This window comes from Desulfosediminicola sp. (assembly GCF_048381775.1).
GTDB lineage: Bacteria > Desulfobacterota > Desulfobulbia > Desulfobulbales > Desulfocapsaceae > Desulfopila > Desulfopila ganghwensis.
Genome location: NZ_JBLXGE010000006.1, coordinates 1 through 57,671, shown reverse-complemented (window position 1 = coordinate 57,671; position 57,671 = coordinate 1). Strand labels below are relative to the sequence as shown.

The following is a 57,671-nucleotide window of genomic DNA, read 5'->3' as shown; positions in this document are numbered from 1 at the left end:
GGGGCATGCTCTGGGAGATGAAGGGTTAGACGATAGTCGTGCAATATATGGCATATTTCCAGATGATATGGAACCCCCAAAAAAAACAGTTTGTTGAATTACCAGCAATGAGGTGGATGTGAACCCCGTAATTGATTCGATTTTGCAACGCCGCTCAGTGAGGGCGTATAGTGACAGGTTAATACCTCAAGAGGAGAGGGAGCTGATTATTCAATGTGCTATGCGGGCTCCGACAGCAGGCAACATGATGCTCTACTCCATTATCGAGGTCACTGATCACGAGAAAAAAGAGCAATTGGTCAAAACCTGCGATAACCAGCCATTTATCGCCAAGGCTCCCTTTGTTTTACTTTTTCTTGCCGATATGCAGCGTTGGTATGACTATTACCGATTAAGTGGTGTGCCGCAGCTTTGCCGGGAGCAGGGAAGAAGTTTTAAGCAACCTGAAGAATCCGATCTTATGCTGGCCTGCTGCGATGCATTGATAGCTGCACAGAACACGGTGGTGGCAGCCGAATCTCTGGGGATTGGTTCCTGCTATATAGGAGATATCATGGAAAACTATGAGGTCCATCGAAAGATGTTTCAGCTGCCTGACCTTGTTTTCCCAATTACCATGCTCTGTTTCGGTTATCCCAAAGATGCGTTGCTGGGCAAGCCACTCACACCAAGGTTTCCAAAAGAATCAGTTGTCTTTACCGATACCTATCAGCGACTTGATGAGCGTGGTTTCGAGAAGATGTTTGATGAGCGTATCGCCAGGGAGTTCGCTTCCGGGCGTTACCTGGGGGACGCGATCAACCCGGGCCAGCATTTCTATCTCAAAAAGACCGGCTCCGGTTTTATGCGGGAGATGCGCCGGTCGGTGAAGACGGCGCTTGCAGCGTGGAATTCAGCCAGTGAAGGACGCAAGTAGCTCCAACCCTGATTTCGCATGGCAAGTTCGGGTGAGTCTTCAGCCATGAGCGAGGGTGGTCCCCGAAGCAGTCTCCCGCCAAGTCCTTATTCGAACATCATCTCCACCGCATCCAGGAATTGCTCCTCGGTGCGGGCTTTCTTGATTTTTTTAAGCGCTTTTTCCCTGCCGGGAAATGAGCGATAAAGATAGAGCCAAAGCTGTTTCATTTTACCGAGTAAATGGCCGGGGCCTGAGAGCTGCTGCCGGTACGCATCGCAAAGTTCATCGTGAAAAGCACGTATCCGTTCTTTCTTTCTCTCCTGGTCGGCGGGTGGCAGCCCTTTCAGCTCTTCGGCCAGCAGGGGATTCATCAGCACCCCCCGACCGATCATCCATTTGGAAATCTGCGGAAACCTGTTGGCTAAGTACAGGTAATCATCCAGCGAGTTGATATCGCCATTGTAGGCAACCGGGTGCCGGGTGAGCGCAAGGCAGTCGGCGAAGCCGTCCGGGTCGGTTTTGCCTTTATACATCTGCTTGCCCAGGCGCGGATGAATGATGATCTCTTCAAGCGGGTAGTCGTTGAGTCGTGGTAGCAGGGTGATGCTTTCATCCTTTTCCTTGAAGCCCAGCCGCATTTTGATTGAGAGGGTGGCGCCAAGTCTGGGCAGTACCTCGTCGAGTAATTCAAGAATTTGTTCAGGATAGGGGAGCAGGCCTGAACCGCGCCCTTTGTTGGCAACCATCGGGGCGGGACAGCCGAGGTTCCAGTTCAGCCTGGTGTATCCAAGATCCTCGAGTCGCAGGGCGAGATCAATAAATTCGCCTGCATTGTTGTTGAGTAACTGCGGTATAACCTCAATGCGGGTGTTATCTTCGGGGAAGAGGTCTGCAAGCAGTTTCTTTTTATTGCTCGGGTTTTTTTGAGGGTTGATGAAAGGTGCTATGGCGCAGTCGATCCCCTTGAAGTGATCAAAAAAGACGTTCCTGAACAGCACATCTGTAATTCCCCTCAGCGGGGCCAGGTAAAGAAAGGGTGTTTGGGGCAGGTTGCCCCCGGGTACATCATTTGACATAGTAATAACAATAAGAAACTGGTTGCTTGGATTGGCTGGAAAACCCTAGTTGACAAGCTCGTTGGAACGACTGTTTATGGAGCGCAGGTCATGGCCGCTGGGGGCCTGGAAAATGCGCAGGCCAAATTCGGGTACTGCTGCCAGGAGATGGTCGAAAATGTCAGCCTGAATTGCCTCATAACTGGCCCAGGCCTGGTCCTTTGAGAATACATAGATTTCAAGTGGTAAACCTGTATCGGTGGGCGCGAGATGGCGGACTAGAAACGTCATATCTTTATGAATATTGGGATTGTTGCGCAGATAGGCAATGACATAGGCGCGAAATACTCCGATATTGGTTTGTCGGCGAGAGTTGAGAGACGTCTCTTCGGTACCGGTAGAGCAGTTGTTGAACTCTGTGATTTCGGTATCTTTAGCACTGAGATAGTCTGAGAGAAGTGTAACTTTACGTAATTTTTGCAGGGAAGCATCATCGATAAAGTGAATGGAGCTGATATCAATGTTGAGAGCTCTTTTGATCCTTCTGCCTCCCGATTCGCTCATGCCACGCCAGTTTTTAAAGGAAGATGAGACGAGCGCATAGGTGGGGATGGTCGTCACGGTCTTGTCCCAGTTCTGGACGCGGATACAGTTGATGCCCATATCTATCACATCTCCGTCGGCACCATACTGCTGCATTTCAACCCAGTCACCTATTCGCACCATGTCTGTCGAGGTAAGTTGTACAGAGGCAACAAAGCCGAGTATGGTGTCTTTAAAGACCAGCATAGTCACGGCGGTGAGGCCACCAAGAACAGAGATGATGCCCCAGGGAGACTTGCCGGTGAAGATTGAGACGATGAAAATGGCCCCCACAATGACTGTGATTATCTTGCCCGCATCCGTGTAGCCGCCCAGGGTGCTGCCTTTGTGCTTTCTCAGGATGCGATGAATATCATTTATGCAGGAGAAAATTGAAATCAGGCAGATCACCGCGATTACTACAAAGCCGCTCATGATCAAACGTCGCGCCAGAGCATATGCGGGGCTCGAAGCATCGAGAAAAGCGTCAACTGCAACTGAGAAAATGGCGACAGGTACGAACCAGCTGAATTTATCAAGCAGCCGATTCTTGGCCAGAGGGTCAGACCAGCGATAGCGTTTATTGCTGATCCACCTTGAAACCGCTGCCAGTATGGTCTTTTTTACCAGCCATGTTGCGACAAATGCAGCCAGCAATGCGCAGCCCAGCATTATTGCTGTGGCCAGGGATATTGCCAGGGCTTCGTTAAGCTTTAAAGAGATGAGGGCTGAACTCAGCCATTGCAGTGTGTTCATAGCTTTTTGGTTGTTGTTTATAATGTCCCATCACGTCACTTTTTTGGGGTGCGACAGGGAGTGATGAAAAAAATCGCTCCTTGGTCATCTATCTCAACATGGCAGGACTGTTCATAACCTGATGAATATGGTATGCTGGAGCGTTAAGCGGTCGTTCAGAGAAAAGCATCACTATAGTAGATGAAGATGAAAAAAGAAAGCAGGCTGCAACAGAGAATTATTGATATTGAAGGGCTTGTGCGTCGTGTACCCCAAGAGGTGATCACGGCTCTCATGTCGCTTTATGATAAGAGTGGCACGCCTATGTATATCGTGGGGGGGCCGGTTCGTGACTGGTTGCTGGATCTTGAATGTCACGATTTTGATATAACCGTCCCTGACGGAGCTGAGCTACTCTGCCGGGAACTGATCAGGTTGCTGGGCGAGGGTGCATATGTGCAACTGGGTACGGATGATGAAGAAGCTGCCCGGGTTGTCTGGCGTGGCTTTGACATCGATGTGTCATCTTTTCGGGGCGGTGTCGCGACCATAGAAGAGGATCTGGCGTTAAGGGATTATACCGTCAACGCTATCGCTGTGAACCTCGCTGATGCGGTGAAGGGAAGCAGTGCGCGTACGCCCGACTATATGCTTATAGACCCCCTGAATGGTGTCCAGGATCTGTTCAACCGTCGCCTGAGACACTGTCCGAACGCCTTCGAAGCAGATCCGCTCAGGATGCTGCGTGGTTACCGGTTTGTCGCCACTCTGGGTTTTGATCTCGCTCCGGATACTCTCGAGGAAATTCGCGAACAGAGTGATGCAATCTGTCGGATCGCGGCCGAGCGGATTCGCTATGAGCTGGACAAAATTATGGCCACAGATTATGCAGCTGAAGTGCTGTGGCAGATGGATGAGTCGGAAATTCTCTGTCAGTTGCTGCCCGAGTTGTATGAAGGCATTGATGTCGAGCAACCCGATTTTCATCATCTGGATGTTTTTCATCATAATTTCCAAACGCTGCACGAGATGGAGCAATTGCTGGCGGTTCCTGGGAAAATATATCCGGATTGCAAGGATGAGGTTATTGCCTACACTAAGGATGGCAATACACGCAGATGTCTGAAATGGGCGGCGCTGCTGCATGATATTGGTAAACCGGCTGCTATGGGCGAGGCCCGCAATGGTTCCCGGGTGACCTTTTATGGCCATGATGAAATAGGCCGGGCTCAGTTTGAGGTTATTGCCAGAAGGCTCAGGTGGAGTAATGAAGATCGTGAGCGCACCGGTCACCTGGTAGCGATGCACATGCATCCTTTTCATCTCTGCAATGTCCGAAGAGGTGAGAAACTCACCCGTCGGGCTGCACTGAAGCTGTGTAAACGTGCCGGTGATGATTTGCCCGGGCTTTTCCTGTTGGCCATGTCAGATAGTCTGGCAAGTCAGGGGGAGTTAAAGCCTCAAAGTATGGAAAAAGAGCTGGTAGAGCTCTATAGTGAGTTGACACAAATTTACAGAGAGCATATTCTGCCCGCGCTCACCGGTCCACCGCTTCTGGGCGGCAAGGAACTGATAGATGAATTCGGCCTTACTCCCGGGCCTGTTTTTAAAGAGATTCTTGGTGAACTGGAGATGTTGCAGGTCGAGGGAGTGATTGAATCAAAAGAACAAGCAGTGAGTTGGGCCCGACTATATATTGAAGAGCATGGGGTAAAAGAGGATTAGCCCGAATCGCTCATGAGCATATTGTCGTAGCAATGGCAGACTATATGTTCTCAATGCATTGATAGTATCGATAAAAGTACGGAGATATCGATAAAATGCATTACTGGAGGCAAGCCCATGCGGTGCCGTTTTCTTCTGCGTCCTGGTTGCAAAAATAGTTCGCTAGTCTTTACAACCATAGATTTGAATCGGACACCGCCTGAACTAATGAGAAATCCGGGCCAGGTTGACCGCCTCTCCAGGTAGGAAAACAGGCCCCGTTTCGCCTTGTCAAAGCATAGCAAATGGACTAAAAAGTGCGTAAAGTTAAAGATTATTATGCCCAAAAGGCAAAAAAAGAGAAATATCCGGCCCGCTCCGTTTATAAGCTTGAAGAGGCTCAGAAAAAGTACAATTTTCTGCGTCGGGGAGACAGTGTGCTCGATATCGGTTGCTATCCTGGTAGCTGGTCGATATATGCCGCTGAAATAGTAGGTCCCAAGGGAGTCGTGGTTGGCGTTGATCTGCAACAGGTCGAAGAGGCACCTCGGCCGGATAGCGCACAGATCCATTGGCTATGTCAGGATATCCGTGACGAGGATTTTGTAAAAAACGTTCGTCGCATTCGACCTACTTTCAGGGTGCTTATTTCTGATATCGCTCCAAAAACAACAGGGAACCGCTGGTCCGACGCGCAACAATCCCTGGCGTTGGTTCAGGAAACCCTGCGGATTGCTGATTTACTTTTGCTTCCAAAGGGGCATTATATCGTCAAAGTCTTTCAGGGCGAGGATTTTCCGGGTTTTGTCCAGGAGCTGAAGCAACGGTTTGAGATGGTCAAGGTGCTCAAACCCCAAAGTTCCCGGGTAGAGAGCAGGGAAGTTTTCGTGCTTGGCATGGGCTTTAAGAAAAAGAAGCCGAAACCGGGCGAAAAATAATTCAATTGAGTGTGAATCGAAGACAAATTGATAGGCCGGAAAATGTCCGGTTATCTTTTTAAAATCAAGAATATATATCACAGGAAGAGCTATGGCTGGACATTCTAAATGGGCAAATATCAAGCATAAAAAGGGTGCTGCTGATGCCAAGAGGGGTAAGATCTTTACCCGTCTGATTAAGGAAATCACTGTTGCCGCGCGTATGGGCGGTGGTGATATAGATGGCAACCCGAGGCTGAGAAGTGCAGTGGCATCTGCAAAAGCTGAAAATATGCCCAAAGACAATATCACCCGCGCAATCAAAAAGGGCACCGGAGAGCTCGAGGGTGAAGTGTACGATGAGATCCTCTACGAAGGATACGGACCTGGTGGCGTTGCTGTTCTGGTTGAGTGCATGACTGACAATCGTAACCGTACAGTTGCTGATATCAGGCATTACTTCTCCAAAAGCAATGGTAACCTTGGCGAGTCCGGTTGTGTTGCGTGGATGTTCGATAAAAAAGGATTGATCCAGGTGGACAAGGCAACCATGAGCGAAGATGAACTCATGGATGTTGCGCTTGATGCAGGTGCTGAAGATGTGGTGGAAGAGGACGAGCAGTTCCAGGTTCTCACCGCGCCCGAGGATTTCGATGCCGTTCGCGAGGCGATGGAAGAGGCTGGCGTTGCCATGCTCAGTGCAGAGGTTTCCATGGTTCCGAAGAACACTATTGACGTTACCGAAGAAAATATTGCCAAGTCACTCATGAAGCTTCTTGATAGCCTCGAAGATCATGACGATGTACAGAATGTACACGCTAACTTCGATATCGATGACTCTCTTATGGAGAAACTGTCCTGATACTGAATGCATGGTCAGAACAGTGATTATGACAGGGGCACAGGAGGCAATGTGCCTTTTGTGCCCCATGTCGGTATAAATAGATGGAACGTATTTTAGGTATAGATCCCGGCTCCAGAATTACAGGCTACGGGGTTGTTGATGCCGCCCCGGGCAGACTGCAGTTTGTGGCCTGCGGAACAATTCGTACCAACACCAAGAGATCCCTGGCGTATCGGCTTAATGAGATCTTTGAGGGGATAAATGAGGTTATTCAGCTTCATAACCCTGTAGTAGCTGCGGTTGAAGATGTTTTTCTCTCATCGAACCCCAGTTCCGCCTTAAAGCTTGGCCATGCCCGCGGGGCAGCGGTGGTCGCTGCAATGCAGAACGGCCTGGATTCGAATGATTACAGCGCCCGGGCAGTTAAGCAGGCGGTCGCTGGTTACGGCCAGGCAGACAAGAGTCAGGTGCAGCATATGGTTCGGGTTCTGCTCGGGCTTTCTGCCTCACCAAGCGCCGACGCGGCCGATGCTCTCGCCGTAGCTATCTGTCACTCCAACCAGTTTCGCTTTTAACGGGAGCCGATGCTCCACCAAAGAAAACTCTATGATTGCAACACTTACAGGAACAGTACAGGCATTGTATTCCGATCGGGCCGTAATAGATGTGGGCGGCATCGGTTACGAGGTCTTTCTGTCCAGCGATGGGGTGTCCCGTTTGCCCGAGAAAGGCGGCAGTGTATTTCTGCACATTCACACCCATGTGCGTGAGGATGCATTTATCCTGTTCGGTTTCCCGAAAGAAGATGAAAAAGAGCTTTTTCTGATTCTGAAAACTGTGTCCGGTATTGGCCCCAAGGTGGCGCTTGCCATGCTCTCCGGCATGCAGGTCGGCGATCTCTGTCAGGCGATCATGGAAAAGGATATAAAGCGGTTGACCACGTTGCAGGGTGTGGGGAAGAAAACCGCCGAACGTCTTTGCGTCGAATTAAAAGACAAACTTGGCCATCTCAGTTCGGCAGCGACGCAGCCGGCAAAAGGTCAGGTTTCTGTTATCAACGGTGGTTCTGTGGTTATGGATGCCATCTCTGCGCTGTGTAATCTTGGCTATAATGACCCGGTGGCGCGGGATGCGCTCACTTCGGTGAAACGGCGGTTGGGTGATGAGGATTTTGCCGCTTTATCGGTTGAAGAGATGATAAGGGAAGGATTGAAGGCATTGGCATGAACTTCGAAGAAGACATTCAGGCAGATGGCAGACTTGTTGATCCTGAACCGATCATTCGTGAAGGCGGCAATGATAACGCCCTGCGACCTAAGAGACTGCAGGAATATATCGGGCAGGAGCAGGCCAGGAAAAGTCTCAATATTTTTATCAAGGCAGCTCTCGGCAGGCGGGAACCGCTTGATCATGTGTTGTTTCACGGTTTTCCGGGGCTTGGCAAAACTACTCTTTCGTATATCATCGCCAATGAGATGGGGTCCGGAATTAAAGTTACTTCAGGCCCGGTAATCGAGAAGCAGGGTGATCTGGCAGCCATTCTCACCAGTCTGCAGGAAGGCGATGTGCTCTTTATCGATGAGATACACCGTCTCAACCACGTGGTGGAAGAGGTGCTGTATCCAGCCATGGAAGATTTTCAGCTGGATCTGATTATCGGCCAGGGGCCAGGTGCCCGCTCCGTGAAGATGGATCTGCCACGCTTCACCCTTATCGGGGCAACCACCCGGACAGGTCTGCTTACGCCGCCTCTGCGGGATCGCTTCGGTGTTATCCTGCGTCTGGAGTTTTATACTCCTGAAGAGTTGGTGGCTATAGTTCAGCGTTCAGCTACGATTCTCGGCATGGTGATAAATGAATCCGGAGCGCTGGAGCTTGGCCGCAGATCGCGGGGGACTCCCCGAATCGCCAATAGACTGCTCAGGCGCGTACGTGATTTTGCCGAGGTTGGCGGTCACAAGGTGGTCGACCGTGAGGTGGCTGACGCTGCGCTGAATATGCTTGGGGTTGACCGCTTTGGGCTTGATGAGATGGATCGTCGTATTATGCTGACCATCATCGATAAATTCCAGGGCGGGCCGATCGGTCTTGAGACCCTGGCAACCGTGGTGTGTGAAGAAAAGAACACCCTGGAAGATGTCTACGAACCGTTTCTGATCCAGTCCGGATTTTTAAAGCGAACTCCACGCGGCAGGGTGGCAACGGTCATGGCTTATGAACATTTTGAAAGGGCTCAGCCACGTACGGGGGCTATGCAGCAGCCTCTTTTTGGCGAGAGTCAGTAGATTGAGATATACTGATTATGTGCTATCAACACCTTTTGGTGGTGAGATTAAATAGAATCATAATTTTTTAAAAAGAGTATGCGAAAAAATATACAAGACTTTCAAGGCATGAAAGAGGCGGGCATAAAAATCTCCATGCTCACCGCTTATGATGCATCCATGTCCAGCCTGCTTAGCGAATGCGGTACTGACATGCTCCTGGTTGGAGATTCACTTGGTATGGTAGTGCTTGGTTATGATTCAACTGTACCGGTTACCATGGAGCAGATGGTGCATCATGCATCCGCTGTTCGCAGGGGGGCGCCCGATATCTTTGTGGTGGGCGATATGCCTTTCGGATCTTATCAGACAGGCATTCGTGACGCTATTAATAATGGTCTGAAATTCATCAAGGAATCTGACTGCGATGCAGTGAAACTCGAAGGAGGCCAGGAAGTCTGTGAAGTTGTATCGGCTCTGGTCCGCTCCGGAATTTCGGTGATGGGACATCTGGGGCTCACGCCACAGACCGCTTCACAGCTTGGAGGTTACAAGGTTCAGGGCAAGGAATTGCCTGCAGCTGAAAAGATGGTTGCAGATGCCAGAGCTTTGCAGGACGCAGGTGTCTTTGCTATTGTCCTCGAGTGCGTTCCCGAGGAGTTGTCCACCCTGATTTCAAAAGATCTCAAAATCCCGACTATCGGTATCGGCGCCGGCGCAGGGTGTGACGGCCAGGTTCTGGTTATAAACGACATGTTGGGGATGTTCGAAAAATTTACCCCAAAGTTTGTCAAACACTATGCAAAACTTGCCCCGCTGATGAAGCAGGGGGTGCAGGAGTATCTCGCAGAGGTGAAGAGCGGTACATTTCCAGCAGCCGAGCAGGGCTTCAGTTGCGCAACAGATTATTCCTCCATATTTCGGGAAGAGGAATGAATCAGTTTTGACAGAACCTGGCAAAGTTTTTTAAGCCGCCCGGTATGCCGGTCGGCTTTTTTGTTTAGTAACAAAAAAATAATCCTTACAGTGGTGCTGGCATCGTCAGTGTTATCTGTCCGGATGAGGGAGTCAGACGTAAGTAATTGCCTGTTGTCGGAAAGAGTCTTTAAAAACAGGCAGGGCAGGTCGTAAGTACCACCTTCAGAGTAGTCCGAAAGTAGTTACCCCACCTTGTACCACCAATTTGATTCCTGCTCCATATCATGTAACAAGGCGTGATCATGTGTTGTAGAGCGAAGTTGTTGTAATTGCAGGGCCTCTGAGGCGCAAATAAACTATTTATAATTGATGGGAATCGTGCCTTGATACGCCATATATGGGCTGAGAAATATGGGCCTACAACATGTTGTGTAACATCATGGTATGGGTGTGGTTTCTTAGGTGCCTGATCTTGCGGATATTTTTCCTTGACATGGTTTGCCTTGCTGTTATAAATGAATCAAGGTGGTGTAAAGTGGGTGCGAAGGGTGTAAAGTGGAGCAAAGAGGTTTTGGGAGAGAAAAATTAAGAATCGATTTCGCAGCAGATCGGAGCACACGCTGGACGGCAAGGGAAGATTGAACATCCCCAGCCGCTTTCGTGAAGTGCTCCAGCAGTATGACTCAGACGTGCTGATGATAGCACCCTGGGGCAAGACACATCTGCGTGCGTTCCCAGTTCCTGAATGGGAAGCCTTTGAAAATACACTTATGACTGAAGGCCGAAAGCAAAAAGGCCTCGCCCGCATCATGAGATATGTTGTTGGTAGTGTAGCAGAGTGCGGATTGGACAAACAGGGAAGAGTGCTGGTGCCACCGCATCTTCGTGGCGAAGCGAGCCTGCAGCGTGAGGTCGTTCTGGTAGGAATGCTCAATCACGTTGAGATATGGGATAAAGAGACCTGGGAGGAAGAAAACCAGGCAACAAGTGAGAATTTTGCTGAGTTTGATGAACAATTTGCTGAAATGGGGATTTTCTGATGGTCGAGTCAAAACAGGATATTGAACAGATACATGTATCGGTTCTGCCTAATGAGGTGCTCGGTTATCTGCAGCCAGGACCGGAGGGGACCTATATGGACGGTACCCTGGGGCTTGGCGGGCATACCCGGTTGATTCTCGACGCATCTTCTCCCACGGGAAGGGTAATCGGTTTTGAGTGGGATGAGAATGCAATCAAGCGAAGTCAGGTCCGTCTCGCCGAATATGGAGACAGGCTGACCATAGTACGAAGGAATTTTGCCGAAATAGCAGCAGGTCTTGAAGAAGCGGGAGTTGAGGAACTCGATGGGCTTTTGATAGATATCGGTCTCTCTTCGCTCCAGCTCGAAAAGGGGGAGCGGGGATTCAGTTTTCAGCGTGATGAACCGCTGGATATGCGAATGGATCAGAGGCGTGACGTGACGGCTGCTTCTATCCTGGCAACGGCAAGCGCAGATGAGCTTGCAGACATATTTTTCTACTACGGGGAAGAGCGCCAGGCCAGAAGAATAGCTGCAGAAGTGGTCAGTCATCGCCGTAAGGAAAAAATTACCACTTCAAAAGAATTGGCCTCAGTGGTGGCCAGAGCGATACCCAAACGGTTTCACCCGCAGAAGATCCATGTGGCAACCAAAGTGTTTCAGGCTTTACGGATTGCTGTGAATACCGAGCTTGAAAATCTTGCGAGAATTCTCGATGAGGCTCCGGCATATCTCAAACCGGGTGCTCGTTTTTGTGTGATTTCGTTTCACTCTCTGGAAGACCGGATGGTGAAACGGAAGTTTCGGCAGAATAAGGATCTGGAAATACTTACCTCCAAGCCCATAAGTGCGACACCAAAGGAAATAGACGTTAATCCAAGATCGCGCAGCGCAAGATTGCGTGTGGCTCAAAAAAGGTAGAGAGAACCGCTTACTCAGGAGATAAGAGATGATTATTCATAACTCAGCACAACCATATACGCGCCCGGTGGCGAACATCGGTATTCACCAGACTCTTTCCGGCAAAAAAACGACAGAGTTGCTTGGCTGGTTGAAGCCGACTCAAGGCACAGGTCGTCTTGCCCTGGTGATTTGTCTGGCAACCGTCGCAGTTAATCTTGCAATGGGTGGCTATAGCGGCCATCTTTCGAGCGCGACAGCGGAACTCGAAAACCACAGGCATGAACTTATTGACCAGAATATAACCTTGCGGGCAATGCGTGCTTCGATGATGACTCCACTCGCTATTGAGCGTGTGGCAGGTGAAAAACTCGCTTTGCAGAAAGCAGATGCAAATCAGATATTAGTATTTAACAGCAGTAAGCGTCGGTTTGAGACATTGCAGTAAACATGGCAGCAAATCCCGGTCTGCGGCGTAAGCAGAAGAAAAAGCGCAGACTGGTCGTCACTCTCGCAGTGATGGCGCTGATCGGCTCAGTATTCGGTCTGCGAACGATGGATGTTTCTCTGTTCATGAAGAAACTACGGGGGATTGGTGTACCTGTAGCTGAGACGAGTGTCCGGGGGACGATTTACGATCGAAACTACAGGGAACTTGCCGTCTCATTGGCCAGGGTATCTGTCTTTGCCCGTATGCGTGAATTGGAGTCCATTGACAAAACTGTTGAGGAGCTGGCCCCTGTTTTAGGGATGGATAGTGACGAGTTGCGGGAAAAACTGCGCACCGACACTATGCGTACCTGGCTGGCGCGAGACATCAGTGAACAGCAGGAAGAAGCTATTCAGGCGCTGGCGTTGCCCGGAATAAATCTGCATGTAGAGCATTCCAGGTATTATCCTCTCAAAGATGTGACTGCGCATCTTGTCGGTTATGTAGAGGATGACATAGGGTTTTCCGGTGTCGAATACTATTACGACCGGCTGGTGCAGAAGATGCTGGCCCGTGATAGTGACGATGGATTCAGAGGAGGAGTGGGGCAACACCTGCTGCTGACCGTCGACCTGAAGATTCAGGAGCTATTCGAAACCATTGCCGTACAGGTAGTCAGGGAGAGGCCGGAAGCAAAGATAGGGTTATACATGATGGATGCCGAGACGGGAGCGATAGTCGCTGCTGTCCAGGAGCCATCTTTCAATCCCAATAAGCACCGGGTCTACTCCCAGCATCAACTGGAGAGTATGCTCACCAGGCCAATGGTGGTGCCGGATACGTTTAAAGCGCTGCTCAAAGAGAGTGCTGCCATCCAGGCGAGTTTTGAGTCGTATGGCCGTTTAAAGCCCTGGAGCATAAGTAAGGATAGTACCAGCCTTGGTGCTGAGTTGAGACTTTGGGAAAAGCTGGGATTTAGCGCAGGTTATCCAGAGGATTTTGGTAATAGCAGTGAAAGGCTGAACAGAAGTGGTGGTATTTTCAAGGTCGCTAACCCCGATGAAAGAAACTTCGGAACTGTACCTGAATTTTTATCACCACTTGAGCTGATGAGTGGTGTGAGCACTCTGTTAAACGGCGGAATTGCAGTTCAGCCATATTTGGTCGAAGCTATTGTATCTGCTGAGGACGGCAGGGAACTGTCGCTGAGGAATCAGCAACAGGAGTCCACGGGGAAAGGACGAAATACCATTGAGCCAAAGGTCTCTGATGAGATCGCAGGAGCTGTTACAGCATTGAGTAAAACCAATGAACTTGGTGGTGCTCTGCTGAGTGATGTCAAAAGGGTGAGCATCAACAGGAATAGCACGTTTGAGTATCTCGACAATGAGCTCTACCTTGCTGCAGTTCCTGCAAAAAGGGCGAGCCTGGTCGTGTTGGTGACGGTGCAGGGTGGTGATAATGTGGTCGAAGCGCAGGGAGAAGCCGAAAAGCTTGATCTTGAGCAGGCCATAAGCGAATTATTGCCCCGCGTCGCAGTGTTGCAGCAGGTGGGTAAGTCGGTAGCGGATATGGCGGAGCGAGGAGTTGATGCCGGTGGAAACTACCCTGTCCAACTGCGCAAGGAGAGAGAGGTGGTTCGACCGATTCTCGGGGGGGAAGAGGTTGAACAGAGGGCGCAAAGTGTAATGCCTGAGCTGACAGGGTTCAGTCTCAGAAAAAGCTTACGCCTGTTGCAGGGAAAAGATTGTGTCATCCGTGTCCATGGAACAGGGCAGGTGGTAGCGCAGGACCCCGCAGCAGGCACGCCCTTTTCAGAAGCAGAAGAGTGTGTACTGAAACTGCAGCGACAGGAGGATGTACGACTTGAAACACTAGAACAAAAACTGTCGGAATAAAGATGGACGACCGGAAAAATAAAACCGGGAACAAGCTCCCCCCAGGAAGTACAGCAACTCTGCTTGAGTTGTTCGCTGGAATAGACTTCAAGGAAGTCCATTCAGGACAAGAGAGTTGTGCCCAGCGCCTGGTAGGTAAAGTAAGCAGTGATTCCAGGGAGATTGATCAGGATGATCTGTTTATTGCTTTACCCGGTACACGCACAGACGGGCATAGATTTGTTGCAGCGGTAACAGCAAAGAATTGTGCAGCAGTAGTGGTAGAAGAGGGCTCCGAGTGGAACGTAGCAGACGGTTGGCAGGGGATAGTCGTTGAAGTTCCTGATTGCCGTTACGCCTATGCACAGATTGCCGAGAACTATTACGGGCGGCCGGCTGAGAAAGTGAAGCTGATCGGGATCACCGGGACGAACGGCAAAACCACTACCACCTACCTGCTTGAGGATGTGCTGAAAGGACTCGGCTGTAGCGTCGGAGTAATCGGCACCATCAATTATCGCTATCTGGTAGATGATAAACAGGTTGTTTTGCCATCCCCTTTCACCACACCTGAGGCTATGCAGCTTCAGGCATTACTCTTTGAAATGACTGAGGCCGGTGTCGAATATGTGATTATGGAGGTGTCGTCCCACGCGCTCGAACAGCAGCGCATAGGCAATCTCCGCTTCAATATTGCCGGGTTTACCAATCTTTCCAGGGACCATCTCGATTATCACTCGACGATGGAAGAGTACTTTGCTGCCAAAACTCTTCTGTTTTCCAATCATCTCGATCCTGCAGGTTGCGCGATCATTTCAACACCACAGCAGCCCGGTGAAGTTGAGGATTGGTCGGGCAATATGGTTGATTACTGCTGTCAGCATGGTATTCGGCTACGCACCTGTGGCAAGGATGCAAGGGCGGATGTTCGTATTGAAAGCTACCAATCCACCCTGAAAAAAACGGAAATCAATCTGGTCCTCGATGGGCAGCAATTCAGTGTAACAACGCCGCTGGTAGGGCATTTCAATGTAGATAACTATGTCACCGCCCTGGGGCTGGCCCTCGCTCTCGGTATCCAACCGTCACAAGCAATAAAGACACTTTCTGTTTCGATTGGCGCACCTGGCAGGTTGCAAAGGATTAGTGTTGATGACGGAACGTCTGTTGAGCCACCTGTTGTTTTCGTCGATTACGCCCACACCCCGGATGCGCTGAAGCAGGTTCTGGCCACAGTGAAGGCGTTGCCACATAAGGACCTCTTCTGCATCTTCGGCTGTGGCGGCGATCGGGACAACGGCAAGCGCCCTGTTATGGGTGGATTTGCCGGTGAATATGCTGATGTCGCAGTCGTGACCGATGATAACCCACGTACCGAAGATCCGGAATTGATTCGCAGCCAGATCCTGCCCGGCGTGCTTGCCTCTGGCTGTCCTCAAATGGATGAAGAATGGCTCAGGGCAAGAACCGAGGGTGAGCACGGCTTTGTCATGATAGGTAATCGCCGAGAAGCTATTGCCCGGACAATTGCAGCGGCGGGAGCCGGAGATATTGTTCTGATAGCCGGCAAAGGACACGAAAAATATCAGCTCGGCATCAACGGCAAACATTTTTTTGACGATTGTCTGGAAGCTGAAACAGCACTGCTCAGCTGGAATATGGAGTCGGTGATCCAGGCGATTGAAGGTCGGCTGGTAACATCAACCTACCTGAGTGCAGGCAAGCCGGGTTTAGGCAAAGTCTCCACAGACAGCAGATCGATTGAAAACGGAGATATCTTTGTAGCTCTCAGGGGAGAAAATTTTAACGGCCACGACTTTGTCGCCGCTGTCGGAGAAAAAGGCGCGGGTTGTGCGGTTGTCGAAAAAGGTTTTGTGGCTGATAAGGTTGAAGTGCCGCTGATTGAAGTGAGTGATACCCTGGAGGCATTGGGGGCTCTGGCACGACACAGAAGAAGGTTGCTTGCCCGGCACTATCAGCAAAGTGTGGTAGCAATTACTGGCAGTTGCGGCAAGACAACCGTTAAGGAGATGACCGCGGCCATAATGAGGCGAAGATGGCCGGCAGGCCCAGATTACCCAGAGAATGCGGTACTGCAGACCAAGGGAAACCTCAACAACCTGATCGGTCTTCCGCTTTCCTTACTTCCCCTTAGTCCACAGAATCGGGCAGCTGTGCTCGAGATGGGTATGAATGCACCGGATGAAATCCGGACCATGGCCAAAATAGCCGAAGCGGATATTTGCTGTATTACCAACGTTCATCCGGTTCATCTGGAAGGGTTGAAAACCATCGAGGGTGTCGCTGCAGCCAAAGAGGAATTGTTTGAAGAGGCAAAAGCGGATGCAGTGTTGATCATAAATCTCGATGATCCCCATATCGCAAAAATGGCAAAGAGTTACAGCCAGCGCCAGATCAGTTTTTCAACGGATGCCGGGAACAATCCGACAATCCTGGCAACAGACATCCGTGTCGGTGCTGATGGCCTCATCAGATTTGCTCTGCAACTCGGGGACGAACAGCAGGAAGTTTGCCTCCATACCGTAGGTTACCATAACGTAGCTAATGCCCTTGCTTCAGCAGCAATAGGAGTGGCAGCAGGTATACGCTTAGTTGATATTGCGGCCGGGCTTGGTGATTTCAGACCAGCAGACCGGCGCATGGTGCAGTTGAAGACCAAAAGCGGTGTAGGTGTATTAAACGATACTTATAACGCCAACCCCGCATCAATGGTTGTCGCTTTGAAAACACTCAAAGAGATGACTTCCGGTCGTTGCGTCGCAGTGTTGGGTGATATGCTGGAGCTTGGCGAAGGGGCGAGCGAGGCTCATCGCCAGTTAGGCCGTGTCGTGGCGGAACTTGATGTGAACTATCTGGCGGTGGTTGGAGAATTCGGTGGTGACGTTGTCTCAGCAGCACGAGCTGCCGGTATGGCCGCTGACGCTGCAATATGGTTCGACGATAAGGATAACGTTCCGGAATGGATTGAAAAGTTAGAAGATGATGGAAAAGTCACCAAAGGTGACTGGATTCTGGTAAAGGCTTCCCGTGGATTACGGATGGAGACAATAGTTGCCAGGTTGACAGGAAAGGGTTGAGTAATGATGTCAGGCAAGGTAGAAAACCAACTCGATAACCCCCTTTTAAACCCGCAACAAAATTAGCCGAGATTGAACAATGCTGTATCACTTACTCTATCCACTGCACACTGAATTTATCGGATTCAATGTATTCCGATATATAACCTTTCGCTCTATCGGGGTGGCGGTTACCGCTTTTCTGATAATGATCATCTTTGGTCCTGCTTTTATTCGCATGATCAAGCGCAAACAGATTGGCCAGGTAGTACGAGATGATGGCCCGGAAACCCATCTTGCCAAGCAGGGGGTGCCAACCATGGGTGGCTTGTTAATACTTGCCTCGATAACGCTGTCGACCCTGTTCTGGGCGCGGCTTGATAATCCATTGGTCTGGTTGCTGCTTTTTATCACAGTATTTTTCGGCATGATCGGAGCCTTTGATGACTACAAGAAGGTGAGCAAGAAGACCACAGCCGGTCTCAGTGCCAGGGCTAAGCTCCTCCTGCAGATACTCGGGGCCGCGGTTGTCGGGCTCTTTATCTTTTTTCACCCCGGTTATGATGGGCAGTTGAGTTTACCATTTTTGAAAGATGTTAATCCTGATTTAGGCTGGTTTTACATCGTTTTTGCGATCCTGGTCATTGTCGGTTCATCCAACGCTGTAAATCTGACTGATGGCCTCGATGGCCTTGCCGTCGGGCCTACTGTGGTATCTTCGGCTGTCTATCTGGTGTTCTGCTATCTGGCGGGGCATGCGGTCCTGGCTGATTATCTGCAAATCCCGCATGTCCAGGGCAGCGGCGAACTGGCGATTTTCTGCGGTGCGATATTTGGGGCCTGTCTCGGATTTTTATGGTTCAACGCGTACCCTGCGCAGATATTTATGGGGGACACCGGTTCACTGGCCTTAGGTGGTGCGCTGGGTTCTGTGGCGATAATTATCAAACAGGAATTTCTGCTGGCCATAGTCGGTGGAATCTTCGTGATGGAAGCACTGTCCGTGATCATGCAGGTTGGCTATTTCAAGATGACCAACGGCAAGCGTATCTTTTTGATGGCACCGTTTCATCACCATTTTGAGAAAAAAGGCTGGCATGAGCCCAAGGTGGTAGTTCGTTTCTGGATTGTCTCAATTATTCTCGGCCTCTTTGCCATAGCAACCCTGAAACTGCGCTGATGCATGATGAACTGAAAATAAAGCCGGGAATGAGGGTCGGCGTTATCGGGCTGGGAGTAACTGGTCGGGCCATGGTGCGCTATTGTCTCGGCCTCGGAGCAGAGTTGTTTGTTTCAGATAACCGTTCGGCAGAACAGCTTGTTGCCGATGAGGCTGAGTTGCTGGAAAACAGCCGGCTGCAATGGGAAGCAGGAGGCCATACTCTGGAATTCCTGCAGCAGGCGGATATGGTGGTTGCAAGTCCAGGTATCCCCCAGGACCATAATGTGATTCTCGGTCTCACCAGGCTTGGCATTCCTGTGGTTGGTGAACTGGCAGTGGCCGCGCCATCGCTTTCCATGAAAGTGGTAGCTGTAACCGGCACCAATGGCAAAACTACTGTGACAGCCTTGATCGGCGAAATTCTGGCACAGGCGGGCATAAATGTCTTTGTCGGCGGGAATATAGGTACCCCCCTGGTGCAGTATCTGCACGAGGGAGGCAATGCTGAGGTGATGGTTCTTGAGCTATCAAGCTTTCAGTTGCTGATGGCTGGAACCTTTGCGCCCCAGGTGGCAGTATTGCTCAATATCACCCCGGATCATATCGATCGTCACGGCAGCCTCGAGGAATATGCGGCGGCCAAGATGAGAGTATTTGCAAACCAGAAAGCGGCAGATACGGCCATTATCAATGGCGACGATCCGCTCTGTGTGCAGCTTGCAGATAAGATTACCAGCAATTGTCTGAAGTTTGGGACAAGTGGTGATCAGAAGCAATACGCCGCACAGATCAAGGGCAATGAAATCTGGTTGTTAGGGGCTGAAAACAAAGAGTGTTACGACCTGGCAGGAACAGTGCTCGCCAATAAGATCGGGGCCCAGAACGCGGCTGCGGCGATTTTGGCCGTCAAGAGCCTGGGGCTTACACATGATCAAATTATGGCAGGCTTGAGATCCTTTACCCCAGCTCCCCATCGTTTGCAGCAGGTCACTGAACACCGTGGCGTGCTCTATGTCGATGACTCGAAAGCGACAAATACCGGAGCGGCCATCGCAGCTCTTGAGCAGCTCTCCGGCAAAGCTGTTTTAATCGCAGGCGGTCGGGAAAAGGGTGAAGACTACAGCATGCTGAAAGCGGCGATCCGCGATAAGGCCAAAGATGTTGTGTTGATCGGTGAAGCTGCTGAAAAGATGAAGACTTCTTTCAATGGCGCTGTGCCGCTGCATATGGCCACAACCATGGCGGATGCTGTGCGCAAGGCAACTCAGCTGGCCAAGGCCGGCGATACCGTATTGCTTTCCCCGGCATGTGCGAGTTTTGACATGTTCAACAGCTATGGTCATCGCGGGCAGGTTTTCAGTGAAGAAGTTCTTCGGCTAGTGGCTGAACAGTCGGCGGGAAAAATGCATGATGGGGGCGAAAATGACGCCAACTAAACCCATTCGAATGCTGATTACCGGTGGAGGCACCGGAGGACATCTCTTCCCGGCAGTGGCAGCAGCGCAGGCGCTTACAAGAAGAGAGCCGGAGAGTGAGGTGCTTTTTATCGGCACCCGCAGAAAAATTGATACCACAAGTCTCGAAAAATACGGATTTGCCAGCTCTTCGATCTACAGCTATGGGCTGAAAGGGAAAACAATCCCTGCCTTGCTGAAAGCCCTGGCAGTGTTACCAATATCGTTTTTCCAGGCGTTGTCGCATATCCGTCGTTTTAAGCCGGATGTTGCCCTGGGAGTCGGGGGGTATGTCACCGGCCCTGTGATGCTTGCGGCTCGGATCGCTGGTGTGCCGACCATTGTGCACGAGCAGAATTCTGTGCCGGGGATGGCGAATAGAAAGCTTGGCGCAATTGTAGAAAAAGTGTGTATTTCACTGCCGGGAAGTGAACGATTTTTTCCGTCTGAAAAAGTTGTGTTCACAGGTAACCCTGTGCGGCAGGATATCCTGGCACTTGCAGGCGAAAACAAGGATACGGATGAGCCCAAACCGTTCACATTGCTGGTGCTCGGCGGCAGCCAGGGAGCCCAGGCTTTGAACAAGCTTGTAACCGGGGCGATCTGCAGCGCGAATAATAAAGCATTCGGGCAGATTCGGGTGATTCACCAGACAGGTGCCAGGGATTGTGATTGGGTGCAAAAGAGCTATGAGCAGGCCGGAGTTGATGCCCAGGTGTCAGCGTTTTTTGAGGACATGAAAGCTGTCTATGAGCAGGCAGATTTTCTCGTGTCGCGTTCGGGGGCCACTACTTTGACAGAACTTGCTGTGCTCGGTAAGCCGGCACTTCTGGTACCTTATCCCCATGCGGCTGATGATCATCAACAGAAAAATGCGGAGCACTATGCACAGGGCGGTGGAGCTTTTGTCTGTCGTGAAAGTGAGCTCACTGTGGAAAGTGTGCGGGATACGCTCAAAGAGATGGCAGGGGATGTGGCAAAATTAGCCGAAATGGGCAAGGCGATGAAGCGTCTCGGAGCACCGGAAGCTGCCGAAAAGATCGTGGATGTTTGTTTGGCTTCTGTTGCAGATGCCGACAGAACCCGGGGAAAAGGGATAACTGAAAAAATTAACCCGGGAAGGGTGGAGAATGTACCGAAAAAATAAACATATACATTTTGTCGGCATTGGCGGCATAGGCATGAGTGGTATCGCAGAGCTGCTACTGAATCTCGGTTACACTGTATCAGGATCAGATCTTTACGGCTCAACGATCACAGATCGGTTGGCTACCTTCGGCGGCATAATTTTTAAAGGTCATCAGGGTGGCAACATAGAGGGCGCTGATGTTGTTGTGACTTCTTCTGCAATTTCCGCAGAGAACCCGGAAGTGCTTGAGGCAAGAAAACAGCACATACCAGTGATTCAGCGTGCTGAGATGCTTGCCGAACTGATGCGATTGAAAAAGTTCGGCATTGCGATTGCCGGGAGTCATGGCAAAACATCGACTACCTCCATGGTGAGCTGGATGATGGCTCAGGCTAATCTTGATCCAACTATTGTGGTTGGCGGCAAGGTAGATGCCTTAGGCGGCAACGCCAAACTGGGCAAGGGGGAGTTCCTGGTCGCTGAAGCAGATGAGAGCGACGGTTCATTTCTGAAGCTGTCGCCGGTGCTTGAGGTGGTAACAAATATCGATCTGGAACATCTCGATTATTACGAGAACCTTGACCAGATCAAACAGGCATTTCTGGATTTCATCGATAAAATACCGTTTTACGGAGCGGCTATTCTCTGTCTTGACGATGAAAACATTGCGGAATTGCTGCCAACGATAGGGAAACGCATCATCACATACGGTCTGAATTCCCAGGCAGACTTATATGCCGAAAATGTTCATTTCAAAGATGGGCGTGTTCATTTCACGGTAAGTGATCAGAGCGGTATGCTAGGCGAGGTCAACCTCGCTCCACCGGGTAAGCACAATGTCTATAATGCATTGGCGGCAATCTGTGTTGGCCTGGAGCTTGAGATACCATTTGGTACCATTGCTGAAGCACTGACCAGCTATGCAGGTGTGCAGCGAAGGATGCAGAAAAAAGGTGAAATCAAGGGCATCACGGTTGTTGATGATTATGGACACCACCCAACTGAAATCAGGGCCACGTTGTCTGCGATCAAGGCGGCATGGCCGGAAAAACGCCTGGTGGTGCTCTTTCAGCCACATCGTTACAGCAGGACCAAGGCGCTGTTCAAAGATTTTACCACCGCCTTTCACCAGGCCGATGTGCTTGTGCTTACCGATATTTACGCTGCAAGCGAGCAGCCCATAGAAGGCGTAAGCGGTGAGTCGCTTTTAGCAGAGATTGAGCGGCATGGCCAGCGACACACACGGTTCATCCCTTCGGTGGAGAATATGGCTGAAAGCATCATGGGTGATATCGGTGAGGAAGACCTGGTGTTGACGCTGGGTGCTGGAAATATTGTGCGGGTGGGCGAACAATTGCTCGAGCTGCTCAAGAAATAACAGGGATGGAGAAAGCAATATACTATTGATCCGGAGGTGCGACCCTGAAGTTGAAGTTGCTTCAAATACGGAGAAAACTCAATGAGTTCTCCGATTTTCTAAGGCAGTGTAAGCGTGAATTACTGTCGAGGAAAAAAGGACAGACCGCAAGTAACAGCGATCTGCGAGGCTATAAATTCGCCTCCACGCCCGAGATCAAAGCCAAAAGTAAAAAGCAATTATGGCAGATAGTTAGCAAAAAGTTTCGAAAAAAACGGGTGCATGTAAATAACAGGTACACCCAGAGCGGAACCTTGGCAGATTCCAGGAAAGTGTGGTTGGCGCCTGCTGCAGTTTTGCTGGTGGTTTCCAGCCTTTTCCTCGCTCTCGGTGGGCCCGGTTGGGTGGGGATGTTGCTGGCGGATCTATCTTTTTTCAAGGTTCGCAATATACAGTATTCGGGTTGCAGGGTTGTTCCGGAAGAAGAGATCCGACAGCTATCCGGCATAACCCTGTACCAGACCAGTCTGCTGGGCCTGGACCAGGCCAGGGTGGTCAACAACATTGGCAAGCATCCCTGGGTGAGTCAGGTCAGTATAAAACGAAACTGGCCGACTGATATCGCCATTTCGGTCAAAGAGTACACACCGGTTGCCTTGATGAATGTGGTCACCAGCGGCAAACCACAGCTCTATTATGTCGACCGATACGGATTACCGTTTTTGCGGGTTTCAGCTGAGGATGATGTTGATTTTCCCGTTATCACCGGCCTGGATCGCGTAAACGATGAGCAGGAGAAGAAAGCGATTTTCAGTGATGTTTATGATTTCATCCGGGTAGTGAGCCAGAATAATCCGAATCTTCCGGCCCAGTCGGTATCGGAGATACATATAAATGAGAGAGGCGAGCTGGTTGTTTATCTGGTCGATTACAAGTTCCCTATCTTTTTTGGCAGGGGTGAAATCAGACAAAAGTATTCTCGTTTGTTGAGAGTGCTTGATTCGTTGTACAGAGGACGGGGAAAAGGAGTTTTACTCTCAGGTGTGGAGTATATCCGAATGGACTATTACAACGGTAAAGTGTTGGTTGCACAGAGTGAGTCGAGTTGACGAAATGAGAGAAAACAAAGAACTTGAGCCGGTCGTACACGAACCGGTAGACGAAATCGAGCCGGTAGATGAACAACTTGAACCGGTTGAGAGGGAGTTTGGTGATATCATTGTCGGTCTTGATATCGGTACCACCAAAATCTGTTGTATTGTCGGTGAGGTCTTTCCGGGCAGGGTTGACGTAATCGGCACCGGCACAGTACCGTCAAACGGTCTCAGGAAAGGTGTAGTCGTCAATATCGAGTCAACCGTGAACTCCATAAAGGAGGCGGTGCGCCTGGCGGAAGAGTCGGCTGGATGCAATCTTCGTTCGAGTTATGTCTATGTCGGCATCGCAGGCAATCACATTAAAGGTTTTAATAGTCCGGGTATTGTGGCGGTAAATAATAGGGAGATCAAAAAGTCGGATATTGACGATGTGATCAATGCCGCCAGGACTGTGAAAATTTCCGAGAACCAGCGCGTTATTCATGTAATGCCCCAGGAGTACATGGTCGATGATCATACCGGCATTCAGAACCCTCTGGGGATGACCGGTGTAAGGCTGGTAACAAATGTACATATCGTCACCGCGGATATCGGAGCAGTACACAATCTGGTGACCTGCTGCAACAAGGCAAATCTTGAAGTTGCCGAGCTGGTACTGGAGTCTATAGCCTCAGCCCATGCGGTCCTCAGCCCTGATGAGATGGAACTGGGGGTAGCGCTGGTTGATATTGGTGGCGGCACTACAGATGTAGCGGTTTTTTGTGAAGGTACCATCCGTCATACCTGTGAGATTGGTCTCGGTGGACACAACCTCACCAACGATCTCTCTGTTGGGCTCAGGACTCCCCTGCAGGAGGCGGAGCGCTTGAAGGAAGATTATGGTGGGGCTATCTCATCAATTATCAAGCCGAATCTCGTGGTGGACGTACCAACTGTCGGAGACAGACAGCCCAGAAAGGTTACCCAGAAGGTGCTGGTTGACATTCTCGAGGCCAGGACCATTGAAATTCTCGAAATGATTGATCGGGAGCTTGTTGCCAGTGGCCAGAAAAATAAGATAAATGGCGGTATCGTCATCACAGGCGGAACCGCGCTGCTGGCAAATATTATCGATTTAGCAGAACAAATTTTTGATTTGCCTGTCCGTATAGGATATCCGTCAGGTGTTTGTGGTAAATTGGACGAGATTCACTCGCCACGTTGTACTACCGCGACCGGCCTGGTGCTATTTGGCAGGAACAAAAACAGCGAAATTCAGAACAGGGAACCATCGGCTCTGGACAAGCTGAAAGGCTGGGTCAAAAAAATCATGTGACTGTAATTTTTTGTTTATTGGAACGGGTGTAAGTGCTATATTATGCACTATTTGAATGTTATGGTTGTCGCATTACCCAAGCGATAATCTAATTGAGTAGCAGGGGGAACCGTATGCCGTTCAGAATGGCAGAAGTAGAAGGTGTAGCAGTCGTAAAAGTAATCGGTGTCGGCGGTGGTGGCGGCAATGCGATCAACACCATGGTTACCAATCGACTGCAGGGTGTGGATTTTATCGCAGCCAATACCGACAAGCAGGCCCTTATGCAATCAAAGGCTGATGTCTGCTTGCAGCTTGGCCCAAGTGTTACCAAAGGGCTGGGAGCCGGCGCCACGCCGGAGACCGGAGAGCAGGCTGCCTTGGAATCCCTTGAGGATATTAAGGAATCGCTGAAGGGTGCCGACATGGTTTTTGTCACGGCAGGATTGGGTGGTGGTACCGGTACCGGTGCAGCCCCGGTTGTGGCAAAAGTCTCAAAAGAGCTTGGTGCGCTTACTGTTGCAGTGGTGACCAAACCATTCAACTTCGAAGGCAAGTTCCGCTCGAAGAATGCCGACCTGGGTTGGGATGAACTGCAGAAGTATGTCGACACCATCATAACCGTGCCCAATGACCGTTTGTTGTCGTTGATGCAGAAAAACAGCAAACTTTCGGATATGTTGAGCATGGCCGATGATGTGCTGCTGCAGGCGGTGAAAGGTATAACCGACCTGATCAATGTGCCGGGGCTTATCAACGCCGACTTTGCCGATCTCAGAACCGTAATGAAAGAAGTTGGTCCGGCGGTTATGGGGTCAGGCGCTGCGGTTGGAGAGCATCGTGCGGTTGAAGCGGCACGCAAAGCTATCGACAATCAGCTGTTGGAAGATTTTGGTATCGATGGTGCCCGTGGCCTGCTTATCAATATCTCCGCTTCCGAAGAGACCTTTTCCATGTCTGAATTTATGGAGGCTTCACAACTTATCCAGGAACGTGTGGATGAAGATGCCAAGGTTGTAATCGGTGCACTTTATGATGACTCTTTAGATGATGAACTCCACGTTACTGTAATTGCCACCGGTGTGGGTGATATTACCGGCAAGAAAGAAGCTATCGCCAAGGTAAATGAACTGCACGTAAAGAGAGCTGACAGGGAGCATATATCAGCCGGGGAAATGGATACGGTCAATTCATCAGCTAAACCTGCAGCACCAAATAGACATAATCCAAGAGTGACGAGGTTGCCGGGTTCAAATTTCGAGACCTCCGACCCCTTTGGGGTGCATAAATCCAGTGATGCTGAAGCCAAGCGGGATATTCCTTCCTGGCAGAACGAGGATCAGCTGGAGACACCGGCGTACTTACGCAAAAAAGCCAATTAGTTTTGAGGGCATACGTATCAGGAAGCAGTATAAGAAAGCACAGGGGTATTCGAATAAACGAGATGCCAGGCTGACCCTGGAAAAAGGCAGTTACCTGAAAAAATGGACAGGGCGATTGCCTGTTGCCCTGTTGTATCCAAACACTTACGAAGTGGGTATGTCCAGTCTTGGTTATCAGCTGGTCTATGCCCTGCTCGCTGAAGATGATCAATTGGTCTGCGAGAGATTTTTCCTTCCTGAAAATGGAGAACCGCTGCGTTCCATGGAGTCACAGCGGCCCCTGAACCATTTTCCACTCATCTTTATTTCCATCAGCTTCGAGCACGATTATCTGAATCTTGTGAAGATGTTGCGAGCGGCCTCAATAGAACCGTTTGCCGGCAACAGAAGCGAGAGTATTTCCAGCGAGCAGCCACTGGTTATCTGTGGTGGCGTTGCCACCTTCATGAACCCTGAACCATTGGCCCCGTTTGTAGACCTGATGATTCTAGGTGAGGCAGAACCTGTTCTGCCTGCGTTGGTTCAGGAAATCGCTGATTCCTATGAGGGAAAAACGCGCAGTGAATTGCTGAGGTCTTTAGCCACCACTCGTTCCAGTTGTTATGTGCCGGGCCTGTATACACCAGTTTATGATGAAGACGGGTTACTCTCCAGCTATCAGGCAGAGGCAGGGATTCCTCAGCATGTGACCAAATCCGTGGTGGAGAAATCCCCTGTTGCCGGGCATTCCCAGCTTATAACGCCGGAAGCTGAGTTCTCAGAGATGCATCTTACCGAGCTGGGTCGCGGCTGCTCCCGTGGTTGTCGTTTTTGTGCAGCCGGTTTTATTTATCGTCCACCGAGGCTGTGGGATGGCGATGCTGTGGTGGAAGGGCTTCGGGCACGCTACAGTGATGTTGATCGTGTCGGTCTGCTTGGTATGGAGATGGCGAACAGTGAATCTTTAGAGATGATCAGTGATTATCTGCGAGAGAGCGGTTGTGCCCTTTCATTTTCCTCTCTCAGGGCTGACAGACTCAACCAGCCTCTTATCGACCTGCTCTCGGCAAGTAAATTGAAAAGCGTGGCCATCGCCCCGGATGGTTGCTCAGAACGTTTGCGACGGGTTATTAATAAGGGACTCGATGAGCAGGACCTGCTCGATGCCGCAGAACGGTTGGTTGACGCCGGTATATTCAAACTGAAGCTTTACCTGATGATCGGGCTTCCCACAGAGAGTGACGAGGATCTGCAGGAAGCTATTGATCTGGTCAAAAAGATCAAGGATCGAATTGATCCCATTGGCAAAGCACGCGGCAGGCTCACCGAAATAGGCATCTCGGTAAACTGTTTTGCGCCGAAGCCCTGGACTCCCTTTCAATATCATCCCTTTGGCATGAGTGACCCACTACCGAAAGGTGAGTTGGGTGATAGTAAAAAAGTGGTCATGGAGTTGAAGCGCAGGCAGAAATTGCTGCGTAGGGAACTGTCGAAAATTGCCAACGTACACCTGCAGTTTGACAAGCCGGAGAGTGTGTTGTTTCAGGCGGTACTGGCCAGGGCGGATCGTCGTATCGCTACGGTTTTAAATGATATGGCGGAACGTGGTCTAAACTGGAAACAGGCCATGAAAAAGAACGCCCTCACCCCCGAGCAGTTTGCCATATGCGGTTTTGATGAAAGCAGCTGGTTCGGCTGGTATGTCATTGATCATGGCATAAAGCACGATTATCTCTGGTGCGAATATCAGCGGGCCTTTGATGAAAAAACGACCAGTGCCTGTGACACCTCAATCTGTCGTCGTTGCGGTGTTTGCAATGAATAAAGAGGCAACGAGGGTTGCTGAGGAGATAAAGGCCCGCCAGAAGAAAAAGACTCTGGATGCGGGCTTGCAGCCGTTTACCCTGGTCAAATATTTCACTTTTTCCAGTCTGTTCTTCATTCTCATCTTTACGCTCTTCCTTTCCTGGGCAATTTCCAACAATGCTCGCAAAGTCATGCTCAAACAGAGTGAAGAGTATTCCATGGTGTTGGCTGAAAACCTCAATCAGCAGGTGTTTCGACGATTTGTTCTGCCGACCGTTGTTCGTTATGGAAATATCGCCCTGAGCCATCCTGAGCAGTTCGCCAATCTCGACGCCATTGTTCGAGGTGTTATTCAGGGGATGAAGATCGAGTCGGTGACTATTTACGATTCCTCAATAAATATCATTTCATATTCGACTATTCCAGAAATGGTGGGGCGAAAAAATCTTGGTGGGCCTGAGTATGAATTCGCTCTCCAGGGCATAGCCAACTCCAGGCTGCACTATGAAGGTAGTGTGTTGAACTTACTACCGGTCAATCAACCTCCAAGTTGTGAATTATCGAGCTACATACCCTTCAGGCAGGTCAGGGAAACAGGAGAGGGGACTGAGGCGATAATGGGCGTAATTGAAATCGCCAAAGACCTCAGCAATGAGTACACCAATATTATCAGGCTTCAGGGCAGCATTATTGCGGTATCCAGCGCGGTAATGATGGTTTTGTTTCTGGTCCTTCGAATGATTGTTGCCAGAGCAGGCAGGATAATTGAATCCAGGGCTCTCGAGCGGTTGCGCCTTGAGGAGAAATTGAATCAGGCTGAGCGACTCGCCCACCTTGGTACCATGGTGGCCACTGTTTCCCACGAGATTAAAAGCCCGCTTGGCATAGTGCGCAGTACTGCTGAGATACTTGAGAAGCGTATTTTAAAGGTCGCCCCGGGGAATGAACATCTGGCCAGGATTATTGTCGATGAAACCAGTCGCTTGAACGATATTGTTATAGAGTTTCTCGATTTTGCGAGACCTCAGGCGCCAAAGCTGGCAATGGGTGATGTGAATGTCCTGATGGAAAAAGTGCTCAATTTTGCTTCACCCATGATCAAGGAACAGAATGTCGAGCTTGAAACCGATCTGGCGACCGACCTGCCACTGATCCCCATAGATGACGCCCAGCTGTATAGAGCGCTCCTTAACATCCTGATAAATGGTCTGCAGGCCATGGAACAGGGTGGTAAGCTGAAGGTCGCAACATTGATAAATTCATCAGAGAATCTGGTCATTGCCATAGAGGACAGCGGGCCGGGCATGGACAGCGACAAACTTGACAAGATTTTCACCCCGTTTTTTACTGATAAGCACAAGGGTACCGGTCTCGGTCTGGCTATTACCAAAAATATAGTAGAAAGTCATAACGGTGCCATCCACGTCGAGAGTACTCTAAATGAAGGCACAACCTTCTCGATCGAGCTTCCTGTCAAATGAGAACAACTTGAATAATTCATCTTTCGCCTCAACCTCCCCGACGTGCCTGGTAGTTGAATCTCTTGAGTTTCTGGAAAACGGACCATACAGTTTCTCGCTGCCGACAGGCCAATGCGTTGGTATCAGCGGACAGTCCGGTGTGGGGAAGTCCCAGCTGCTGAGGGCTCTTGCCGATCTCATCCCCCACTCCGGCACCATCACTCTTTTCGGGGAGCCGATAGACAGTGTTGCCCCACAAAGGTGGCGAAGCAGAGTCTTGATGGTGCCCGCAGAATCGGCCTGGTGGCATGACACTGTAAAACCACATTTCACCACAGAGTTGGACACTGAACTGTTCAACAGGGCAATCGTAGCACTCGGTTTTGACGACGATGTTTTGAACTGGCATGTGAGCAGGTTGTCCACCGGCGAGAAACAGCGGTTGGCGCTGGTTCGGGCGTTGGTTTTACAACCGCAGGTATTGCTTCTTGATGAACCAACTTCAGGTCTGGATGCATATCACACAGACCAACTCGAACGTCTTATCAGTCAGCTCAGGCAGGAACAGAATCTCTCTGTGCTTTGGGTGAGTCACGATAAGGAACAACTGGCAAGGGTGGCCTCAAGCATTTTAGAGCTTAAAAGAAACTCCATGTCTATGATGCAACCGCAAAAGGTTTCCTCAAAGAGGACACAATGAATGTAATTTCTCTGAGCGCCTTCGATCTCGGGCTGGCCTCGCTGTTGCTCGTTGCTCTGGCTGTGACCAGCATGTGTTTGAGTCTGGGTATTGAGAAGAAGCTTATTATTTTCACCTGCAGGATGACAGCTCAACTCCTTTTTATCGGTTTGGTGCTAAAGTTTTTATTTGGCAATGCCAGCGGTTGGCTGGTTGTGCTGATGTCGTTTATAATGCTTGCCATGGCTGGCAGAGAGGTCGAGGCGAGGCAGCAGAGACGTTTTCGAGGCCGTACCGGCTATCTGATTGGGACTGGTGCTATGTTCGTTTCTTCCTTTTCAGTGGCCTGTATTTCCATATTGGTCGTTATACGGGTAGACCCCTGGTACACCCCGCAATATGCAATCCCGTTATTGGGGATGCTGCTAGGGAACACCATGACAGGTATCGCTTTGGCTGTTGATCGTCTAACGACGATGTTCTATGATAAGCGTGCTGTCGTGGAGCAACGCCTGATGCTGGGACAGACCTGGCAGGAGGCGAGCGAGCAGATTCGCAAAGATTGCATGCGAACGGGAATGATGCCGATCATCAACTCAATGGCGGCAGCAGGAATTATAAGCCTGCCCGGCATGATGACCGGTCAGATTCTCGGCGGAACTCCACCGGTTGAGGCGGTGAAGTATCAGATTCTGATTATGATGCTGATCGCAGCAGGCACAGGTTTCGGTGTAATTGCGGCTATCTGGGCTACCAGTAAAAATCTCTTTGATCAGCGACACCGGTTGCGTCTTGATTATTTGCTTGAGAGATCGGGGTCCTGAGAGGCTGTCGGAGGGTTCGCTTTCCTTACATATCTGGTGCTGGCCTGTTAAGATAGAAGGTTACAGGCTGTCTCTATGAAGCAATCATTGCCACAGGTTAAACCTGAATCGGCTTGTCTTTTTGTGCTGATAGTGTTCATATGTCTAAAAATGGCGTACGACGCTATAGTGTTATCTTCATAATAACTTCCAGTTAAATATATAAACCTACCGGAGGCGGAAGTGAGTAAAAGAATAGTGATTATTGGTGGAGTTGCGGCCGGACCCAAAGCTGCCGTTCGATTGAAAAGGCTGATGCCTGACGCAGATGTGACCATGGTGGATCAGGATAGCGTAATCTCCTACGGCGGTTGCGGTATTCCGTATTATGTTTCCGGTGATGTGGCGGATGAGAAAGAACTCCGCTCCACCAGCTTTCACATGGTTCGTGATGAGAAGTTCTTTGCCTGCGCCAAGGGGGTCAAGACCCTTACCTCCACCAGAGCCGTGGCTATTGATCGGGAGAATAAAACCGTCTCAATCGAAAAGGTAGAGACCGGTGAAAAGGGCACACTCGAGTATGACCAGCTGATGCTTGCCACAGGTAGCCAGCCGTTTGTACTCCCAATCCCCGGTAAAGATCTCGATGGTGTTTTCACCATCAGTGATCTGCATAAAGCAATCGATATTAAAGAACGAATCGCCAAAGGCCAGGTAGGAAAGGCGGTGGTAATCGGCGGCGGGGCAATCGGCCTTGAGATGGCCGAGGCTCTCACCGATCTATGGGGGGTAGAGACGGCAGTTGTCGAATTCATGGATCAACTGCTGCCCAAAGCGGTAGGCACCAATATGGCTGCAATTCTCACCAAACATCTCAGGGATAACAACGTCGAGGTCTATCTGGGCGAGGCCGCCGAGGAGATTGTAGGCGAAGCCGGCAAGGTGACAGGTGTTCGCACTGCTAACCGCACCCTGGAAGCCGATCTGGTCATTATGGCAGCGGGTGTTCGCCCACGTTCTCAGCTTGCAGTTGATGCCGGCCTTCAGGTTGGAGCCACTGGTGGTATTGTGGTGAACGAGCGGATGCAGACTTCAGATGCAAACATCTATGCAGCGGGTGACTGTGTAGAAATTCCACACCTGGTGACAGGAAAGCGGTTCGTTGCTCCTTTCGGTAGCCTGGCCAACAGGGAAGGTCGTGTGGCTGCGGACAATATGGCTGGCATTCCGTCTTTATTCAAGGGAAGCGCAGGGGCGTTCATCATGAAAGCTTTTGAGATCTCTATCGGCTCTGTTGGTTTGAGTCTGAAAGAGGCTTTGGCTGAAGGTTACGATGCCGATACTTCTCTTACTTCACCATCAGACAGGGCACACTTTTTTCCAGGCCAGGATATTATTTGCTTTGAGCTGGTTTTTGACCGCAGAACCAGAAAAGTGCTGGGTCTGGAAGGTGTCGGCCCGATGAATGATGGACTCTCCGCTCGCATTGATGCTGCAGCGGTGGCTATCGCAGGCGGTGCCACCATCGATGAATTCGGCAATTTGGAAATGGCCTACGCACCACCGTTCTCACCAGCCATCGATGCGATCAACGCGGCGGGCTATGTAGCAGACAACATTTGTGACGGCAGGATGCGCCAGATCCAGATGTCCGAGTTTTTTGCCTGGATGGCCGATCATTCCAGCAAACCTGACTGGCAGGTGCTCGATGTGCGTCATCCCAAGCAGGTAGCACCGTTTGAGGAAAAGCACGGTAAAGGGATCTGGAACTCATTGCCGTATGAGCAGATACGTGAACGTTACAATGAGCTGCCGGATGATAAGACCCTGATCATTTTCTGCAATGCAGGTTCCCGTTCATACGAGGTTCAGGTTTTTCTCGATTCGGTTGGCAAGAAGAACCACTTTGTATTGCCCGGTGGTTTCAATGTGATCCGTCGCATGGGCGCAGATTGGTTGCCTGAATAACAACGCTAATAGAGCTTAAAAAAAATCCCCGTACGGCATATGCCATACGGGGGTTTTTTTATGGATAAAAGCGGAGATAATCGAGTTATAAAGCCTTCACTTCGGCGATATAAATTTCGAGTTCGTCAAAATGTCGGCCTATATCCTCCGGTTTGTGTGAATCGGAGCCGGCCACAAGTTGAATCCCATGATCAAGAGCCATTTTTACCAGGGCCTTGGCAGGGAAAGGTTCTTTACGGATCGGGATACCCGAAGTATTGATCTCCATGGCCATGCCTTTGGCTTTGACGGCGGCAAGTAACCGGTCAATCTGCTCAAGGTGATAGTCGGTTAGTTGAATAGGACCACTATAGCGCAAAGGCGCGTCGAGATGGCAAAGTACATCCGCCGGAATATTTTCCACTGCTTCTAATAAGGTGTCGTAATAGAGGCTGAGCAGAGTCCCAAGACCATACTCCCTGGCGCGATCGATGTTCTCCTGTTTGCGACTGAGCAGGTTGATATGCTTATTAGAGCCGGGAATCTGCAGAAAATGGCAGGATAAGCCAATTCTATCCCACGGTTTGGCCCGCGCGCCTGTTAGAAGCTCCTTGCTGTGGCTGGAGTTGTAACCAAGTTCGATACCGATATTCACAGATATGCGGTCTGCATATTTCCGGCGAAGTCGCTCCCCCTCCTCGCAATAGTAGGCAAAATCAGCTTCGGTGAGCCAGGTTCTGGGGGCGTAATTCACGCCTGCTTCAAGATGTTCCAAAAAATACATTTCTCTCAGACCGCGATCTATGGCGGAGAGAACGTACTCTTCCATCTCACCGGTGGCATGATTGCACAGCTTAGTGTGTACATGCCCGTCGGAGCTGGTATCGATAGAAAAATGAGTAATGGTCATGGTAAATCTATGGCCGCAAAATTCAGCTGAGTGCGAATTATGAGGTCGGCCAGTGAAGAGCAGTCAGGGAAGGGCGGGTGACTGGGTGGATAAAGTTCAAGCTTAGGCGTTGCCCCTGGGAAAAAAGTGTACAGTGCCGTCAATATCCGATGTGTCACACACGTGTCCCATCTCCAGCTCGAGGTCGATATACTCTTCTACACCGTCGAGATTAACAGTGAGGGCCGGGCCTCCTGGAACATGATAAACGATTGTGCTTGCTGCTGATAAATCAATAGGGGGAAAAAATACTTTCATGAAATGTATTACCTCGAGGGGGGAAGAACCTGGTGTTTCCGTACTGCAAGTCAAGCAGGAAGTTTCATAATCCGAATGTTGATATACGAACATTCGGGTAAAACCGCAAGGGGAAAGAATAGGTGAGGCGCTAAGTAGTAGTACTCAAGCGGAATTTATTTAGCTTCCGGAACAGCGTAGTTACCAGAAATTAGGTCCTTTGAATTGGGTTTGACACAACGTTGCCAGCAGTATATTATACTACCCTCCCGCGAAATGCAGGAAATATCATGGAACTGAGTAACCATTTTAATATAAGGTGATGTGATGAGTAATGAGCAGAATATGACTAAAGAGAAAGCTCTCTTTGGTAAGGACAAAAATCCGTCGAACATCATGCCCAAGAAGTTGACTCTGGACAGTAAGATCAAGTTCCGTTGTCATCCTGGTGTGAGTTGCTTTACAGCCTGTTGTGGTGGAATCAAGATTGTGCTGACTCCGTATGACATCCTGATTTTGAGCAAGCGACTTGGCGTGCCGGCCCATGAATTCCTGCAGCAGTATACGCTGCCCACGTATCTTGAGAACACCGATATGCCCGGTGTCATGATCAAGATGCGCGAGGAAGACAACAAATGTCCTTTTGTGACTCCGGATGGGTGTACCGTTTACACTGATCGTCCATCTGCCTGCCGCTATTATCCGGTTGGCATGGCGGATTTTCACGAGGGTGGTCAAAAGGACGCTGACGGCAATGAGACTTTCGGAGCAGACGATAAATTCTATTTCGTCGTTAAGGAAGATTACTGCAAGGGTCACGAAGAAGATAAAGAGTGGACCGTTCGCGAGTGGCGTGAAGACCAGGGTGTTGATGTTCGTGATGAGATGAACCGGGAGTGGTTGCGACTCGTAATGCGCCGCAAGTCCCATGGCAAGCAGGCAACCCTGTCTGAGCAGGCCAAGCGTATGTTTTTTATGGCCTCTACCGATCTTGCTACTTTTCGTCGTTTTATTTTCGAGAGTTCTTTCCTTTCCACCTACATAGTTCCAGAGGAACTGCTTGAGAAGATCAAGGAAGATGACGTGGAACTGATGCTGTTCTCCTTCCGCTATCTTGCCTCAAGCCTTTTTGGCGTGCAGGATGATGACTTGAAAATACGAGAGGAGAAGATTCAGGCTAAGGTAAGCGAGATGAAGCAGGAGCAGGATGATTCAGTGCTCCAGGCGATCAGACAGTATGAAGCCCTGAAAGAGGATATTGACGATCTGAAACTGGAAAAGAAATAGTTCTTTTCCTCTTCGTTTCATTAAAAGGCCGCTTCCGTTATCTGGAAGCGGCCTTTTTTTATGCTGCTGTCTTTCGGTAAGCTTGCTGTTTAGTCATAAAAAAAGGGGCTTTTCCTATATAGGAAAAGCCCCTTTTTGAGTTTTGACCAGTGACTCAAGTCAGTTTTGAAGGCCCTCTGGATCGAGGGCCCTTAGCACTTTCAAGTCCTTGATATTACTCTTCGGTAGACTCCGGCTCGAGAGCGTCGCGACGACCTTTGAGGAACTTCCAGGCCTTCATTGCATCCTTCTCTGCCTGAGCGATGAGCCCGTCAGCTTCTGAAGGATTGATGCGCTTGAGCATCTTGTAACGGTTCTCGCTGAGGATGTAATCACCGAAACCGAGGGTAGGCTCTTTAGAGTCGATGGTCAGTGGGTTCTTGCCAGCTTCCTCGAGCTCTGGGTTGTAGCGGTACAGCGGCCAGTGACCACATGCAACAGCTTTCTTCTGCTGCTCGAGGCCGTTTGCCATGTTGATACCGTGGTTGATGCAGTGTGAGTAAGCAATAATCAGGGAAGGTCCGTCATATGCTTCAGCTTCTGCAATCGCTTTAGCGGTCTGGGCAGGATTTGCACCCATAGCAACGTGAGCTACGTATACGTTGCCGTAGGTAGAGAAGATCATACCGATATCCTTCTTGGCAGACTTCTTACCACCATATGCGAACTGTGCGGTAGCAGCACGCGGGGTAGACTTAGACATCTGGCCACCGGTGTTGGAGTATACCTCGGTGTCAAGAAGCAGAACGTTAACGTTCTCGCCGGAAGCGAGTACGTGATCGAGTCCGCCGTAACCGATATCGTATGCCCAACCGTCACCACCGATAATCCATACAGACTTCTTCACGATGTAGTCTGAGATTGGCAGCAGGCGCTTAGCGAAAATAGAAGAGCTGTCTTTGAGAGCATCTTTCAGCTCGGCCACGTTGGCACGCTGTGCTTCGATGTCCATCTGGGTTTTCTGTGGAGCAGCTTTGATCTTCTCAGCGAGCTCTGCAGATATAGAACCTTCGTCAGCAAGTTTGGCTACCAGCTCAAGAGCCTGAGCGCCAAGCTTATTGGCGGTGAAGCGCATACCGATACCGAACTCGGCATTGTCTTCGAACAGGGAGTTAGCCCAGGCAGGTCCGCGACCGTCTGCACGCTTGGCGTACGGAGTGGTCGGCAGGTTACCGCCGTAGATGGAAGAACAACCGGTAGCGTTAGCTACTACCATTCTGTCACCGAACAGTTGGGATACGAGCTTGACGTATGGAGTCTCGCCACAGCCTGCACATGCACCGGAGAACTCGAACAGAGGACGGAGCAGCTGGCTGCCTTTAACGGTGGCCGGGCTGATGAGAGCAGGATCGATCTCAGGCAGTTCGAGGAAGTACTTAACCTTAGGCTTCTCAATGGTACGCAGTTCCTCGGTGTTCGGAGTCATCTCCAGAGCCTTGGTCTTGGCAGGACACACGCTTACACAGAGGGTACAGCCACAACAGTCTTCGGTGAAGACCTGCAGGGTGAACTGCTGGCCCTTGAAGTTTTTGCCAACCGCGTTGAGACCAACAACACCCTCAGGGGCGTTTGCCAGCTCAGGTACGATCTTGGTGCGGATGGAAGCGTGAGGACATACGAAGGAACACTGGCCACACTGGATACAGTTTTCAGAGAGCCACTTCGGTACGTTAACAGCGATGTTACGCTTCTCGTACTGGGTGGTGGCGGTCGGCCAGGTACCATCGTCTGGCAGTTCGGAGACTTTCAGCTTGTCGCCTTTGCCTTCGATGATTTTGGCGGTAACCTTTTTAACGAATTCCGGAGCATCAGCTGGAACGGTCGGAGGCAGTTCGTGACCGGTGATATCGTTTTTAACTTCCACTTCAACGATGTTTTCGATGGCAGCGTCAACCGCATCGTAGTTCATCTGAACGACTTTATCGCCTTTGGTGCCGTAGGTCTTCTTGATCGCGTTTTTAATTGAGCGAACAGCGTCTTCCTTGGAGAGGATGCCGGAGATCATGAAGAATGCGGTCTGCATAATCATGTTGATGCGGGCACCAAGACCGAGAGCCTGGCCAAGAGCGATTGCGTCGATGACGAAGAACTTCGCTTTTTTATCAACGAGGTCTTTCTGAACGCGATTAGGCATTTTGGCCCATACTTCATCCTTGTTGTAACCGGAGGTCAACAGGAAGGTGCCGCCTTCTTCGAGATTGCAGAGCATGTCGTAGCTGTCGAGGAAGGTGAAGTTATGGCAGGCGATGAAGTTTGCCTTATTGATCAGGTATGGAGCGGCGATTTTGTTGTCACCGAAACGTACGTGAGAGGTGGTGATGGAACCGGACTTCTTGGAGTCGTATACAAAGTAACCCTGAGCGGCGTTGTCGGTCTCAGCACCAATGATCTTGATGGTGTTCTTGTTGGCACCTACGGTACCGTCAGAACCCAGACCGTAGAACAGCGCGCGGTAGACGTCGGCGCTTTCAATGTTGAAGTCTGCATCGTAGTCAAGGCTGGTGAAGGATACGTCGTCGTGTGGACCAACGCAGAATCTCTTCTTCGGAGCCATGGCAGAAGCATTTTCGAATACAGCTTTAACCATTGCAGGGGTGAATTCTGCAGAACCAAGACCGTAACGACCAGAGAAAATTACTGGTGGAATAGCGGTTGGGTTAGCTTCTACTGCCTCTGCTACTGCAGCGCGAACGTCGAGGTACAGCGGCTCGCCGATTGAACCAGGCTCTTTGGTACGATCGAGAACAGTGATGCGCTCAACGGTTTTTGGCAGGGAGTTAACCATTGCCGCAGCGTCGAACGGACGGTACAGGCGAACGATAACCATACCGACTCTTTCGCCCTGGGCGACCATGTAGTCGATGGTGGCACTTACAGTCTCAGCACCGGAACCCATGATAACAATGACGTCTTCTGCATCGGGAGCACCGTAGTAATCGAACAGGTTGTACTGACGACCGGTGAGCTCTGCGAGCTTGTCCATGGTGTCCTGAACGATGGCAGGAGTGGCGTCGTAGTACTTGTTCACGGTCTCACGACCGGTGAAGTTTACATCCGGGTTCTGAGCGGTACCGCGAATAGATGGGCAATCCGGAGTAAGAGCGCGGGTGCGATGCTCGTTAACGAGGTCTTCGTCAACAATGGCACGCATATCGTCAAATGTGAGTTCTTCAATTTTCTGAACCTCATGGGAGGTACGGAAACCGTCAAAGAAGTGCATGAACGGAATTCTGGACTTCAGGGTGGCCTGGGTGGCGATCAATGCCATGTCCATACATTCCTGAACGTTCTGCGCACAGAGCATAGCCCAGCCGCACTGACGAGCAGCGTAGACATCAGAGTGATCGCCGAAGATGGAGAGACCCTGGTAGGCAAGTGCACGGGCAGACACGTGGAATACGGTCGGAGTAAGCTCACCGGCAATTTTGTACATGTTCGGGATCATCAGAAGAAGACCCTGTGATGCGGTGAAGGTGGTACACAGTGCGCCGGTGGTGAGGGATCCGTGTACTGCACCGGCAACACCCGCCTCGGACTGCATCTGAGTTACAACAGGCACCGTGCCCCAGATGTTTTCCTGGCCGTGAGCTGCCTTGGCGTCAGAATCGGCTGCCATCGGTGAGGACGGTGTGATTGGGTAAATGGTGATAATCTCACTCGTGGCATATGCGACATGGGTACATGCCTGGTTGCCATCAATAGTTACCATTTTACGCGACATTTGCTGTTCTCCTTTAAGATGTCTCGAGTTTGAGTGCGTTCTGCCTGATACACAAAAATGGCAGAAACAAACCTGTGACTAATGCGCCACAATAAAATCAAAAAATGTGCTATCCTGTGAAGATCCGGCTCATTTCCGGTGAAACCTACCTGGTTTCCTGTGCGCCTGGGGGTAGTACCGGTTGAATGCCTGCAGCGAGAACTGATGAATGGCAATGATCGGCTTACTTGAGAATATCGTGTTGAAATTCCGTCCCTCATCCCTTGCGGTAGACGCGCCGGATTGTCAAAAACAAACAGGCGTCAACAGCAAGTTGATTATAGCGCAACTACTCCACCTACAACGAACTTAATCCGACCGTGATGCGCAGGGTGCATAACGAGAAATGAATAGCTCATTTACTCTTGCTTCCTGAGCTCCATAATACCTCAAACTGGGTTTGAAAGTCGCATGAAATTTATCATGTCGGGCTTTAATAAACTGGGCAATTAATATATGGTATTTGCTTTAGCCACGCAATAAAGGAATTGGTCTAAAGGCTGAGAATTGCGCATCGTGGTTTCTGCCATGTACTCTTTTTCTCTTTAATTTCAGGAGATAGGTATGATGGTGGGACCAAGTAGGAAACGAGGTTTCTAAGGAGCTTTATGCAAACCACTTCAAATACCCTTCTTAACAAGCTTTTGTGCCATTTAGCACAAGTTGAACAATTCGCTTACTTTGACACTGCAAAACCTGGTGAGGACAATACAAAAAGTTACATTTTCGTAGAACCGGTAACCAGGTTGCGATGTGATATATCTGACTGTGGTGAAGCCTTTTTGCAGCAGGTGCAACAGTGTTTGGATAAAGGCTATTACGTTGCCGGTTGGTTCGGATATGAGTTTGGTACTACCCTGATCAGCAAAATCTCCGGTCTGAAAAATATACCACGGGGTGGCAAAACTTTGGTCGCTGACCTCGGCGTATATACAACCCCTTGGTATTTTGACCACCAAAATGGAAACCACAATTTCAAATTGCCCGAATGTTCACCAATCGACAGTTTGAAATCATATGAAATATCTGAAATATCACCAAGTATAAGCGAGGGAGAATATCTTGAGGCGCTCGACGCGGTGCTCAGGTATATTCGGGCTGGTGATACATATCAGGTCAATTATACACTGAAATTACTGTTCGACCTGGGTGGGTCACCCGAAGCTCTTTACAAGGTACTCAGGAGAAACCAATCTGTCTCTTACGGCGCCTATATTCGCTGGGGGGCTGAGCGGGTGATGTCCTTCTCACCGGAATTGTTTTTCAAAAAGAGCGGGAACAGGCTCACTGTTCGGCCAATGAAAGGGACTCTGGCCCGTGGCAGGGACGGCCTGGAAGATGCACAGGCTTGTGCATTCCTGCATAGTGATCAGAAGAACAGAAGCGAGAATGTGATGATCGTTGACCTGCTCAGAAATGATCTCGGCCGGGTGTTGCATGAGGCGGGTGGCGGAGAGGTTCGGGTTCGCTCTCTTTTTGACGTCGAACCATACGAGAGTCTGCTCCAGATGACCTCAACTATTGACGGTATTTCTGAAAAGGAAAGCTCGATCACTCTCAACAATCTTTTCAAAGGGCTTTTTCCCTGCGGATCGATCACGGGTGCCCCCAAAATCCGTACCATGGAGATTATCCACGAACTCGAAAAGGAGCCACGTGGAGTATATACCGGAGCAATTGGTTTTCTCACACCCGATGGAGATGCTGTGTTTAATGTTCCCATCCGGACTCTTGTGCTCTCGGAGAACGGTAATGGCTTTCGTGGAGAAATGGGTGTGGGCGGAGGCATAACCCATGATTCCGACCCCCGCGATGAGTGGCGTGAAGCGCTATTGAAGGGAAGGTTTCTTACCAATCCCGCTCCTGAGTTTCAGCTTATCGAAACTCTCCTCTGGCAAAGCGGTGAAGGCTATTGGTTGCGAACTGAGCATCTGGAGCGGTTGACCGCCTCGGCCCGGTATTACCACTTCAACTTCAACATGGAGGAGTTGGTCGAAGCCCTGGATAGCCATGTGGCAGATCATTCCGGAGTCCGCAGGGTCCGTTTGCTCCTGGCAAAAGATGGTGCAGTCACGGTCAGCTCGGTTGAATGCGAACCGCCACTCAAAGTAGCTTTGCCGCTATGCCCGGACGATAAAACCAGAGAAATACCATTGGTTAAATTTGCCAGTGAGACTGTTAATTCCACGCAGTCGGCATTTTTGCACAAGACGACGCAGCGTGATATCTATGACGCGGGCATGCGACGGGCGGGACAAGAGGGGTGTCTTGATCTGCTTTTTACCAACGAGAAAGGTGAGGTGACGGAAGGTGCGATCACGAATATCTTTATCTATAAGGATGGTCGTTATCTTACTCCACCAGTAACGAGTGGACTCCTGGCCGGAGTGATGCGCAGAAAGTTACTGGAAGACAACAATATCGAGCTGGTGGAGAAAATATTGACCCGGGAGGATGTCTATGCGGCCGAGGCAGTGTTTGTCTGTAACTCTGTTCGTGGCGTTATTCAGGTCCGGGTGGGACGTGATGAATGTATCCCTTCGTAAATACAGATCAGGCCAGGGCTGTATAATCTGGTGGGCTTAACCGCAGAACCGTTACCAGCTGCACGCCTCCAGTGAACATTTTACCGAAAAATAAAAGCCTGATTACTTTCAACGCATTGAAAGTAATCAGGCTTTCTGGCCTTCACAAATCTTGATGGGAAGCGTCTTAGTGGACGAGCTGCTTATCCTGTTCCGGGGTGATCTGAACCGGGGCGATAATCAGGTTGTGCTGTTCCCCAAGGCCACGAACCAGGGTCATAAAGGTTGAGGGCATGGGGACTGTGCGGTCTTCTTGGAGGATTCCCAGGGTGTCTGCCTGCTTGAGTATGTCTGAGCTGTCCGAGCCTTCCTGGTTGTCGCAGAGCACCTGAATTCTCAGTGCATCGGTTAAGGCCGGCAACAGACCAGCGTGGTCAGTTTTCAGGCTGATCAGCTCCTGCTCTATCGTCCCTCTGTTGCCCTTTCGAAAGTCTGCGAATCTCTGCTCCGGATTGACGGTTCCGAAAACCTCGTTGATAACCGCCCCGGCCAGCATGGAAATAAAGCCAGGGTCCTTATCGCTGAATTTCTCACCAACTGTGGCACGTACTTCTTTAAAGAAGATCATCTGTACGACGGCCACTCCCTCGCGAAGAGCACTTATAAGCTGTGATTGTTTTTCTAAAGATTCGCTGCTCATGATTTGGAATTAAAGTACGACCTTCACGGCCGGATGATTTTTTAATAAGTCGTAAATTTGCAACCGTTGTTTCTCATCCTCTACCATGAGGCTGGCGTTGAGGCTGTGATATTTGCCTTTGGAACTGGTGTGGGAGTGGTTGATCAGAACCTGGGTAGGCGCACATGCGGTAATTATTATTTCTTTCAATACCGTCGGATCTTCCCCAATCACCTTGTATACCCAGTCGCAAGGGTATTCTATCTCAGGTTTTTCGGGTTGGCTGTTCTCTGTAATTAATCCTGGTCTTTTCATAATCTACTTCTATTGGTTGTGCATATTCTGCGTTTCTGAACGATCTAGAACCATAAACACTACCGATTAAGGAGTGAAGAGTCAAGAAAAAGGGCAGATGAAAATCATGGGAACAAAGCAGTTGTAAAGACTAAACATTCTGTTAATATTGCAAGTTTTAGATAATTTTTCACATGGTGGTATTTATGCTCGCGGCAGAGGCCGCCGGCTGAAAGCTCGCCCCGCCCAAAGTTCCCGCCAGTTGGGTCCGTGTCGGGTTTAAGGTTTTTGGGTAATACCTTACAGGAACCTGAAGAATACGAGTTTATGTCCTTGGGGGCGCTAAGGTGCGTACTGCCGACATGCTGAAGATGGCGCTGTATGGCCCTGTACTCAGACAACCATTTTGGCGGTAGAGTAGAGAACGTTAAATGCGGTAAAGATACAAAATAAAATGCTTTTTATTTTTTTTGACAAAATACTCAAGAGAAAACAGGGCTTGCGTGCTATTGCAAAATGGATATGAAGAACACTTCAGGATCGGTTCAGCAGTCTGTGTCTACCCAGGTTGATGAAAAAAATTCTAACGGTAGCCTTGCCCAGCCCGGCCTCTCTATGGAATCGGTTGTAAATGCTGTTGCTGTCCCTTGTTTTCTTATAAATGATGATGGGATATTTGTCTGCGGCAATCAGCTTTTTTATGAACTGGTAGGTGACCTGCCCCTTAATTACCATGGGCTTGACCCATATAACCTGTTTGCACCCAGGTCTGCAGGTCGTGTCCGGGAGATCGACAAACAGCTCATTGCCTCCGGCGGCAGAGTATCACACGAGATCGAGATATCAAGTGCGAGAGGGGTACCTGTCCAGGTGGTGATGAAAAAATCACTGCTTACCGATGGGGATGGAGGTGTATTCGGGATTCTTGTGGCACTTCTTGAGTTTTCTGAGTTAAACGCCATCAAGACAGCCCTGCAGGTTAGTGAGTCTGAAAAGCAGGCAATCCTTGAGGGTTTTCCTGGAATTCTCTGTTTGTTCGCTACTGATGAAAAACTCATATGGGCAAATGAGAAAGTCAGGGAATTGTCCGAAGACCCCATTGGCAAGACGTGTCATGAGCTGTTTTGCCGCCGATGTCAGCCTTGCAAGTCCTGTGCTGTTCCCAAGAGCCTTCTATCCGGTAAAACGCAGACTACCATCCAGCAGTTCGAGTTGCAGACCTGTAGCGGTGAAGAGCGGGTCTATGAACTTACAGGGACGCCGGTACGTGACAACCATGGCCTCATCGTATCTGTGGTGGTCATTGGTCGCGATGTCACAGAAAAGATGCGACTTGAAAAGCAGTTGAGGCATACCCAGAAAATGGAGGCCATCGGTACCCTCGCAGGTGGAATCGCCCATGACTTCAATAATATACTTACGCCAATTATGGGCTATTCGGAGATCATCCGGCTTAAGTTTATGCGAAACGCCAATGCCGATGAGGTGGTACTCGAGTATCTCGATGGTATCCTCAGGGCAGCGAAAAGAGCAAAAAGCCTGGTAGAGCAGATCCTCACTTTCTCCCGCGCCAGCGAGCAGAAAGAGAGTCTTCTGTATATTCAGCCGATAGTGAAAGAAGCTCTTAAGTTGATGCGGGTCACTATTCCGTCCACCATCACCATTGTAGAGGATATTGAGGAGAAGTGCGGGATTGTCTCTGTTGACCCGGTACAGATTCACCAGATTTTGATGAACCTTTGTACTAATAGCGCCCACGCCATGGCAGGCAATCACGGCACCCTTTCCGTCAAGCTTGAACGTGACAGGGTTGACAGCAGTGGCAAGGGGTGGCTGAAACTGACTGTGGCTGATACTGGTTGCGGGATCCCGGCTGAGACGCTCGATCGTATTTTCGAACCATACTTCACTACCAAGGAGAAGAGTCGCGGCACCGGTATGGGCCTGGCCCTGGTGCATGGCATAATCAGCCGTATGGGTGGTCGTATAGAGGTGCAAAGTAAAGTAGGCAGGGGAACGACGTTTGAGATTTATTTGCCTGTTTCCAGCAAGCGCATCGGGATCGATCAGGTGGTAAACACCGTCGACCTTGTAAAGGGGCAGGGAAATATCCTGCTGGTGGATGATGAAGCCCAGGTGGTACAGGTTACAGGGGAGCTGCTGACCAGCATTGGCTATACGGTAACGGGTTGTACTTCACCCTTTGAGGCGTTGAAACTGTTTTCAGGAACTCCGGAAAAGTTTGATCTGCTGCTGACAGATCTCACCATGCCTGAGCTGACAGGGGTGGAGCTTTGCAGAGCGATAAAAGAGGTTCGCTCCGAATTGCCGGTGGTGCTCTTCACCGGCTATTCAGATCAACTCTCCCGGGAAGACGTTCAACAGGCAGGCATTGATAAATACTGTATGAAACCAGTGTCTTTAAGGGAGCTATCCAAGATAATCCATCACTGTCTGCACTGACAGGAAGTTTTTGTAGATAAAAGCCTGGGCAGGAAATATCACTGCCAGAATTTGAAAAGGGTGCGCGGTGTTTCATGCCGTGCACCCTTTTTGTTTTTTTTGGGGGATTATGCTCTGGAGCTTTTGCCGTTTATCAGGCTGATCTGGTCGTTCAGGGTCCAGAGATCGTAGATAATACCTAACCCGAACACGCCAAAGGTGCACAGGTAGAGAATGCCGCTCAGCCATTTGCCCATATACATGCGGTGTATACCGAAAACCCCGAGAAAAGTCAGAAGCAGCCAGGCCAGGTTATAGTCCAGTTCCCCATCGATAAAACGGATGTCCGCATCACGGTCCATACCCGGTATCAGAAACAGGTCGATAATCCAGCCGATAAAAAAGAGCCCGAGAGTGAAGAAGTAGATTGTTCCTGAAATGGGTTTGCCGTAGTAAAAACGGTGCATTCCAAGAAAACCGAAAATCCAGGTCAGATAGCCGAAAAGAATTGAGTGGGTCTGGTGAGGTTGCTGTGCGCTCATATCTCGTTGTTCCTAAATGTTGTTTAAAGGCAATTGTCGTAAACGTTGAACCCGTTGCCAGGCTGCTTCAAGCTGCGCTTCTTCAAGACTTCCGTTGTGGAGGGCCTTGAGAATAATTGTAATAACATGCTCTGTAATGTCAGGATCATATACCATATTGTTGCCGAAAACAAGCAGGTCGACGCCGCTGTTTAAGGCGCGGATCACGCATTCCTCAAGGCCATAGTGGTCGGTGATGGCCTGCATCTGCATATCGTCAGAAAGTACCGGTCCTGTAAAACCAAGTTCACCGCGCAACAGGCCATTAACCGTCGCCCCTGAGAGGGTTGCGGGGTATTTGGGATCGAGCCGCTCATTGAAAAGATGACCGGTCATGATCGAGTCGGCCAGGCCGCTTTCTATCAGCTTTCTGAAAGGAAGCAGTTCATCGTGCTGCCAGTAGCTGCTGATATCCACAAGGCCAAGATGCGAGTCGTTTCTGGCACTGCCGTGGCCGGGGAAGTGTTTCAGGCAGCAGTGCAGACCGTATTGATGGTGCTCTCTTATCCAGCATTCGGCATGGAGTGCGACTTTTTCACAATTGTCGGAAAAAGCCCTCCCATATTTGCCGATGATGGGGTTGTCCCGGTAAAGGTTCAGATCTGCAACCGGGGCCAGGTTCAGGGTGAAGCCCATCTCCGCCAGCATGCCAGCGGTTTGCTGAGCTGCAGCCGTGGTTGCAGCCGTGTCATTATGCTCGCCAAGTTGAGCCGCTTGAGGGGTCTGGGGAAAGCCGCGCTCTTTCTTGAAGCGATTAACCAGCCCACCTTCCTGGTCTACAGAAACGATCAGCTTGTTACCCGCCGCACTTTGCAAATCCCCGATAAGGGCTTTGGTTTGCTTGAAAGAGATAATGTTGTTTTGAGATGACTTTTCTGCAAGAAGCCGGTCGAACAGGATGACTCCGCCCAGATTATGTTTCTCAATTGCCTGTATTACCGGGCTCGAGGCTGAAACCCTGTCACCTTTAAAGCCCGCGATCAGGAGCTGGCCAATTTTATCTTTAAGTGTCATTTCGGGGAATGCGTACCTGTTGTTAATATTGTGGTAATCGGTTGAAAGCTATACCACGGTTTCAGTTAAAAGACCCAGCGAGGTAGTAAAGGGAAGAGGAATTCGCTGGACAGGTTGATTATACATTGGTTTTGAAGATAGTTATCAGCTTTGTGCTCAATCAGCTAAACGTCAGCCAATAATCTGTCGATATAACAAGTGTAGGCGTAACACGTTTAAAAGATAACCTCAAACAGCAGTTATGACGATATTGATTGGCTGGAGAGGGCAGATGACATACTGGATCTGGCCAAAGCCAGGGGCGATCTCAGGTAGCCAGGGAAATATGAAAGAGACCGGGGTGCAGCAGGGCTGTCAGAATTCCAGCCGAATAGACGCAAAAAGCCGATCATGTCTGAGACAGGATCGGCTTTTTCAATATTTGTATCGGGAAGGCGCTTAACTGTTCAGCTGAACGGTCAACGGTATCACGTGCAGTGAACGGGTTCTCTGCTCGGTGTAGCCCAGTGACCACTCTCCGCAGTTTACTCCGTCGCCAAGCAGCTCATCAATCTCTTTGACCAGTCCGTTAACATTGATGATAGGATGGCGGGAAAATACCTGCGGCAGTCCCTGGGTCAGGTTACAGGCGAGGCAGCATCCGGGACGTTCGGTCAGCAGCAGTTCCATCACCAGGTTGCTCTTATCGGCACCGCGAAATCCAAGCGCGATATCGTAGGCACCTTCACTGGCATCACCAAACAGTGCGTCGAAAAATTCGTCGGCACGATCTTTAGGGAACAGGCTGGAAAGAGTTTCCGGGGTGAAAATAGTGGTATAAGTGTCTGTTGCCATGAGGATATCCGAAATTAATTGAATGGATTAGGTGAGAGTCACCATATCGAATGAACTATTACGCAAGGTATAATACAGTCCATGCCCATTTTGTCAACCAGCGTTGCCAGTGGTATACCTCTGTGTTAAAGTGCCGCCATGAAAAATGACTTTTTACCAGGACACGGGTTTGAATCACCCGGTGTTGACCTGAATGGACTGAACAAATCGCAATACGAAGCTGTAACCGCAACAGACGGGCCTGTGCTCGTTATCGCCGGTGCTGGTAGCGGCAAGACCCGAACCCTGGTGCACAGGGTCGCCCATCTTATGGATAAGGGTGTTTCGCCCGAGTCTATATTGCTGCTTACCTTCACCAGAAAGGCCAGCCAGGAGATGCTCTGGCGTGCGGGGCAGCTCTTGAATGAATCCTGCTCGCGGGTTGTGGGCGGTACCTTCCACGGTATTGCCAACCTGCTTTTGAGGCGCTACGGCTCCCATCTCGGATATGGCTCGGGTTTTACCATCATAGACAGGGGAGACGCCGAGGGGATTATCAACCTGCTCAAGTCTTCCCTCGGGCTTACCGGCAAATCGAAACAGTTCCCTTCCAAGCGGGCCTTGATCAATATGATCAGCGGCTCGGTGAATAAATCCATTGCACTTGAAGATCTGGTGGATGAGCAGTTTGCCCACTTAAACGACTTTACCGATGACATTGTAAGATTGCGCGATAGTTATCAGACCTTTAAATATGATCACGGTCTGATGGATTATGATGATCTGCTGGTGAACTGGAAGCGGTTGTTAGAAGAGTCTGTGGAGGTGCGCGAGGCGACCTCCAGGCGTTTCAGCCATATTATGGTCGACGAGTACCAGGATACCAACCTGATTCAGGCAGATATTGTCCGACTGGCCGCCTATACCCACGATAATGTCATGGTCGTTGGTGACGACTCCCAGTCGATCTATGCTTTTCGAGGCGCAGATTTTTACAATATCATGCGCTTTCCCAAGGTGTTCCCCAACTGTAAAATCGTCAAGCTGGAAGAGAATTATCGCTCCAGCCAGCCAATTTTATCGTTGACCAACGATATTATCAGAAACGCTACTGAAAAATACACCAAAACCCTCTTCAGTCAAATCGAAGGCAACATCAAGCCCAATATCTACGGGGCCCGCGATGAACGGGAAGAAGCGAGCTTTGTGGCGCGCCAGATTAACAGGTTGCGTGCCGAAGGTGTGGAGCTGGAGGAAATGGCGGTACTGTTTCGTTCCGGTTTCCATTCCTACAAGCTGGAGCTTGAACTGAATACCATGGGCATAGACTTCGAAAAGCGCGGTGGACTGAAACTCACCGAGTCTGCCCATATGAAAGACGTGCTCGCTTTCCTGCGCCTTATGGTGAATACCCAGGATAACCTGAGCTGGAACCGTACCCTGCTGCAACTCGATAAGGTTGGCCCGAAAACCGCCCAGAAGATCACCAACACCATTGCCGCGGCCCCGGACCCATTCGAGGCGCTGGCCAAATACCCGGCTGGCAAGACCTGGAAGGGCGGCCTGGAGAAGCTGAACCTGCTTTTTAGTGATTTGCTGGCCTGTGAGCAGAAGCCTTCCGCTCTTTTCGAGATAGTGATGGTCTACTATCAGCCGATATTCGAATCGCTCTATAACGATGATTATCCCAAGCGGCAGAAAGATCTGGAGCAGCTCAAGGCGATCATGGCAGGCTACGACGACCTGCAGTCCTTTATCGATGATACCGCACTCGATCCGCCGGATAACACCACCCAGGATGAGAGCGGCGGCGAGAAGATGATTCTATCCACGATTCACTCTTCTAAAGGGCTTGAGTTCGATGCGGTCTTTGTCATTGGCATGGCCGATGGACGTTTCCCCCACGCCTCAGCCGGGATGGGTGAACAATGGGAGGAGGAGCGCAGACTGTTGTATGTTGCCGCCACCCGCGCCCGTAAACATCTCTATTTCACCTATCCGCGGGAATTGATGACGCCTGATCGCCAGTTCAAGCGGGTCGGCATGTCGCCATTTCTGGCCGAGATCACTCCCGGTCTTTATGAACGGATAGAACCGGGCGGCACAAGTTTCAGCCGTCGACCGTCATCGTATACCACGCCGGATTTTAGCGGCCTGCCCAAGGCTAAAAAGAAGAAAGAGCCGAAACTGAGCATGGAGAATTTGCCGGTGGGCACCAGGGTCCAGCACCCGTTTTTTGGTATCGGGGTGGTGAAAAAAACCTCACCGCCTCGCTCGCTCGATGTGATGTTTGATCGGCATGGAATTAAGACGCTGCATCTGGATTATGCGAAGTTGACGCTTATGTAACAGCAACTAATAACTGCGAGTTGGACGGAGGACGTTGGACGTTGGATGTAACAGCACGTAGGACGTGGGACGTTGGACGTTGGATGTGAACTGCAACTGCGAGTTGGATGTTGGATCTGAGTTGTGAGGGGATAGAAGGCAAACGTTGGATGTGGGACGTTGGATGTAGGACGTGAACGGCGTAAGAGAAAGAGATTATGATGACATATGATGAAGCTTTGCGACTCCTGGATGAGTTGCAGATGCACAAGATAAAGCTGGGGCTTGGGGCCATGCACTCCTTCCTGGAGAAGGTTGGCGAGCCTGAAAAGAAGCTGAAGATTGTTCATGTGGCGGGTACCAACGGCAAAGGCTCGGTGAGCGCTTCGCTGCTGAATGTGCTGCAGAAGGCTGGTTATAAGGTCGGCCTCTACACCTCCCCCCATCTGAGCTGTGTGCGTGAGCGGTTCCGCATTAACGATACCTTTATCAGTGAAGCAGATTTTGCCCGTATTGCCCAGCAGGTGGCCGATGCCCTCGGCGAAGATCAGATAACCTATTTCGAGTTCACCACGGCCCTTGGTCTGCTCTGGTTTGTCGAGAACGATCTCGATCTGGTTATACTGGAGACGGGGCTTGGCGGCAGGCTCGATGCCACCAACGTGGTGACTCCGCTGGTTTCGGTTATCACCAGTATCAGTATGGATCACGAAGCCTATCTCGGCACCACCCTGACCGAAGTTGCCGGGGAAAAGGCAGGCATTATTAAGCCGGGTGTGACGGTAATTGCAGCTCCAGGGCCCATCGAAGTGATCAAGGTGCTGGAGAAGAAGGCAGCAGAGCAGTCTGCGCCGCTCTACCGGCTGGGATATGAATTTCATTACTCAGGCAACTCAAATGAGAACTGGAGCTGGGCAGGTGGAACATTTGCCCTGGGTGCCAGAATAGAGGGATTACGCTGTTCCATGCGTGGCGCATATCAACGGGAAAACGCTTCGCTGGTGGTGGCTATCGTTCATATCTTAAAAGAGAACGGTTTCGATCTTTCAGATGATCAACTCCGTCAAGGTCTGGCAACAGTGGTTTGGCCAGGCAGGCTTGAATATCTGGTGCTCGAAAAAGAGAGCCGGGCGCAGCAGCAGGTCAATGGTGAAAGAGTCGAAAACTCAGTCCGCTATCTGCTGGATGGTGCCCACAACCCGGCCGGGGTAAAGAACCTCACCATGACCCTGGCAGATGAGTATCAGTATAAAAAGCTCTACGTGGTCTGGGGAGCAATGATTGATAAGGATATCAAGGGAGGTTTTTCCTCTATCCTGCCCCTGGCTGATGGCCTGATCCTCACCCGGCCGGATGGCGAACGTTCTGCCGAGCCGGAGCAACTTGCGGCCTGCCTGCCTGAAGATGTGAGAGACAAAGCGGTACTGGCCCGGGATGTTGTTGATGCCCTGAAAGCGGCAGAACAGCTTGCCACCCCGGATGATATGATTCTTGTAGCCGGTTCACTCTACCTGGTGGGAGCTGTACGTAAGGAACTTGTAGGAGAACTGGTGGGGGCATGAGCCGGAGAGCAGTAGAACAATGACAGACTATTTTAATCTCGACGGCGTTGATGATGCCGTAATCAGGACAGAGCGTGCAAAGGCTCGTGAATTAAAAAAAAGCCGGTGGTGGCAGCAGAAGACCTCATCCGGCCTGTGTTACTATTGCGGTAAAAAGTTCACCTACAAACAACTCACTATGGATCATCTGGTGCCGCTGTCGCGTGGGGGACGCTCTACCAAAGATAATCTGGTACCGAGTTGTAAGAAGTGTAATACTAAAAAGAAGTCGATGCTGTCGGTTGAGTGGGAGGAGTATGTTGATAAGATTCATCGCAACACGGTATAAGTCTAAGAGGAAGCTCTTTTGGCCCAGCTCTTCGTTATTTTCAGGAAATCAATGCTCGACGTATTATGCATACGCCTCCGCTTAATTTCCTGAAAATGCCTCGCTCTGAACCAAAATAGCAATCCTCAGGGGTACTCGGTGTGGTTGTGGTTGATTGATTCCAATTCCCCAACCGGTAGCAGGGGCGTTTGTTCCTGAGGGGAAATCCTTTAATGTTTTCCTGAAGCATTGAAAGTTTTGTTGCTAGGAGAAAATCATAGATCTCCAACGGGAGAAGGGGAGCTTGTTGTACGAAATGCAACGGCCGAAAAGCAATTTCCCTTGCGATGATGAGATTTTGTGGTAAATTTCACTGCTCTTCGCTTCCCCGGTGGAGAGACATTTCTTTACACATACCCAAGGGCGGGTAGCTCAGCTGGATAGAGTACTGGCCTCCGAAGCCAGGGGTCGCGGGTTCGAATCCCGCCTCGCCCACCAAAGTTTAATGTAAAAATATAGTCTTACGCGGATTTTCTGCTCTTGAAAAGTTGTACAGATATTGTACAGGTGTTATGCAACGGTTGAAGCACCTTAAATTACATGGATTTTTCTTTATACCCGGTGCAATTTTACTGTGCCGAGTTTTTTTACAGCAATGATGGTCAATCCATCACAATAAGTTGTTGAATGTACAATCAGGTGTAAAAGAGTTCTTCAGGCATTTCCGGTTTTTATAGTGTTTACAAATCCTTCACGGTAATGTAGGCGTTTTTGCTGTTAGTAAGAATCATACTACGTACAAGGCGAGATGGAATTGATTAGGAAAGCCAAGAAAGAAAATAATTCTCAAGCCGTTGCTATAAGCAAAAGGGACGTACTTTTAGAAAATCTTGAGTGGAAGTAGTAAGCAGAAACAAGTGCAATGCAACAAGATAATATAGCTAATAATAGTGTGAATATTTGAAAAACATTATTTTAATTTGCAAGCATAGATAATCTTTTCCAATATATAACGTGAAGTCTATATGGATTGGTTACGGAATCCTTGTTTGGCAGTTTTTTTAAATTTAATATATAACATATATTATTTGTCAAGAGGTATTTCGAACCAGCCATTATCGGGAATATTAAATTCGATTTCTGGGTACATTTTAGCAAACACTTTCATCTCTTGTTGTGCTCTTTTTTTATTGAAAATCAAGGTTCGCTTACTTGGCCTAGCTATAGGTTTAGGGAAAGAAATAACTTTATCGTCGTTGATTTCTATGATCCAGTAGTTGCCAGCACCCCACCTACTTCTATTGCCGTCGAGAACTGAGCAATTAATATAATTAGTTTTATTTACATTTGTATGCATAGGTCTATGATGATGCCCAAACATATAAACTAGTGGATTACCTGTACGGAAAAAATCATTCAATCGGTACATTCTTTCATGTGTTATGATAATAAGTTTGCAAGGATCTATATTACAATATTTTACAAGTTTGTGTAGCTTAACGAATTGATCTTTGGCTCTTTTTATACGGAATGATGATTTTGAAAGATCATATATCCCATCAATTCCAACGAAAAAATAGTCTCCTATCTGTTTTGGTTGAAAGTTAAGATTATGGCAGTTAGCTGGCCATTTAATATTTTGCTCATCCCCTTCAGGATCTGAATTGCCTAACACAAAGAGAAAGGGACAAGAAAAGCTTTCGAGTAACTCTGCTACTTCAACGAGGGAATGATCTTCATTTCCGTAGGAACCTATATCTCCGGCAGCAACTATTGCATGGAAATTATTATTACTCTCTAGGGTTATCAATTTTTCTAGATCCCCCTTGTCACCATGTAAATCGGAAAAGGCTAAAATCTTTAACATTAAATAAATATTGGCTTTGAATGATTGGTAGATATAACGCTTCACACCCAGCCGCAACATGTTAGACACATACCTTTATCATCGAGCACATTGCCTGGGCATTCTACTTTATGACATTTTCCCCTTGTTACATTGTATGTCGCATCGCATACAGGACAATAAAGTATAGTTGACTTCGGTCCCGTAGGTTTAAGTACTGCGAGCTTATGGTCAAATCCTGCATCGGTATTTGCTTCCAATAAACAGGTAGGGCAAACATATCGCCGCTGTTTTTTGTCTATACCAAAGTACTTTTTTACCTTAGATGGTTTCAGAAGATTAATGGCCAGCTTAATCTCCCAGCACACTCGATTTCTGGAAAATTCATTACCACCTAATTCGGAGTCAGGCGCCTCATCTAAAAAACGTAATCTAATTGACGCCCAAGTTTCTTCAGGAAACAATGCTTTGTGCATAAACAAAATAGAGTCCACTGCTTCCGCAACATCTACAGTTAGCTGTTTGTCTACGGAATGCATTATGCGATTTCGTTTCTCGCGTAGTTGGTGAAACTGGTCCACGAAATCCTTAGACATCGGAATGGGAGAAAATGTGTCAATTACTCTGATTAAGTCTTGAGCATTTATTGTCCGAAATTCAGAGAAATTGATTTGGTTTCCATCATACGGAGATGGCCACTTTGAAGGGGATTCGCTGATTAACAGAAATGGCGATATCGCTACGATCTGTCCCTTTAAAATAAATTCAACGCCCTGCTGACTGATAGAAAGCGCGGTCGTGAGGCGGCGTTTAGCTGCCGACCAATATTTATCTGAAATCTCGATAGGATCCACGCCATAGTATTCCGCCTCATCCATATTGGTGAGTAGGCTGGCAATTACATCCCACGAGAAATCTAGCAATTCCTTGCCTGAAGTATAGAAATCATCATATGTTGGAATATTTAATATTGCCATATCCTTTTCTCGGCTAACAAGTACTCATACAGGATGAATGCATCGAGATCTTCGTATGCTCAGATAAAACAAAGTAAAGCCATGACGTATAGTTACTTAGTGTGAGATGAACAAAAAAAAGTCGAAATTGTCAATGCATATCTTGGATATCTCATGTTATGAATGGTATGAAAATGTGCAGATTGTAACACCTATGGCATAATTACATAATTGTTGCCAGGCATCGTGGTTGATAGTGAGACTGAATCGAACACCACATAGAAGGCTGGAAAAAGACTTGGCAGCGAGATTGACCAGGTAATACGTCCATGTAAAACTCGTATCCAAGAGCATAGGTTGGCGCATATACTTATTTTTCGTGCTACGTTGTTCGGGTGTTGTACAATGAGAATGAAATGGACACAAAAACAGTTACGTAATGGTTGTTGGTCGGGTTCGAATCCCGCCTCGCCCACCATAGATAGAAAAAGCCCCAGGAGATTTCGATCTCTTGGGGCTTTGTTTTTCTATCAATAATGTCCAGAGGGTTGAGGTGCAGCTATTTGATATGCCGGCTAATTTTATCCAATCCGGTCTGTTTTCACAGATGGTCAAAATACGTTGCAGATACTTTCTGATCTGACTTCGTCATGCACTTTCACAGTGTTTTTCAATACGATTCCAAAAGCGGGACAGAGGATTAATGAGTAATTCACGACAACTGCCGGCGTTGCTGCCTGTGCTGGCATTCGCAGTTTTGGGCACTATTTGGGGAAGTAATTTTATTTATATGAAGCTGGCTTTGGAGTTAATCTCTCCTCTGCAGATCGTGTTTTTCAGGGTCTTTTTCGGTTTCCTGCCAGTATTGGCATATGCGCTGATAAAAAGGGAATTAAAGCTTGAGCATTACCGGTACGCCCACCATTTTGTGATTATGGCGCTTCTGGTGGCTATCATCAATTATTACGGCTTTGCTCAAGGCACCTCCCTGCTTCTTTCGGGTGTGGCGGGGGCGGTCTCAGGGGCTATTCCCTTGTTTGCCTTTATTCTGGCGGTATTGTTCATCCCTGAAGAAAGAGCCAGCCTGCTGAAAGTGATCGGTGTGGGGCTGGGTTTTGGCGGGGTCGTGCTGATCGGAATGCCAAGCGGTGAGCAGCTGGCCGATTCCAACCTTACCGGTGTCATGTTTATGGTGATGGGTTCGCTCAGTGTCGGTTCATCTTTTATCTACGCCAGAAAATATATTGTACCCCTCAAATTATCCACCACGGCCCTGACCACCTACCAGCTGGGAGCAGCTCTGTTTATCCTGGCGCTCATTACAGACTATTCTGGTATCCATGCGATCTGGAGCGATTCGCACGCCGTATTTGGCATGATAATCAATCTCGGCATCCTTGGTACCGGCCTGGCCTATATTATCTACTACTATATCGTCAGGGAGCTCGGCACCATTACCGCCTCCTCCGTGACCTATCTGCCACCGGTGGTGGCCCTGCTGATCGGCTCATTACTGGTGGGTGAGCCTATCGGCCTTACCGAATACCTGGCAACTGCCATGATCCTGGCCGGGGTGATTCTTTTAAAAACGAAGGATTAGCAGGAGTGCGATTTGGCATCATAACTGATCTGAATAAATAGTAATCAGCTGGGGATGTGTCTCAATTGAATCAATTAGGGATGTACCCTGATTGATTTCCTGGGGCTTCATTTATCGGTACATTGGACGTAGTTGTGGGGGTGGATGTTCAATGGCGGGTGTATTTGAAATTGCAAATACATTTTAATTCTGATCTGACCATACTCAGTTACTTGGTCTTTTAGTCAAACTCTTCTGAAAATTCTCTAAATACTACTTACAGTCTCGGACAAATTTTACAGCAGTCGGGTACCGGGCCGGAGAAAAGGTTGTTCCTGAAATTCTGTAAACCTTTGTCCCACCATATTTCCTCTATTGACTGTGAAGTTACGTTACCTGCAGAGGTTTCAGGAGTGCAGTTGCAGTAATTTGTATCACCGTCAACGCGTACAACCAATGTGCGCAAAGGGGCGAGACAACGCTGATGTTTTGAGTGTGCTCTTTGTACTATCTGTTCGCAAAATAATTAGGGTCAGAGCAGAATGGCGCTAGTTTAAGCCCTTTTTTTAGCCCTATCTTGCTGATAATACACATGTGATTTGGTATAATAGCAGATGGAAAAATCACATCTTGCAAAACCAACACTACCAGGTTTTGACCTACCAAGGCGAGGTCGTAGACCTCACTCTCCCCAAAAAGTTCTAGCTGATAAAATCAACTCAATTAAGCAAAAATCGTTGAAGCAAATTGGGGAGATTTTTAATGGGTATTTTCCTGCCCATCTCTTAAAGCAGGACGTTTCTGGGCCAATGAGTCGGAAGCGATTCTTTACTAAAGAAAACACATTCTGGGCTTTTTTCGGGCAAGTATTAGATGCTGATGGAGGATGTAAAGAGGTTGTCAGAAAACTTCAATCGTATGCGTCTGTAAATTCACTCCAAATCCCTTCATCGTCCTCTGCTTCATACTGCACCGCCAGAAAAAAATTGAGTGAAAATATGTTGTTTGACATTTTTACTCATACAACAACATGGGCGGAACAAGAATCTACTGATATTCTTCTCAATCATCGCCGTATCATTGTTGTCGATGGAACAGGTGTCAGCATGCCAGACACCGTAGAAAATCAGCAGTGCTGGCCACAACCTGCGATGCAAAAATTAGGTTGTGGTTTCCCTGTAGCCCGTATTTGTGCATGCTTCTCACTCAATAGTGGTGCTTTACTGAGCTATGAAATCGGGAATAAAAAAAATCATGAATTACCGCTGTTACGTAAGCAATGGCCCACGTTCCGAAATGGAGACATTTTCTTAGCTGACAAAGGGTTTTGCAGTTACTACGATCTCACAAAATTTCTTGATAAAGGGGTAGATAGCATTGTAACTGTTGCTCGTAGAAAGCCTGCAACTAAATCCAATTGCATCAAAGAATTAGGTCCAGATGATTTGCTTATCGCCTGGAATAGACCGACTTTTAACAAAAATCTCTCGTATTCAAAAGAAACCTGGCAAGCGCTCCCACAAAAGATCTTTCTGCGACAAATACGAATCCGTGTTGATCAGCCTGGTTTCAGATCGAAAGAAATTTATATAGTTACCACTCTGTTGAATTCTGAAATCTATACGAAAGATGAACTCGCAGCAGCCTATCTCAAGCGGTGGGAGGTTGAACTCTTCTTCCGAGATATCAAAACAACAATGGG

Annotated in this window: 46 protein-coding genes and 1 tRNA gene; 34 read left to right on the top strand and 13 right to left on the bottom strand. The window is 49.3% G+C overall.

The features are described 5' to 3' along the window. Positions 1-118: 118 nt before the first annotated feature. Entirely contained in the window at positions 119-916 is a 798-nt protein-coding gene (locus tag ACN5NT_RS11285; protein WP_419175508.1) for a nitroreductase family protein, read from the top strand. Between the two features lie 86 nt (positions 917-1,002). On the opposite strand, the gene ACN5NT_RS11280 is transcribed toward ACN5NT_RS11285, so the two are convergent. Further along, the gene (locus tag ACN5NT_RS11280) at positions 1,003-1,974 is read right to left on the bottom strand and encodes a tRNA dihydrouridine synthase (RefSeq protein ID WP_419175507.1); all 972 of its coding nucleotides are present in this window, start codon (positions 1,972-1,974) and stop codon (positions 1,003-1,005) included. Positions 1,975-2,019: 45 nt separating this feature from the next. Beyond that, complete coding sequence (locus ACN5NT_RS11275) at positions 2,020-3,291, bottom strand: mechanosensitive ion channel family protein (RefSeq protein WP_419175506.1); 1,272 nt, start codon at positions 3,289-3,291, stop codon at positions 2,020-2,022. A gap of 186 nt (positions 3,292-3,477) precedes the next feature. Here ACN5NT_RS11275 and ACN5NT_RS11270 point away from each other — a divergent pair, with 186 nt between their 5' ends. The 24 genes from ACN5NT_RS11270 (at position 3,478) to ACN5NT_RS11155 (ending at position 32,792) form a co-directional block, all read left to right on the top strand. After that, a complete protein-coding gene (locus tag ACN5NT_RS11270; RefSeq protein ID WP_419175505.1) occupies positions 3,478-4,995 on the top strand; it encodes a CCA tRNA nucleotidyltransferase in 1,518 nt (505 codons plus the stop codon). A 296-nt stretch (positions 4,996-5,291) separates the two neighbouring features. Then, positions 5,292-5,912 carry an SAM-dependent methyltransferase gene (locus ACN5NT_RS11265; protein ID WP_136798719.1) on the top strand — a complete coding sequence of 207 codons (621 nt, stop codon included), beginning with the start codon at positions 5,292-5,294 and terminating at the stop codon, positions 5,910-5,912. Between the two features lie 91 nt (positions 5,913-6,003). Then, positions 6,004-6,753, top strand: coding sequence for a YebC/PmpR family DNA-binding transcriptional regulator (locus ACN5NT_RS11260; protein ID WP_419175504.1), 750 nt, complete (start codon positions 6,004-6,006; stop codon positions 6,751-6,753). An 83-nt stretch (positions 6,754-6,836) separates the two neighbouring features. Continuing rightward, positions 6,837-7,310 (top strand): crossover junction endodeoxyribonuclease RuvC, encoded by a 474-nt coding sequence (gene ruvC, locus ACN5NT_RS11255; protein ID WP_136798721.1) that lies wholly within the window; start codon positions 6,837-6,839, stop codon positions 7,308-7,310. A 31-nt stretch (positions 7,311-7,341) separates the two neighbouring features. Next, the gene (ruvA, locus tag ACN5NT_RS11250) at positions 7,342-7,962 is read left to right on the top strand and encodes a Holliday junction branch migration protein RuvA (protein ID WP_136798722.1); all 621 of its coding nucleotides are present in this window, start codon (positions 7,342-7,344) and stop codon (positions 7,960-7,962) included. Next, complete coding sequence (gene ruvB, locus ACN5NT_RS11245) at positions 7,959-9,020, top strand: Holliday junction branch migration DNA helicase RuvB (RefSeq protein ID WP_419175503.1); 1,062 nt, start codon at positions 7,959-7,961, stop codon at positions 9,018-9,020. Before ruvA ends, ruvB begins: the two co-directional genes overlap by 4 nt. A 78-nt stretch (positions 9,021-9,098) precedes the next feature. Further along, positions 9,099-9,935, top strand: a complete 837-nt coding sequence (gene panB / locus ACN5NT_RS11240; RefSeq protein ID WP_419175502.1) for a 3-methyl-2-oxobutanoate hydroxymethyltransferase — start codon at positions 9,099-9,101, stop codon at positions 9,933-9,935. 566 nt (positions 9,936-10,501) lie between these two features. Next, the gene (mraZ, locus tag ACN5NT_RS11235; RefSeq protein WP_136798725.1) at positions 10,502-10,957 is read left to right on the top strand and encodes a division/cell wall cluster transcriptional repressor MraZ; all 456 of its coding nucleotides are present in this window, start codon (positions 10,502-10,504) and stop codon (positions 10,955-10,957) included. After that, positions 10,957-11,859 carry a 16S rRNA (cytosine(1402)-N(4))-methyltransferase RsmH gene (rsmH, locus tag ACN5NT_RS11230; RefSeq protein ID WP_419175501.1) on the top strand — a complete coding sequence of 301 codons (903 nt, stop codon included), beginning with the start codon at positions 10,957-10,959 and terminating at the stop codon, positions 11,857-11,859. The genes mraZ and rsmH overlap by 1 nt, the downstream gene beginning before the upstream one ends. Before the next feature lie 28 nt (positions 11,860-11,887). Continuing rightward, a complete protein-coding gene (locus ACN5NT_RS11225) occupies positions 11,888-12,286 on the top strand; it encodes a hypothetical protein (RefSeq protein ID WP_419175500.1) in 399 nt (132 codons plus the stop codon). 2 nt (positions 12,287-12,288) lie between these two features. After that, positions 12,289-14,166 (top strand): hypothetical protein, encoded by a 1,878-nt coding sequence (locus ACN5NT_RS11220; RefSeq protein WP_419175499.1) that lies wholly within the window; start codon positions 12,289-12,291, stop codon positions 14,164-14,166. 2 nt (positions 14,167-14,168) lie between these two features. Next, the gene (locus ACN5NT_RS11215; protein WP_419175498.1) at positions 14,169-17,243 is read left to right on the top strand and encodes a UDP-N-acetylmuramoyl-L-alanyl-D-glutamate--2,6-diaminopimelate ligase; all 3,075 of its coding nucleotides are present in this window, start codon (positions 14,169-14,171) and stop codon (positions 17,241-17,243) included. 79 nt (positions 17,244-17,322) lie between these two features. Then, a complete protein-coding gene (gene mraY, locus ACN5NT_RS11210) occupies positions 17,323-18,402 on the top strand; it encodes a phospho-N-acetylmuramoyl-pentapeptide-transferase (protein ID WP_419175497.1) in 1,080 nt (359 codons plus the stop codon). Next, the gene (gene murD, locus ACN5NT_RS11205; protein ID WP_419175496.1) at positions 18,402-19,820 is read left to right on the top strand and encodes a UDP-N-acetylmuramoyl-L-alanine--D-glutamate ligase; all 1,419 of its coding nucleotides are present in this window, start codon (positions 18,402-18,404) and stop codon (positions 19,818-19,820) included. The genes mraY and murD overlap by 1 nt, the downstream gene beginning before the upstream one ends. Continuing rightward, positions 19,807-20,985: an undecaprenyldiphospho-muramoylpentapeptide beta-N-acetylglucosaminyltransferase gene (murG, locus tag ACN5NT_RS11200; RefSeq protein WP_419175495.1), complete on the top strand. Its 1,179-nt coding sequence runs from the start codon at positions 19,807-19,809 to the stop codon at positions 20,983-20,985. Before murD ends, murG begins: the two co-directional genes overlap by 14 nt. Further along, entirely contained in the window at positions 20,969-22,345 is a 1,377-nt protein-coding gene (gene murC, locus ACN5NT_RS11195) for a UDP-N-acetylmuramate--L-alanine ligase (RefSeq protein WP_419175494.1), read from the top strand. Before murG ends, murC begins: the two co-directional genes overlap by 17 nt. A 50-nt stretch (positions 22,346-22,395) precedes the next feature. Continuing rightward, positions 22,396-23,433, top strand: coding sequence for a cell division protein FtsQ/DivIB (locus tag ACN5NT_RS11190; RefSeq protein WP_419175493.1), 1,038 nt, complete (start codon positions 22,396-22,398; stop codon positions 23,431-23,433). A gap of 4 nt (positions 23,434-23,437) precedes the next feature. Then, entirely contained in the window at positions 23,438-24,736 is a 1,299-nt protein-coding gene (gene ftsA / locus ACN5NT_RS11185; protein WP_419175492.1) for a cell division protein FtsA, read from the top strand. Between the two features lie 113 nt (positions 24,737-24,849). Further along, positions 24,850-26,097 carry a cell division protein FtsZ gene (ftsZ, locus tag ACN5NT_RS11180; protein WP_136798736.1) on the top strand — a complete coding sequence of 416 codons (1,248 nt, stop codon included), beginning with the start codon at positions 24,850-24,852 and terminating at the stop codon, positions 26,095-26,097. Positions 26,098-26,254: 157 nt separating this feature from the next. Beyond that, a complete protein-coding gene (locus ACN5NT_RS11175) occupies positions 26,255-27,901 on the top strand; it encodes a radical SAM protein (RefSeq protein ID WP_419175491.1) in 1,647 nt (548 codons plus the stop codon). Then, positions 27,837-29,363 carry a two-component system sensor histidine kinase NtrB gene (locus ACN5NT_RS11170; protein ID WP_419175490.1) on the top strand — a complete coding sequence of 509 codons (1,527 nt, stop codon included), beginning with the start codon at positions 27,837-27,839 and terminating at the stop codon, positions 29,361-29,363. The genes ACN5NT_RS11175 and ACN5NT_RS11170 overlap by 65 nt, the downstream gene beginning before the upstream one ends. A gap of 7 nt (positions 29,364-29,370) precedes the next feature. Continuing rightward, positions 29,371-30,042 (top strand): ABC transporter ATP-binding protein, encoded by a 672-nt coding sequence (locus ACN5NT_RS11165; RefSeq protein ID WP_419175489.1) that lies wholly within the window; start codon positions 29,371-29,373, stop codon positions 30,040-30,042. Beyond that, positions 30,039-30,845 (top strand): ABC transporter permease, encoded by an 807-nt coding sequence (locus ACN5NT_RS11160; protein WP_136798739.1) that lies wholly within the window; start codon positions 30,039-30,041, stop codon positions 30,843-30,845. Before ACN5NT_RS11165 ends, ACN5NT_RS11160 begins: the two co-directional genes overlap by 4 nt. Before the next feature lie 222 nt (positions 30,846-31,067). Continuing rightward, on the top strand, positions 31,068-32,792 hold the full coding sequence (locus ACN5NT_RS11155) for an FAD-dependent oxidoreductase (RefSeq protein ID WP_419175488.1): 1,725 nt from the start codon (positions 31,068-31,070) through the stop codon (positions 32,790-32,792). Between the two features lie 85 nt (positions 32,793-32,877). Here ACN5NT_RS11155 and ACN5NT_RS11150 read toward each other — a convergent pair whose 3' ends face one another. Beyond that, complete coding sequence (locus ACN5NT_RS11150; RefSeq protein ID WP_419175487.1) at positions 32,878-33,681, bottom strand: histidinol-phosphatase; 804 nt, start codon at positions 33,679-33,681, stop codon at positions 32,878-32,880. 102 nt (positions 33,682-33,783) lie between these two features. Beyond that, the gene (locus ACN5NT_RS11145) at positions 33,784-33,978 is read right to left on the bottom strand and encodes a hypothetical protein (RefSeq protein WP_136798742.1); all 195 of its coding nucleotides are present in this window, start codon (positions 33,976-33,978) and stop codon (positions 33,784-33,786) included. A 306-nt stretch (positions 33,979-34,284) separates the two neighbouring features. Between ACN5NT_RS11145 and ACN5NT_RS11140 the strand changes: the two genes are divergently transcribed. Beyond that, positions 34,285-35,244: a YkgJ family cysteine cluster protein gene (locus tag ACN5NT_RS11140; RefSeq protein ID WP_136798743.1), complete on the top strand. Its 960-nt coding sequence runs from the start codon at positions 34,285-34,287 to the stop codon at positions 35,242-35,244. Positions 35,245-35,458: 214 nt separating this feature from the next. Here the strand turns inward: ACN5NT_RS11140 and nifJ are convergent, their stop codons facing one another. Continuing rightward, a complete protein-coding gene (gene nifJ, locus ACN5NT_RS11135) occupies positions 35,459-39,004 on the bottom strand; it encodes a pyruvate:ferredoxin (flavodoxin) oxidoreductase (protein WP_136798744.1) in 3,546 nt (1,181 codons plus the stop codon). An 842-nt stretch (positions 39,005-39,846) separates the two neighbouring features. On the opposite strand from nifJ, the gene ACN5NT_RS11130 reads away from it, so the two are divergent. Beyond that, a complete protein-coding gene (locus ACN5NT_RS11130; protein WP_419175486.1) occupies positions 39,847-41,589 on the top strand; it encodes a chorismate-binding protein in 1,743 nt (580 codons plus the stop codon). A gap of 166 nt (positions 41,590-41,755) precedes the next feature. Here ACN5NT_RS11130 and ACN5NT_RS11125 read toward each other — a convergent pair whose 3' ends face one another. Next, positions 41,756-42,268: a hypothetical protein gene (locus ACN5NT_RS11125; protein WP_136798746.1), complete on the bottom strand. Its 513-nt coding sequence runs from the start codon at positions 42,266-42,268 to the stop codon at positions 41,756-41,758. A 9-nt stretch (positions 42,269-42,277) separates the two neighbouring features. Further along, complete coding sequence (locus ACN5NT_RS11120) at positions 42,278-42,562, bottom strand: DUF493 domain-containing protein (RefSeq protein WP_136798747.1); 285 nt, start codon at positions 42,560-42,562, stop codon at positions 42,278-42,280. A 501-nt stretch (positions 42,563-43,063) separates the two neighbouring features. On the opposite strand from ACN5NT_RS11120, the gene ACN5NT_RS11115 reads away from it, so the two are divergent. Further along, a complete protein-coding gene (locus tag ACN5NT_RS11115; protein ID WP_419175485.1) occupies positions 43,064-45,004 on the top strand; it encodes an ATP-binding protein in 1,941 nt (646 codons plus the stop codon). A gap of 107 nt (positions 45,005-45,111) precedes the next feature. On the opposite strand, the gene ACN5NT_RS11110 is transcribed toward ACN5NT_RS11115, so the two are convergent. The 3 genes from ACN5NT_RS11110 to ACN5NT_RS11100 all read right to left on the bottom strand — a co-directional run bounded on the left by ACN5NT_RS11110 (position 45,112) and on the right by ACN5NT_RS11100 (position 47,412). Next, positions 45,112-45,525, bottom strand: a complete 414-nt coding sequence (locus ACN5NT_RS11110) for an NINE protein (RefSeq protein ID WP_136798749.1) — start codon at positions 45,523-45,525, stop codon at positions 45,112-45,114. A gap of 12 nt (positions 45,526-45,537) precedes the next feature. Then, positions 45,538-46,578 (bottom strand): glycoside hydrolase family 3 protein, encoded by a 1,041-nt coding sequence (locus tag ACN5NT_RS11105; RefSeq protein ID WP_419175484.1) that lies wholly within the window; start codon positions 46,576-46,578, stop codon positions 45,538-45,540. A 438-nt stretch (positions 46,579-47,016) separates the two neighbouring features. Continuing rightward, positions 47,017-47,412, bottom strand: coding sequence for a pancreas/duodenum homeobox protein 1 (locus ACN5NT_RS11100; protein WP_136798751.1), 396 nt, complete (start codon positions 47,410-47,412; stop codon positions 47,017-47,019). A 138-nt stretch (positions 47,413-47,550) separates the two neighbouring features. On the opposite strand from ACN5NT_RS11100, the gene ACN5NT_RS11095 reads away from it, so the two are divergent. From ACN5NT_RS11095 to ACN5NT_RS11080, 4 genes are all read left to right on the top strand, one after another. Then, positions 47,551-49,740: an ATP-dependent helicase gene (locus ACN5NT_RS11095; protein ID WP_419175483.1), complete on the top strand. Its 2,190-nt coding sequence runs from the start codon at positions 47,551-47,553 to the stop codon at positions 49,738-49,740. Between the two features lie 197 nt (positions 49,741-49,937). Further along, entirely contained in the window at positions 49,938-51,281 is a 1,344-nt protein-coding gene (locus ACN5NT_RS11090) for a bifunctional folylpolyglutamate synthase/dihydrofolate synthase (protein WP_419175482.1), read from the top strand. A 19-nt stretch (positions 51,282-51,300) separates the two neighbouring features. Beyond that, positions 51,301-51,609, top strand: coding sequence for an HNH endonuclease (locus ACN5NT_RS11085; protein WP_136798753.1), 309 nt, complete (start codon positions 51,301-51,303; stop codon positions 51,607-51,609). A gap of 400 nt (positions 51,610-52,009) precedes the next feature. Then, positions 52,010-52,086, top strand: a tRNA-Arg gene (locus ACN5NT_RS11080). 586 nt (positions 52,087-52,672) lie between these two features. Here the strand turns inward: ACN5NT_RS11080 and ACN5NT_RS11075 are convergent. Both ACN5NT_RS11075 and ACN5NT_RS11070 read right to left on the bottom strand, forming a co-directional pair. After that, positions 52,673-53,500 carry a metallophosphoesterase family protein gene (locus tag ACN5NT_RS11075; protein ID WP_419175481.1) on the bottom strand — a complete coding sequence of 276 codons (828 nt, stop codon included), beginning with the start codon at positions 53,498-53,500 and terminating at the stop codon, positions 52,673-52,675. Continuing rightward, entirely contained in the window at positions 53,497-54,411 is a 915-nt protein-coding gene (locus tag ACN5NT_RS11070; RefSeq protein WP_419175480.1) for a hypothetical protein, read from the bottom strand. The genes ACN5NT_RS11075 and ACN5NT_RS11070 overlap by 4 nt, the downstream gene beginning before the upstream one ends. Before the next feature lie 682 nt (positions 54,412-55,093). On the opposite strand from ACN5NT_RS11070, the gene ACN5NT_RS11065 reads away from it, so the two are divergent. Next, entirely contained in the window at positions 55,094-55,990 is an 897-nt protein-coding gene (locus tag ACN5NT_RS11065; RefSeq protein WP_419175479.1) for a DMT family transporter, read from the top strand. Positions 55,991-56,246: 256 nt separating this feature from the next. On the opposite strand, the gene ACN5NT_RS11060 is transcribed toward ACN5NT_RS11065, so the two are convergent. Beyond that, positions 56,247-56,435, bottom strand: coding sequence for an SPASM domain-containing protein (locus tag ACN5NT_RS11060; protein ID WP_419175478.1), 189 nt, complete (start codon positions 56,433-56,435; stop codon positions 56,247-56,249). Positions 56,436-56,583: 148 nt separating this feature from the next. Between ACN5NT_RS11060 and ACN5NT_RS11055 the strand changes: the two genes are divergently transcribed. Next, on the top strand, positions 56,584-57,671 hold a 1,088-nt coding region (locus ACN5NT_RS11055), incomplete at its 3' end, for an IS4 family transposase (RefSeq protein WP_419175477.1).

Excerpts from the sequence above, each read along its gene's own strand:
- ACN5NT_RS11280 (WP_419175507.1), bottom strand. The coding sequence starts at position 1,974 with ATGTCAAATGATGTACCCGGGGGCAACCTGCCCCAAACACCCTTTCTT.
- ACN5NT_RS11275 (WP_419175506.1), bottom strand. The coding sequence starts at position 3,291 with ATGAACACACTGCAATGGCTGAGTTCAGCCCTCATCTCTTTAAAGCTT.
- ACN5NT_RS11270 (WP_419175505.1), top strand. The coding sequence starts at position 3,478 with ATGAAAAAAGAAAGCAGGCTGCAACAGAGAATTATTGATATTGAAGGG.
- ACN5NT_RS11260 (WP_419175504.1), top strand. The coding sequence starts at position 6,004 with ATGGCTGGACATTCTAAATGGGCAAATATCAAGCATAAAAAGGGTGCT.
- ruvC (WP_136798721.1), top strand. The coding sequence starts at position 6,837 with ATGGAACGTATTTTAGGTATAGATCCCGGCTCCAGAATTACAGGCTAC.
- ruvA (WP_136798722.1), top strand. The coding sequence starts at position 7,342 with ATGATTGCAACACTTACAGGAACAGTACAGGCATTGTATTCCGATCGG.
- ruvB (WP_419175503.1), top strand. The coding sequence starts at position 7,959 with ATGAACTTCGAAGAAGACATTCAGGCAGATGGCAGACTTGTTGATCCT.
- panB (WP_419175502.1), top strand. The coding sequence starts at position 9,099 with ATGCGAAAAAATATACAAGACTTTCAAGGCATGAAAGAGGCGGGCATA.
- rsmH (WP_419175501.1), top strand. The coding sequence starts at position 10,957 with ATGGTCGAGTCAAAACAGGATATTGAACAGATACATGTATCGGTTCTG.
- ACN5NT_RS11225 (WP_419175500.1), top strand. The coding sequence starts at position 11,888 with ATGATTATTCATAACTCAGCACAACCATATACGCGCCCGGTGGCGAAC.
- ACN5NT_RS11220 (WP_419175499.1), top strand. The coding sequence starts at position 12,289 with ATGGCAGCAAATCCCGGTCTGCGGCGTAAGCAGAAGAAAAAGCGCAGA.
- ACN5NT_RS11215 (WP_419175498.1), top strand. The coding sequence starts at position 14,169 with ATGGACGACCGGAAAAATAAAACCGGGAACAAGCTCCCCCCAGGAAGT.
- mraY (WP_419175497.1), top strand. The coding sequence starts at position 17,323 with ATGCTGTATCACTTACTCTATCCACTGCACACTGAATTTATCGGATTC.
- murD (WP_419175496.1), top strand. The coding sequence starts at position 18,402 with ATGCATGATGAACTGAAAATAAAGCCGGGAATGAGGGTCGGCGTTATC.
- murG (WP_419175495.1), top strand. The coding sequence starts at position 19,807 with ATGACGCCAACTAAACCCATTCGAATGCTGATTACCGGTGGAGGCACC.
- murC (WP_419175494.1), top strand. The coding sequence starts at position 20,969 with ATGTACCGAAAAAATAAACATATACATTTTGTCGGCATTGGCGGCATA.
- ftsA (WP_419175492.1), top strand. The coding sequence starts at position 23,438 with ATGAGAGAAAACAAAGAACTTGAGCCGGTCGTACACGAACCGGTAGAC.
- ftsZ (WP_136798736.1), top strand. The coding sequence starts at position 24,850 with ATGCCGTTCAGAATGGCAGAAGTAGAAGGTGTAGCAGTCGTAAAAGTA.
- ACN5NT_RS11175 (WP_419175491.1), top strand. The coding sequence starts at position 26,255 with ATGTCCAGTCTTGGTTATCAGCTGGTCTATGCCCTGCTCGCTGAAGAT.
- ACN5NT_RS11170 (WP_419175490.1), top strand. The coding sequence starts at position 27,837 with ATGAAAAAACGACCAGTGCCTGTGACACCTCAATCTGTCGTCGTTGCG.
- ACN5NT_RS11160 (WP_136798739.1), top strand. The coding sequence starts at position 30,039 with ATGAATGTAATTTCTCTGAGCGCCTTCGATCTCGGGCTGGCCTCGCTG.
- ACN5NT_RS11150 (WP_419175487.1), bottom strand. The coding sequence starts at position 33,681 with ATGACCATTACTCATTTTTCTATCGATACCAGCTCCGACGGGCATGTA.
- ACN5NT_RS11145 (WP_136798742.1), bottom strand. The coding sequence starts at position 33,978 with ATGAAAGTATTTTTTCCCCCTATTGATTTATCAGCAGCAAGCACAATC.
- ACN5NT_RS11140 (WP_136798743.1), top strand. The coding sequence starts at position 34,285 with ATGAGTAATGAGCAGAATATGACTAAAGAGAAAGCTCTCTTTGGTAAG.
- nifJ (WP_136798744.1), bottom strand. The coding sequence starts at position 39,004 with ATGTCGCGTAAAATGGTAACTATTGATGGCAACCAGGCATGTACCCAT.
- ACN5NT_RS11125 (WP_136798746.1), bottom strand. The coding sequence starts at position 42,268 with ATGAGCAGCGAATCTTTAGAAAAACAATCACAGCTTATAAGTGCTCTT.
- ACN5NT_RS11120 (WP_136798747.1), bottom strand. The coding sequence starts at position 42,562 with ATGAAAAGACCAGGATTAATTACAGAGAACAGCCAACCCGAAAAACCT.
- ACN5NT_RS11115 (WP_419175485.1), top strand. The coding sequence starts at position 43,064 with ATGAAGAACACTTCAGGATCGGTTCAGCAGTCTGTGTCTACCCAGGTT.
- ACN5NT_RS11110 (WP_136798749.1), bottom strand. The coding sequence starts at position 45,525 with ATGAGCGCACAGCAACCTCACCAGACCCACTCAATTCTTTTCGGCTAT.
- ACN5NT_RS11105 (WP_419175484.1), bottom strand. The coding sequence starts at position 46,578 with ATGACACTTAAAGATAAAATTGGCCAGCTCCTGATCGCGGGCTTTAAA.
- ACN5NT_RS11100 (WP_136798751.1), bottom strand. The coding sequence starts at position 47,412 with ATGGCAACAGACACTTATACCACTATTTTCACCCCGGAAACTCTTTCC.
- ACN5NT_RS11095 (WP_419175483.1), top strand. The coding sequence starts at position 47,551 with ATGAAAAATGACTTTTTACCAGGACACGGGTTTGAATCACCCGGTGTT.
- ACN5NT_RS11090 (WP_419175482.1), top strand. The coding sequence starts at position 49,938 with ATGATGACATATGATGAAGCTTTGCGACTCCTGGATGAGTTGCAGATG.
- ACN5NT_RS11085 (WP_136798753.1), top strand. The coding sequence starts at position 51,301 with ATGACAGACTATTTTAATCTCGACGGCGTTGATGATGCCGTAATCAGG.
- ACN5NT_RS11070 (WP_419175480.1), bottom strand. The coding sequence starts at position 54,411 with ATGGCAATATTAAATATTCCAACATATGATGATTTCTATACTTCAGGC.
- ACN5NT_RS11065 (WP_419175479.1), top strand. The coding sequence starts at position 55,094 with ATGAGTAATTCACGACAACTGCCGGCGTTGCTGCCTGTGCTGGCATTC.